The organism is Enterobacter quasihormaechei (genome assembly GCF_004331385.1).
Classification (GTDB): domain Bacteria; phylum Pseudomonadota; class Gammaproteobacteria; order Enterobacterales; family Enterobacteriaceae; genus Enterobacter; species Enterobacter quasihormaechei.
Genome location: NZ_SJON01000001.1, coordinates 1 through 57,382 on the forward strand (window position 1 = coordinate 1; position 57,382 = coordinate 57,382).

Below are 57,382 nucleotides of genomic sequence, written 5' to 3' on the forward strand. Positions count from 1 at the left end.
AAGCCCTGAGCTAACGCTCAGGGCTTTTTTCTTATCTGTCGTTCAACTATTGCGAAATTAGCAAAAATCCTCTGCGTTTTACGATCTTTTTCGACATAACAACCACAGCGATAATCCTCCTCAGTTTACGAACATAACGATTGAGGAAACATATGACTATCCCTGCACTGGGTCTCGGCACTTTTCGCCTGAAGGACGACGTTGTTATCGCATCTGTTAAAACCGCTCTGGAACTGGGCTATCGCGCCGTTGATACGGCGCAGATTTATGACAACGAAGCTGCCGTAGGCCTGGCCATCGAAGAGAGCGGCGTACCGCGCCACGAGCTTTTCATCACCACCAAAATCTGGATTGAGCACCTCAGCAAAGACAAGCTGATCCCAAGCCTGAAGGAAAGTCTGAAAAAGCTGCGTACTGATTATGTTGATCTGACGTTGATCCACTGGCCATCACCTGGCGATGCCGTCTCCGTAGAAGAGTTTATGCAGGCGCTGCTGGAAGCAAAAGAGCAGGGCTTAACGCGTGAAATTGGTATCTCGAATTTCACTATCCCATTGATGGAAAAAGCCATTGCCGCAGTGGGTAAAGAGAATATTGCTACTAACCAGATTGAACTCTCTCCCTACCTGCAAAACCGCAACGTAGTGGACTGGGCGAAACAGCATGGTATTCATATCACCTCGTACATGACGCTGGCTTATGGTAAAGCGTTGAAAGACGAAGTGATTGCACGCATCGCTGAAAAACACAATGCGACAGCTGCACAGGTGATCCTGGCATGGGCGATGGGTGAAGGTTATGCCGTGATCCCGTCTTCAACCAAACGTGAAAACCTGGCAAGTAACCTGTTAGCGCGGGATCTCCAGCTTGATGATGAAGATAAAAAAGCGATCGCAGCACTGGAATGTAACGATCGTCTGGTCAGCCCGGAAGGGTTAGCACCAGACTGGGATTAATAAAACCCTCCCTCTGTGCCCTTAACCCTCACACAGCTCCTCCGGGAGCTGTTTTTATATGCTCACTCAGGAAGTCGATAAATGCGCGTATGCGCGTACTTACCGCTCGGTCACTGTAATACACCGCGCTAAAAGGCATCTCTACAGGCAAGCGTTTATCAGCCATCAGCTCAACTAGCTGGCCAGCTGCAATTTCCTTATCAATCATATAGTCGGATAGGCAGGCGATCCCATTCCCTTGCAGACACAGCTGCTTCAGCGTTTCCCCGCTGTTAGAAGAGATGCCGCAGGTGATTTCATGAAGCTGCCCGTCATGGCAGGCGACAGGCCAGGTATTCAGGCTTACAGGCTCCGTAAAACCCAGACAGAGATGCTGCTTCAGCTCTTCAACCGTCTCCGGCCTGCCATGCTCGGCGATATATTGCGGTGACGCGATAATTTTGCGGTAGCTGGCGAACAGGGGGCGCGCGCGTAAGCTTGAGTCCGTCAGAGTGCCCGCGCGGATCGCCACGTCAACTTTACGCTCAATCAGGTTAATGAATGTCTCAGAAGAGACCAGCGACAGGGTCATCTCCGGGTAACGCTCCCGGAAGGGCTTGATTAACGGCATCAGGAAATGCAGCACGACCGGCGTCGCCGCATCTATGCGCAGCAGTCCACGCGGCGTGCTGCGTGATTCCATAATTTCCGTTTCTGCCGCCGCCATCTCCTGCAAAACCGACTGCACGCGTCGAAAATAACGCTCACCTTCTTCCGTCAGGCTGAGCTGGCGCGTTGTTCTGTTAAGCAGGCTTACCCCGAGCTTCATCTCCAGCTTTTTCACCGAGCGGCTGATGGCTGAGTTCGCCTGCCCGAGCTGTTCGGCGGCGCGGCTAAAGCTCCCGCTTTCGACCACGGCGACAAAGATAGTCAGTTCTTCCGATGTTGCCTTCATTATTGCACCACCTGCAAAATTCTATTGAGATTCTAACCATTTTTGTTATTTAAACACTGGCGCATACTGCCTGTCATCTTAATCCTGAAGAGACGGAGTATTTTATGCCACTGGCGCTTCTTGCCCTGACGATCAGTGCCTTTGCAATTGGCACGACCGAATTTGTTATTGTAGGACTGGTCCCTACCATTGCTCATCAACTTGCCATTTCGCTGCCCTCTGCCGGGCTGTTGGTATCTATTTATGCGTTAGGTGTCGCTGTTGGGGCACCTGTGCTGACGGCGCTGACCGGCCGATTCCCGCGTAAACAACTGTTAGTCGCCCTGATGGTGCTCTTTACCGCCGGCAATATTCTGGCCTGGCAGGCACCGGATTACGCCACGCTGGTCATTGCTCGCCTGCTGACAGGCCTCGCGCACGGAGTCTTCTTCTCTATCGGTTCCACGATTGCAACCAGCCTGGTGTCAAAAGAGAAAGCGGCGTCAGCCATTGCGATTATGTTTGGTGGCTTAACCGTCGCGCTGGTCACCGGCGTGCCGTTAGGCACGTTTATCGGACAACATTTTGGCTGGCGTGAAACCTTCCTCGCGGTATCACTGTTGGGCGTCATTGCTCTGGTGGCCAGCCTGCTGTTGGTCCCGTCGAATATCCCGGGGCGCGCGAGCGCCAGCCTGAGCGATCAGGTTAAGGTTCTTACACACCCGCGCCTGCTGCTTATCTATGCCGTAACGGCGCTGGGCTATGGTGGCGTGTTCACTGCGTTCACCTTCCTTGCACCGATGATGCAGGAGCTGGCTGGTTTCTCCCCGGGGGCAGTGAGCTGGATTTTACTGGGCTACGGTATCTCCGTCGCAATCGGCAATATCTGGGGCGGCAAGCTTGCGGATAAGCATGGTGCGGTACCGGCGCTGAAGTTTATCTTCGCCGCACTGGTTGTTCTGCTGATGATTTTCCAGTTCACCGCATCGATGCAATACGCCGCGCTGGTAACGGTATTGGTTATGGGGGTATTCGCGTTTGGTAACGTACCGGGATTGCAGGTCTATGTTGTGCAGAAAGCTGAACGCTATACCCCCAATGCGGTGGATGTCGCATCCGGCCTGAATATTGCCGCATTCAATATCGGTATCGCACTCGGCTCGGTTATCGGTGGGCAGACGGTTGAACACGTTGGATTAACCCAGACGCCGTGGATTGGCGCAGTGATTGTGCTTGTCGCTTTCTTCCTGATTGCTCTAAGTGGACGTCTTGATAAACCTGCTCGCGTCGCGCTGGGATGAGTATCAGTAAGTGCTTGCTTACAAAACTGGAAAGCGGTTTCTCAGTAATTGCGTTGAAAGTGTGACCTAAAATCCCTATAACATTAGAACCAGTCCGTTTTCCGGGCTGGTTCATGTTACAGAGGCCGTTTCCAAAAGTGCGAAAAAATACCTATGCCATGCGTTATGTTGCCGGAATGCCTGCGGAGAGGATCTTGCCTCCGGGGTCGTTTGCGAGCCTCAGCCAGGCATTACCTGCGGGCACTCCCTTAAGCAGTGACGATAAAATTCGCGTGCTGGTGTGGAACATCTTCAAGCAACAGCGCGCGGAGTGGTTATCCGTACTTCAAAATTTCGGCAAAGATGCGCACCTGGTTCTGTTACAGGAGGCGCAAACCACGCCCGAGCTGGTAAGGTTTGCAACAACAAACTATCTTGCAGCCGATCAGGTGCCTGCCTTTGTTCTGCCACAGCATCCATCTGGGGTGATGACCCTTTCAGCCGCACATCCGGTCTATTGCTGCCCGCTGCGTGAACGTGAACCGATCCTGCGTCTGGCAAAATCGGCGCTGGTCACGGTCTATCCGTTGCCTGATACCCGTCTGCTGATGGTGGTAAACATTCATGCGGTAAACTTCAGCCTGGGCGTTGATGTGTATAGTAAGCAGTTACTTCCCATTGGCGATCAGATTGCTCATCACAGCGGGCCAATCATTATGGCCGGCGACTTCAATGCCTGGAGCCGTCCGCGCATGAACGCGTTGTACCGCTTTGCGCGTGAAATGTCGCTGCGTGAAGTGCGTTTTGGCGATGACCAGCGCAAGAAAGCGTTTGGCCGTCCTCTCGATTTTGTCTTCTATCGTGGTTTAAGCGTGCACGACGCCTCCGTACTGGTGACGCGCGCCTCCGATCATAATCCTCTACTCGTTGAATTCAGTCCCGGCAAACCTGATAAATAATGGTGCGTCAGGTCTGCCGTGGGGCAGGCCTGTGCGGGTGCTGCCCTTTATTATTTAACCCATAAAAGGACAGCAACATGACAACAACACACTCCCATCATGACAACGTCGAAAAACAGTTTGGTTCTCAGGCAAGTGCCTATCTGAGTAGCGCCGTGCACGCTTCTGGCCGCGATCTGGTGCGTCTTGGCGAACGGCTCGCCGCCTTTCCTGATGCGCACGTGCTGGACTTAGGCTGCGGGGCGGGGCACGCCAGTTTTACCGCCGCACAGCATGTCGGCCAGGTAACGGCGTATGATTTATCGAGCCAGATGCTGGACGTGGTTGCTGAGGCGGCAAAAGCGAAAGGACTGAATAACGTCACGACGCGCCAGGGCTACGCTGAATCTTTACCCTTTGAAAATGCGTCGTTTGAGGTTGTGATTAGCCGTTACTCTGCACACCACTGGCATGATGTGGGTCAGGCATTACGGGAAGTGAAACGCGTGCTCAAACCGGGCGGGATCTTCATCATCATGGACGTGATGTCTCCCGGACATCCGGTGCGGAATATCTGGCTTCAGACGGTTGAAGCGCTGCGTGATACCTCGCACGTGCAAAATTACTCCAGTGGAGAGTGGCTTACGTTTATCACCGAAGCCGGCCTGATTTCACGCTCGTTGATAACCGACCGTTTGCCGCTGGAGTTTACGTCATGGATTGCGCGGATGCGCACACCGGGGGCATTAACGCAGGCGATCCGATTGTATCAGGAGAGCGCCTCTGCTGACGTGAAGGCGTACTTTGAATTGCATGGGGATGGTTCGTTTACCAGCGACACCATCATGGCCGAAGCGCATAAAGCGAGATAAACAAAAAAGGCACCGAGGGGAATCGGTGCCTTTTTAACAAGCGATCGTACTATCAGGAATCTGGCGTAGCGCTGTTTTTCACAAACAGCGTTAGCTGGTCGCCAGGTTGCAGGTTGGCCGTATCGTTGTTCCAGCGCATCACATCTTTGATGTTTACGCCGTGACGCTTAGCAATACTGGACAGCGAGTCGCCTTTACGCACGCGATAGGTAATGCTATCGCTGTTTTTAGCGAGACGCTGTGCGCTGCTACCTGCACCTACGGTCAGCGTTTGACCCACTTTCAGACCCGACCCGCGCAGATTATTCCACTGCTGGAGATCTTTCGTATTCACGCCAAGACGTGATGCAATACCTGAAAGCGTATCACCTGAACGCACCTTATAGCTGCGGCTGCTTACAGGCGACGTATCAGCGATCAGCGTGGACTGAACGGCTGCAATTTCACCCGAAGCTAAAGACTCACGTAACTGTTCTGCGTGTTTCTGCGGAACCATCACATAGCGCGGGCCACTTGCACCCAGCGTAGAGCCTTTAACACCTGCATTAAAGGTTTTCAATTTACTTACCGACATACCCGTCATATCGGCAACCTGTTGAATATCAACCGGGCTGCTGAGGCGGACACGCGCCAGTGCACGACTTTCGTCTGGTGTTGGCAGTTGTACACCGTAACGTTTGCTGTTCTTGAGAATATCGCTCAGGGCCAGCATTTTCGGTACGTAAATCTTTGTTTCCTGTGGCAGTGAGAGCGACCAGAAGTCTGTGGATTTACCACGCGCTTTATTCGCTTTCATTGCCTTCAGTACACGACCTTCACCACTGTTATACGCTGCGACAGTCAATAACCAGTCGCCATCAAACATCTTATTCAGACGTTGCATCATGTCGAGAGCGGCTGTCGTTGAAGCGACAACATCACGACGCGCATCGTAGTTGCGGGTCTGCTTTAAACCATAATTTCGCCCTGTGCTCGGAATGATCTGCCAAATGCCTGCGGCATTGGCGCCAGACGTCGCGTGCGGGTCAAAAGCGCTCTCCACTATGGGTAGTAGTACCAGTTCCATAGGCATGTTACGTTTCTTAACTTGCCCGGCTATCCAGTACATATACGGCTCTGCCCGTAATGTTACATCGTGGAGATAGCTCTTATTTCTTAAATACTTCTGCTTCTGTTCGCGAATCCGGGTGTTCTCCGGAATTCCCATCTTTAGCTCGTCGCCAATAGAGGCCCACAAGTCTTGTTCCTGCGCGAAGGATGTCCCATCGTCCAACCATCGCGCCTGACTCGTAAACTTCCCTGCTTCCCCTTGACCAGCCGCAGAAAGGCTCTGTGCGTGCTGCTGTACGTTGCCGCCGTTCTGTGACTGGCAACCAACAAGCAGGACAGAGGCGAGTAATATCGCTTTTGCCTTCATGTGTGTGTCAATAGTTGCTTAAAAGACGAGCGATGATAACGGCGAAATTTTGAAAAGGCAACCCGCATTTATCTGAAGTTATCTTTCTTTGACCTTAACCATGCAAAACGCGCTTCTGGTTGTTGCAAATTTGTTTCTTGGTTAATTTTATTAACTAAATCAACGTCATTCGTTCTTAAAAATAAATTTATTTGGCGCTCATTTTTCAGAATTACGGGGAGTGTTTTTTGGTTTTTTGCACGTAACTCCTTCACTTTCTGGTAATAATCCTGAATCGCCCGATCCTCGGGTAAGATGCTCGCAGCAAACTTCATATTTCCTAATGTATACTCGTGGGCACAGCAAATTACGGTGTCGGCAGGCAATGCATTAATTTTTTGTAAAGATTGATACATTTGTTCTGGCGTGCCTTCAAAAAGCCTTCCGCACCCCCCTGAAAACAGCGTGTCGCCGCAAAACAGATAAGGTTTACTGTAGAAACAGAGATGTCCAGAAGTGTGACCTGGTGTAGCAAATACGGAAAACTCCCACCCAAGAATCTGGACACTTTCGCCCTCGCTAACGACTTGCGTTGTGCCCTTGTTTTGTGTCTCAGCCGGCCCATACACGGCAAGACCAGGATATTGCGCAAGCAGATCGGGAACGCCGCCCACGTGGTCATTGTGGTGGTGGGTGAGGAGAATCGCCTCCGGCTGCCAGCCGTTTTCATTTATTGCGTCCAGGATCGGAGTGGATTCGCCGGGATCGACAATGATGCATCTGCGATCGTCGTCGACTAAAACCCAGATGTAATTGTCCTGAAAGGCGGAAATACTGATAAGATTCATGCATTACCTCTTATAGCGTGGCGGGTGTTTTGATGAAACCGGCAAGGATACCTCAGACTGTCGCACCACCGGATCGTTGGGCAGAGTTGCCCTGGGGTGAATATTATCGCGAAGCTTTAGAACTTCAGCTTAAACCCTGGCTCGCGAAAATGTATGGTTTTCACCTGCTTAAGATTGGCAATCTCAGCGCAGAAATCAATACCGAAAGCTGCGCTATCTCGCATCAGGTTAACGTATCGCTTAAGGGTTCCCCGGTTCAGGTGAAAGCAGATCCGCTGCATTTGCCGTTTGCGGAAAAATCCATTGATGCCTGTTTGCTCGCCCATGCGCTGCCCTGGTGTAGCGATCCCCATCGTCTGCTGCGGGAAGCCGACCGCGTGTTGATTGACGACGGCTGGCTGATCCTGAGCGGTTTTAATCCGCTGAGTCTGATGGGGCTGCGCAAGCTAACGCCCGTACTGCGCCGCACGCCGCCGTATAACAGCCGGATGTTTACTATGATGCGCCAGCTGGACTGGCTTTCACTGCTGAATTTTGAAGTGCTGAGTTACGGCGGTTTTCAGGTCATCCCCTGGACGCGAAAGGGCGGTGTTTTACTCAGCACCCATTTACCCGCGCTGGGCTGCATGCAGTATATTGTCGCGCGTAAGAGGACGATCCCCCTTACGCTCAACCTGATGAAGCAAAGCAAATCAAAAACGCGGATCCGCCAGACCGTGGGTGCCACGCGGCAGTACAAAAAACCGTGATCAGGATTCAGGCTGATAACCTGCGTCCTCATGGGTCGGGTTGGATGCCGCCGCGCGAGCCAGCTCATCACAGCGTTCGTTTTCAGGGTGCCCGGCGTGGCCCTTTACCCATTCCCATTTGATTTCGTGCTGACCGAGGGCGGCATCAAGACGCTTCCAGAGGTCGACATTCTTGACCGGCTTTTTCTCTGCCGTTTTCCAGCCGCGTTTTTTCCAGTTGTGGATCCACTGGGTGATGCCCTGGCGGACATACTGGCTGTCAGTACTCAGCACCACGTCACAATGTTCTTTTAACGCTTCCAGCGCCACGATGGCCGCCATCAGCTCCATGCGGTTGTTGGTGGTGAGAAAATAGCCTTCACTAAAGGTTTTTTCATGCTCACGATAACGCATAATGGCGCCATAACCGCCAGGCCCTGGGTTACCGAGACAAGATCCATCGGTGAAAATTTCTACCTGTTTACGCATCTCTGGTAGACTTCCTGTAATTGAAACGTTCAGTAAAACGATAAGTCTGACATAAATGACCGCTATGAGCACTGCAATTACTCGCCAGATTGTTCTTGATACCGAAACCACCGGTATGAACCAGATTGGCGCCCACTACGAAGGGCACAAAATCATTGAAATTGGTGCCGTTGAAGTGGTGAACCGTCGTCTTACGGGCAACAACTTCCACGTTTACCTCAAACCCGATCGGCTGGTGGATCCGGAAGCGTTCGGCGTTCACGGGATTGCCGATGAGTTTTTGCTGGATAAGCCCACCTTCGCCGATGTCGCGGATGAATTTCTCGACTACATCAGAGGTGCGGAACTTGTCATTCATAACGCATCGTTCGATATCGGCTTTATGGACTATGAGTTCAGCAAGCTCAACCGCGATATTCCAAAAACCAATACGTTCTGTAAAGTCACGGATAGCCTGGCGCTGGCAAGGAAGATGTTTCCCGGCAAGCGTAACAGCCTTGATGCCCTGTGCTCTCGCTATGAGATAGACAACACCAAGCGAACCCTGCACGGCGCATTGCTCGATGCCCAGATCCTGGCCGATGTTTACCTGACCATGACCGGCGGGCAAACATCGATAAAATTCAGTATGGAAAATGAATCCCAGCAGACGAGGGACGAAGGCGGTATTCAGCGTGTCGTGCGCCAGGCGAATCGCCTGCGGGTTGTTTTAGCCAGTGATGAAGAGCTGATGAACCACGAATCTCGCCTCGATTTAGTTCAGAAGAAGGGCGGAAGCTGTCTGTGGCGTGGGTGAAAAAAGGCGGAAACGTTTGTTAAATCACCGTTTGGGTGATTTTTGCAGCAAACGATTCAAAACCTGAGAAAAAGCGTTGACGAGTTACGAGGCAGACCGTAATATTCGCCTCGTTCCCCAAACGGGAACAGTGGAGCGGTAGTTCAGTCGGTTAGAATACCTGCCTGTCACGCAGGGGGTCGCGGGTTCGAGTCCCGTCCGTTCCGCCACTATTCAGAAAGCCTGAATCAGAAATGATTCAGGCTTTCGTCGTTTTATACTCCCTACACTCGCGTACCTCTCTTCTTATTTTCGTTAACAAAAAGTTAATATACTCAGTGCAATTTATTAACATATGCACGGTTTTAGTGCGTTATTTGCACTGTCTTTGTGCATTGTTTGCCCACCCCCTCTCCGAACCTCACTTGGTTATGTAATAATTATGTAAAAATAATTCATAAGAAATCATTCGGTTACCGATCATTTTTCAGAAAACATCTGAACCAATACGCTATTGGTTCGCTTATTGCTTAATCATTAGCACGATAAGTAGTGCGTCATATCAATAACTTATCGTTGATAAAAATAAAGTGATGATGAAAGCGAGCGAACCAATATGGAAAAGCCTTCACGGTTTTTAGCAAATTCCAGCACCGCGCTTGAGCAGTTGCGCGGTCTTATCAACCAGCACGAGTCAACACCAGGCATTCCGCTGCCCACTGAACGTGAGCTGTCGGACACGCTCGGCGTAGGGCGACGTGAAGTGCGTCGCGCGCTCGACGTGCTGGAGGAGGAAGGGCGTATCTGGCGCAAGCAGGGCAAGGGCACCTTCATTGGTCCGGCTGCCCCTGTTGAGCCGTTGGCGCTTCAGGGATTGGTTCAGCAAACCAACCTGCTGGAAGTCATGGAAGCTCGACTACAGCTCGAACCCGGCTTAGCCCGACTTGCGGCACTGCGTGCCACCAGGGAAAACCTCGCGCTCATGCAGCGCATGCTGGAACGCATTGATAAGGTCAGCCCGGATGACCGCGATCTCAACGAACTGTGGGATAGCGCCTTTCACCGCGCCATTGCGGAAGCAGCAGGCAACCGCCTGATGCTAGGGCTTTTCGATGCGATAGATGCCGTCCGCCGGGAGCCCGGCTGGCAGCATTTACGCGAACTTGCCCGCACCCCTGAACGTGTCGATAGCTACAACGACCACCATCACAACATCATGTCAGCGATTATTCACCGCCAGCCTAATGAAGCAGCCGCCGCCATGCGCGAACACCTGCTCAGCCTGCAAACCGCCCTGATTCAGGCTATCCACCTTGAGGACGATTCCACGCTATGACGACGATACCCTTTAAGGACTCCACGCCCGTACTGCGGCTGCAAAACCTCAACGTTAAATTCGCGGGCTCGCCGGTGAGCGTGCTCGAAGACATCTCGCTGACGGTCAGAGCGGGAGAGACGCTGGCGCTGGTAGGCGAGTCCGGCTGCGGCAAAAGCATCACTTCCCTGGCGCTGATGGGTTTACTGCCCGCCAGCGCGCAGATTGTCAGCGGCGAGATGAATTTCCGCCGCCACGATCTGCGCAAGCTCTCGCCGCGCGAGTATGCCGATCTGCGCGGCAGCGAGCTGGCGATGATATTCCAGGAGCCCATGACCTCGCTCAACCCGGCCTTCACGCTTGGCGATCAGCTCAGTGAAGCGGTGATGCGCCATCAAACGATCTCCCGGGCTGAGGCGATGACGGTTGCGCTACAGATCCTGGAGAAGGTGCAGATCCCGGCCGCAGAGATGCGCCTCAAGGCTTACCCGCATCAGCTTTCCGGCGGTATGCGCCAGCGCGTGATGATTGCGATGGCCCTGATAAACCACCCCAAATTACTGATTGCTGACGAACCCACTACCGCCCTGGACGTGACCATTCAGGCGCAAATTCTCGCCCTGCTCAATACCCTAAAAGAAGAAACGGGCACGGCGGTGCTGATGATCACTCACGATTTAGGCGTGGTGGCCGAAGTTGCGCAGCAGGTGGCGGTAATGTACGCCGGACAGGTGGTGGAGCAGGGGAGCGTCGAGGCGATATTTGCCGACCCGCAGCACCCGTACACAATTGGCTTGATGGGCTCGATCCCCTCCCTTGGCGCACGCAAGGGCCAGCTTTCCACCATTCCCGGATCGGTCCCGCTGCCGGAATCCATGCCTCAAGGCTGCCGCTTTGCCACCCGATGTCCCTTCGCGCAGACGCGCTGTCATGCTGATAAACCACCGCTCACTACGCTCGGCGCGGGCCATCAGGTTGCCTGCTTCCGCGTGCCGCTGGAACAACACATTGCCCTGGGAGAAATTGCATGACCACGCCCATTCTTGAAGCCCGCGATCTGAGCAAGCTTTTCCCCGGCCCGAAAAAACTGTTTACGCCGGCCCGTTTTGTTACGGCTGTCGACCGCGTTTCGCTGTCGGTGATGCCTGGCGAAACGCTGGCCATTGTCGGCGAATCCGGTTCCGGAAAATCCACCCTCGGTCGACTGCTGCTGCGCCTGCTGAGTGCCAGCGAAGGGCGCGTATTTTATCAGGGTGAGGAGATCACCCATGCTTCAGGTGCTCGTCTGAACCAGCTTCGGCGTGAGTTACAGATCATCTTTCAGGATCCCTTCGCCTCGCTGAACCCGCGCATGACGGTAGAGCAGATTATTGGTGAGCCGCTGTGGCTGCACCAGAACATGAAAAAAGCGGATCGCCAGTACCGCGTTGCCGAGCTGCTCAGGACGGTCGGCTTGCCCGCGGCCTGGGCCGGGCGTTATCCGCACGAATTTTCCGGCGGGCAGCGCCAGCGTATCGGCATTGCGCGCGCGCTGGCGTCGGGCCCAACGCTGCTGCTGGGCGATGAACCGGTTTCTGCGCTGGACGTTTCCGTTCAGGCACAGGTGGTGAATTTACTGGAAAGCCTGAAGCACCAGCTGGGGCTAACGATGGTGATCGTCGCCCACGGGCTGGCGGTTATCCGTCATATGAGCGACCGCGTGGCGGTGATGTATCTTGGGCAAATCGTCGAGCTGGCCACCGTCGACGACATCTTCGACGCGCCGCTGCATCCTTATACTCAGGCGTTAATTGCCTCAGCACCGCAAATGCAGCCAGGCGTAGCGCGGGATGCGCCGCTGTTGCAGGGGGATTTACCGAACCCGGCTAATCCGCCCTCCGGCTGCCGTTTCCACACCCGTTGCCCCTACGTTACCGATGAATGCCGCCAGATCGAGCCGATTAATCAGGTCATCGACGGCGGGCGTCAGGTCGCCTGCCACCGCTGGCAGGAGATTAACCGCGATCGCAGCGTTATCCAGATCGCACCGCCATCCGCCGCATTTTTGCGCCGCCGCGCGCTGTTTGAACACGCGGCCACTCACTCCTCCCTTCCTTCAAGGAACTCATGATAATGACAATGCGTAATTCTCTTTTGACCGTACTGGGAAGTGTTATGTTGCTTGGCGCGGCGCTGCCCGCCCATTCTGAAAGCGTGCTGCGAATCGGCCTGGGCGCAGACCCGGACATGCTCGACCCGCATCTGGCGCGTACCTATTATGGCCGCTTCGTGTTTGCCTCCCTGTGTGACCGGCTGGTGGACGTGGACGAACATCTCAAGGTGGTGCCGGGACTGGCAAAATCCTGGGCGTGGAGCAATGACGGTAAAACGCTGACCCTGGATCTCCGTGATGGCGTGACCTTCCACGACGGTGAAAAATTTGATGCCGCCGCCGCGAAATATAACCTCGACCGTGCCCTGACGTTAAAAGGTTCTCTGCGTAAAAGTGAACTCTCTTCCGTTGAGTCAGTGGAGGTCACCGGCCCGATGCAGATAGCCCTGCACCTGAAAACGCCGGATGCCGCACTTCTGATGCAGCTCACCGATCGCGCAGGCGCAATGATGGCGCCAGAAGCCGCGAAAAAAGCCGATTTTGCCGCGCATCCGGTCTGTTCCGGCCCGTATAAGTTCGACAGCCGCGTGTCGCAGGATCGCATTGTGCTGACCCGCTTCGACAACTACTGGAACAAAGACGCCTACCACTTCGATAAAATAATTTATCTGCCGATCCCGGATGCTTCCGTGCGCCTGGCGAACCTGCGCGCGGGCGATCTCGATCTGACCGAAGGCATTGCCGCCAGCGACGTCAAAACCGTCGAGGCCGACAGCAAACTGGCGCTGGCGAAGGTAACGGGCCTCGGATACCAGGGCATCACTTTCAACATTAACAATGACAAAGTCCCGGCGAACGATCCCTTCAAAGATGCCCTCGTGCGTGAAGCATTTTCCCAGGCCATCGATCGCGATGCTTTAAACCAGGTGGTGTTCGAGGGACTTTACACTCCGGCAAACCAGGCGTTTTCGCCGGTAAGCCCGTACCACGTCAATCTTCCAGTTCCCCCGCGTGACGTCGACAAAGCCAAAGCGCTGCTGAAAGCCGCAGGCGTCACCACGCCGCTGACCGTCAATCTGCTGGTGCCGAACAACCCAACCTCGCAGCAGGTGGGCCAGGTATTGCAGGCGATGGTGGCAGAGGCGGGCTTTAACCTGAACCTGCAAATGACCGAGTTCGCCACGCTGCTGGATCGCCAGCAGAGCGGTGACTACCAGTTGAGCTTCTCCGGCTGGTCGGGTCGCCCGGATCCAGATGGCAGCATCTTCGGCTTTATCAACAGCAAAGGCACCCTTAACGATGGCCGCTACAGCAATGCTCAGGTGGATGAATGGCTAACGCAGGCGCGCCAGAGTACCGATCAGGCCGCCCGCCAGCCGCTGTACGACAAGGTGGTGAAGCAGCTGCAAACCGACATGCCGATTGCCTATCTCTACTTCGAACCGCGCATTTTTGGCCTGAACAAGCGCGTGCAGGGCTTCAAAGCGTACCCGGACGGCATTGTGCGTCTGGCTGGCTTAACGCTGGCGAAATAAACCTCCTGAGGAGAACCCATGCTGGAACTGATTTGCAAACGTCTGCTGCTGGCCATTCCCACTCTGCTGCTGGTGAGCATGATGGTATTCGGCCTGCAAAAGCTGCTGCCCGGCGACCCGCTGATCGCCATGGCCGGGGAGGAGCGCGATCCGGCGGTGATTGCCCAGCTGCGTGCTGAGCTGAATCTGGACGCGCCGATCCCCGTGCAGTATTTCAACTGGCTGACGCGCGCGCTGCAAGGCGATCTGGGTGTCTCTTTACGCACTCATGAGCCAGTCACGCAGCTGATTGCCAGCAAGCTGCCGGTCACGCTGGAGCTGTCGCTGCTGGCGATGATTATCGCGCTGGTGTTTGGTATCAGCATGGGGATCCTCGCGGCGGTGAATAAAAACAGCTGGGTCGATCACGGGGCGAATTTTGTGGCGATCTCGGGGATCTCAATACCGCATTTCTGGCTGGGGATCCTGCTGATTCTGGTCTTTTCTGTAAACCTGCAATGGCTGCCTGCGTCCGGTTATGTGCCGTTCAGTGAAGATCCGATCCAGAACCTGCGGACATTGCTGCTGCCCGCGTCCGTGCTCGGAACCGGCCTGGCGGCAACGCTGATGCGCCATACCCGTGCGTCGATGATTGCGGTGCTGAAAGCGGATTACATCCGCACCGCGCGCGCTAAGGGGTTGCTGCCGAAAGCGGTGATCCTGAAGCACGCCTTTCGCAACGCGCTGGTGCCGGTGATCACCCTCACCACGCTGCTGTTCGGCGAGCTGCTGGGCGGCGCGGTGCTGACCGAGCAGGTCTTCACCATTCCGGGCTTCGGCAAAATGATCGTCGACTCGGTGTTCAACCGCGATTACGCGGTGGTGCAGGGCGTGGTGCTGATCGTGGCGATCGGTTTCCTGATGCTCAACCTGCTGGCTGACGTGCTCTACGTCCTTATCAACCCGAAAATGCGAGGTTAATCATGGCGGAACTGACGACGCAAACCGTAGCGCCCGCGCTGCCGCGCGCGCAAAACCGGGTGCTGAAAAAATTCCTCGCCAATAAAAGCGCGGTGATTGGCGCGATTGTGGTGGGCTTTTTTGTGCTGGTGGCGCTGCTGGCACCGTGGATCGCGCCGTTTGACCCGGTAAAGGCTAACTTCCTCGCGGTGCGCAAAGCGCCCTCGGCGATGTACTGGTTCGGCACCGACGAGCTGGGGCGCGATATCGTGTCCCGCATTATCTGGGGAGCGAGAACCTCGCTGATGGCAGGCTGTATGTCGGTGGCGATCGCGGTGGTCATCGGCGTGCCGCTGGGGCTGGTGGCGGGGTATTTCCAGAAGATGTGGGACGGGGTGATCTCCCGCTTTATCGAGGCACTGCTGGCCTGTCCATTCCTGATCATGGCGATCGCGCTGGGGGCGTTTTTAGGCCCAAGCCTGACGAATGCCATGATTGCCATTGGGCTCTCGGCGATGCCGATCTTCGCCCGCCTGACGCGCGGGCAGGTGATCGCCATTCGCAACGAAGAGTATATCGACGGCGCGCGGGCGATTGGCCTGCCGGACCGCTGGATCATTATCAAATACGTTCTGCCTAACGTGATGTCACCGATTCTGGTACAGGCCACGCTGGCCATTGCCTCGGCGATTATCGCCGAAGCCAGCCTCTCGTTTTTAGGGTTAGGGCAACAGCCGCCGAACCCATCCTGGGGCTCCATGCTCAACACCGCCAAAGGGTTTCTGGAGCAGGCGCCGTGGATGTCCGTTTTCCCCGGCGTGGCGATTTTCCTTGCCGTTCAGGGCTTTAATTTACTCGGCGACGGGCTGCGCGATGCGCTCGATCCGCGCCACGACTAAGGAGTCATGATGACCAAAGCGCTCGATTTTACAACCGGTTACGATTCACGACGCCCGCCGATGATGGGCCACAACGCCGTTGCCACCTCGCAGCCGCTGGCGGCACAGGCGGGAATGAAGATGCTACAGCTGGGCGGAAACGCCGTTGATGCGGCGGTTGCCACCGCCATGGCGCTGACCGTTGTCGAGCCGACCGGCAACGGCATCGGCAGCGATGCTTTTGCCATTGTCTGGGACGGTGAAAAACTTCACGGCCTGAATGCGTCCGGTCGTTCGCCGGCCAGCTGGCATGCGGATCTGTTTGCCGGAAAAACCGCCGTACCGGAAATCGGCTGGGACGCGGTAACCGTACCGGGGGCGGTATCGGGCTGGGTAGCGCTGGCTGAACGTTTTGGCACATTGCCGCTCACCACCCTGGCGCAGCCGGCCATTGAGTATGCGCGTAACGGTTTTCCCGTCTCTCCGCTCATCGGGCACCTGTGGCAGCGCGGTTACAACAAGCTGAAAGATCAGCCGGGCTTTAGCGCCTGCTTCGCGCCGGAAGGCCGCGCGCCGCGCGTGGGCGAGATCTTCCGTAACCCCGCGCAGGCGAACACGCTGGAGCTGATCGCCAAAACCAACGGCGACGCGTTTTACCGTGGCGAACTGGCGCAGAAAATTGCCGCCTTTGCCAAAGCACACGGTGCACACCTGACGGCTGAAGATCTGGCAAACCATCGCGTGGACTGGGTAGAACTGCTGTCGCGCGACTTCGCGGGCGGGTCGGTGCAGGAGTTGCCGCCAAACGGTCAGGGGATCGCCACCCTGATTGCGCTCGGCATTCTGGAGCAGTGCGGCATCGAGAAACATCACCCGGACTCCGTGCAGGGGCTGCACCTCTCCATTGAGGCAATGAAGCTGGCGCTGGCGGATCTCGATCGCTACGTTGCGGATGAAGAGCATATGGAGTTCGCGGCCAAAGTGCTGCTGAGCGACCATTATCTGAAGTCGCGCGCCGCGCTTATCGACCACGATAAAGCCTCTGATTTTGTGTACGGATCGCCGACGCAGAGCGGCACGGTCTACATCAGCACCGCGGACGCCAGCGGGATGATGGTTTCGTTTATTCAGTCCAACTTTATGGGCTTCGGTTCAGGCATTGTGGTGCCGGATACCGGAATCAGCCTGCAAAACCGCGGCTGCGGCTTTGTGCTCGATCCCAAACACCCGAACGCGCTGGCGGGCAGCAAGCGTCCTTTCCACACCATCATCCCGGGTTTTGCGATGGACGGTAACGGCAAGCCGCTGATGTCCTTCGGCGTGATGGGTGGCCCGATGCAGGCGCAGGGGCACATGCAGATGGCGTTGCGCATTATGCTGCACGGGCAAAACCCGCAGGCGGCGATTGATGCCCCGCGCTGGCGCGTGGTGCAGGGCAGGGAAGTGATTGTTGAATCGACCTTCGATCGCAATACCATCGCGGCGCTGCGCGAGCGCGGACACCAGATCGTGGTGGAAGATCCGCTCCAGGATTACAATTTTGGCGGCGCGCAGGTGATTTACCGTATGCCGGAAGGGCACTACGTGGCTGCGACGGAGAGCCGCAAAGACGGGCAGGCGTTGGTGAGCTGATTTGTAGGCCGGGTAAGGCGCAGCCGCCACCCGGCTTTTATTCAGCCAATGCTAAACGGATCCGCATCCTGCCACGCCGGAAACTTCTCCCGATACTCCCTTAACGCCGTTAACGAAATCTCAGCATCAATTCGTGTCGCCTGATGCGGCTCGGCGGTGGCAATAATCTCACCCTGTGGACTGATCACCCGGCTGTCACCGCGATAGTGATGCCCGTTGCCGTCCGTTCCTACGCGGTTACAGCCAACAACGTACGCCTGGTTTTCAATCGCGCGCGCGGTCAGTAGAGCCTGCCAGTGCAGGGAGCGTGGGGCGGGCCAGTTGGCGACATACAGCGCCAGATCGTAATCGTTGCGGTTGCGTGACCACACCGGGAAGCGCAGGTCATAGCAGACCAGCGGCAGAATACGCCAGCCGCGCCATTCAAATACCACGCGTTCGTTGCCGGCTTCATAATGCTGATGTTCACCCGCCATGCGGAACAGGTGGCGCTTATCGTAGAAGTGGACGTTCCCTTCCGGCTCGACGAGCAGGAAGCGGTTAACCGCTCCGCGCCCGGTCTGGAGCGCGACGCTTCCGGCAATCAGCGCGTTGGTATCCTGCGCCCTGGCGTGCATCCAGGACACCACCTCGTCCTGCGGCATAGACTGTGTTGCCGCCTCCATCGCGAAACCTGTGGTGAACATCTCCGGCAGAACAATTACGTCGCGTCCGGTTATCTCTTCCAGTTGGCGATCAAAATGGCGAAGGTTGGCGGGGCCGTCCATCCACACTAAAGGTTGCTGCAAAACAGAAATCTTTAAACCAGGCACGATACAGGCTCCTAAAAAAATACCTTTTGACACTGTAGCACGTCATTACGAGAAAATGTGGCAATAAAAAACCCCGCGCGGGGCGGGGTCTGTGGGAGCGGGATGCCTTATGCCGCTTCAGGTTTGCGGTGCTTCTCCGGCAGCTTTACCGGCTGCGTCGCCAGCTCTTCTGGTTCGAAATCATCCACATTAATACTGCGCAGACGGCTCTCTTCGGCTTTCACCAGAAGCGCGGCTTCGCTGTTGTCGATGATGCCACCCGCCAGCGCCTGTTTTGCCAGCTCGTCCAGTCGTGTAAACGGCAGGTTTTTGCCCAGCTGTTTACAGATTTTCTGATGAATCGGGTCGGCGGCCATGACGTCCAGCAGCGCCTCTTCCAGCAAACCTACCGGGTTATGCGGGGTAGGCGCCAGGTATTGACCGCGGCCGATACGGGAACGGGTTGCGCTCGGTACCTGGAGGATCTTCGCCACTTTGTGATCCAGCTTGTCGGACGGCGCCAGATAATGACGTCCGGTAGGGAAGATCGCCACGCGCAGGGCGCCGGCCACAAAGCGGTTCGGGAAGTTCGCCAGCAGATCGTCAATCGCCTGTTCGGCCTGATACAGCGCATCCTGTACGCCCCAGTGCACCAGCGGCAGATCCGCTTCCTGACGGCCTTCATCGTCGTAGCGTTTCAGCACCGCAGAGGCCAGGAAAATCTGGCTCAGCACATCACCCAGACGGGCAGAGATGCGCTCGCGACGCTTCAGGCTTCCGCCCAGAACGGCCATGGAGACGTCAGACAGCAGCGCCAGGTTAGCGCTCAGACGGTTCAGGTGCTGGTAGTAACGTTTAGTTGCATCGCGGGTCGGCGTCGCGCTGGTCAGTCCGCGCGTCAGGCCGAGCCAGAAGCTGCGAACTTCATTGCTGCCGACGTGACCGATATGTTTGAACAGCAGTTTGTCGAAGGCATCCACGTCGTTATTCTGCGCGGCGGCCATCTCTTCCAGCACGTAAGGATGGCAGCGGATCGCCCCCTGGCCGAAGATCATCATGCTGCGGGTCAGGATGTTTGCCCCTTCCACGGTGATGGCAATCGGTGCGCCCTGGTAGCCGCGCGCCAGGAAGTTGCCTTCGCCCAGCATAATGCCTTTACCACCAGCGATATCCATTGCATCAATAATTGACTGCTGGGCGCGGTGGGTACAGTGGTACTTCACAATCGCCGACAGCACGGCAGGTTTTTCGCCCAGCATAATGCCGTAAGTAATCAGCGAGGCTGCGGCGTCCATGACGTAAGCGTTGCCCGCGATACGCGCCAGCGGCTCTTCGATGCCTTCCATCTTGCCGATAGAAATTTTGAACTGGCGGCGGATATGAGCGTACGCGCCAATCCCCATCGCCACGGATTTCAGACCGCCGGTCGAGTTCGACGGCAGGGTAATGCCGCGGCCCACAGACAGACATTCCACCAGCATACGCCAGCCCTGGCCGGCCATTTTCGGACCACCAATGATGTAATCAATCGGGACAAAGATATCCTGACCGCGGGTTGGGCCGTTCTGGAACGGCACGTTCAGCGGGAAGTGACGACGACCAATTTCCACGCCCGGCGTTGAGGTTGGGATCAGCGCACAGGTAATGCCCAGGTCTTCTTCGCCGCCCAGCAGTTTTTCCGGGTCGGAGAGCTTAAAGGCCAGGCCCAGCACGGTGGCGATAGGCGCCAGGGTGATATAGCGTTTGTTCCAGGTCAGGCGCATGCCCAGCACCTGCTGGCCCTGCCATTCGCCCATGCAGACCACGCCGGTATCCGGGATTGCGCCGGCATCAGAACCGGCTTCCGGGCTGGTCAGCGCGAAGCACGGGATTTCTTGACCGCGCGCCAGACGCGGCAGATAGTGATCTTTCTGCTCTTCCGTACCGTAATGCTGCAACAGCTCACCCGGGCCTAAGGAGTTTGGTACGCCAACGGTGATCGCCAGGATCCCGGAAACGCCCGCCAGCTTTTGCAGGACGCGAGCCTGAGCGTAAGCGGAGAATTCCAGGCCGCCGTATTCTTTTTTGATGATCATCGCGAAGAAGCGATGCTCTTTCAGGTACGCCCACAGCTCCGGCGGCAGGTCCGCCATTTCATGGGTGATCGCAAAGTCATTTGCCATGCGGCACGCTTCTTCCACCGGGCCATCAATAAAGGCCTGTTCTTCGGCGGTCAGACGCGGCTGCGGATAGTTGTGCAGCTTTTTCCAGTCCGGGTTGCCCTGGAACAGATCGCCTTCCCACCAGGTGGTGCCGGCATCAATCGCTTCTTTCTCCGTACGCGACATCGGCGGCATCACTTTACGGAAGCCCTTAAACACCGGCGCGGAGATCATCGACTTACGCATCGGCGTCAGGTTGAACGGCAGCAAAATAATTGCCAGCGGGACGAGGACCCAAATATTCCACAGGCCAGCGACGCCAAGTGCAGCCGTCCAGGCCAGAAGAATCAGGCTGCTCAGGAATAAACTGACGCGGTGATAGAACAACACGCCGAGCAGAACAACGGTTGCGAGAATGCTCAAAATCATCATAAAGAAAAGCTCCCTTGCTTGTAGGAGGTCTGACCACTTGTGATGATATGGTTGTAGTTGATGTCATTTCCTTTAGCAATGTGTTTACAAAATAATTACAACCTGGTTCACATTGTTCGCGTTTTAGCCGGCACAAAAAATCAAAACGCCGGACGATTCGCATGGCTTTAGCTTCTCGCTTTTAGCGCTATCCGGTACACTCCACTGTGTTATTTCATCAATACTGAAGGATTATCCTCATGTACCAGGATCTTATTCGTAACGAACTGAACGAAGCGGCGGAAACGCTGGCGAACTTTCTGAAAGATGATGCCAATATTCACGCTATTCAGCGCGCGGCGGTCCTGCTGGCTGACAGCTTCAAAGCCGGTGGCAAAGTGCTTTCGTGCGGTAACGGCGGCTCCCACTGCGACGCCATGCACTTCGCAGAAGAGCTGACCGGACGCTATCGCGAAAACCGTCCGGGCTACCCGGCGATTGCGATTTCCGACGTCAGCCACATCTCCTGCGTAGGCAATGACTTCGGTTACGACCACATCTTCTCCCGCTACGTTGAAGCGGTAGGCCGTGAAGGCGACGTGCTGCTGGGGATCTCCACTTCCGGTAACTCCGCTAACGTGATCAAAGCGATTGACGCGGCGCGTGAGAAGGGCATGAAGGTGATCACCCTGACCGGGAAAGATGGCGGTAAGATGGACGGTACGGCGGACATTGAAATCCGTGTTCCACACTTCGGTTATGCCGACCGCATTCAGGAAATTCACATCAAAGTGATCCATATCCTGATTCAGTTAATCGAAAAAGAGATGGTTAAGTAAGGCTTCGCTGGGGGGCGCCGCTGCCCCCCGCTGTTGTGGAGGTAATCTATGTGCGAACTGCTCGGGATGAGCGCCAATGTGCCAACCGATATCTGCTTTAGCTTCACCGGGCTGGTTCAGCGCGGTGGAGGAACCGGGCCGCATAAAGACGGCTGGGGCATTACCTTCTACGAAGGCAAAGGTTGTCGCACATTTAAAGATCCGCAGCCCAGCTTTAACTCACCCATTGCCAAACTGGTGCAGGACTACCCAATTAAATCCTGTTCGGTGATCGCCCACATTCGTCAGGCCAACCGCGGTGAAGTGGCGCTGGAAAATACCCATCCGTTTACCCGTGAACTGTGGGGCCGGAACTGGACCTACGCGCATAACGGCCAGCTTACGGGCTATAAATCGCTGGAAACCGGGAATTTTCGACCGGTTGGCGAAACCGACAGTGAAAAAGCGTTTTGCTGGCTGCTGCACAAGCTGACCGAGCGCTACCCGCGCACGCCCGGCAACATGGCCGCCGTTTTTAAATACATTGCGTCGCTGGCGTCGGAATTACGCGAGAAGGGCGTTTTCAATATGCTGCTGTCAGACGGGCGTTACGTGATGGCGTTTTGCTCCACAAATCTTTTCTGGATCACGCGCCGCGCGCCGTTTGGCGTCGCCACGTTGCTCGATCAGGATGTGGAAATTGATTTTCAGAAGGAGACCACACCGAACGATGTGGTCACCGTCATTGCAACGCAGCCGCTGACGGGCAACGAAACCTGGCAAAAGATCATGCCAGGCGAGTGGGTGCTATTTTGCCTCGGGGACCGCGTAATTTGACGCAAGCTGCGGCTGAACCACTTCGTGGCTGAGCGGTTTACTCACCACGTAACGGCCATTGACGATGGATACCACCGGCGGCTTATGGGTCTGCTCGAAGTAGTCATAGCCCGGTTTTAGCTGTTTCCAGAAATCCGTATACACAGAGTACTTATGGCGTGCCATGTTGGCATCCGTCATACGGAACGGATAAATGCTGACCTGAACATTCGGCTGGCCAAAGACCAGAGCGCCGGTGACAAACTGGAAAATCTCATCAATGCCGGAATCCGTCATCGCATAACAGCCGACAGACACGCAGGCGCCGTGGATCATCAGGTATTTACCCTCGTAACCGTGAGCGCGGTCGAAGGCATTAGGGAAACCGATGTTAATCGCTTTATAGAAGCGGCTGTCCGGTTTTAGCTGGTTACGCTGAACGTTATAAAACCCTTCCGGACTTTTAAAGTCGCCCTGACGCTGTTTTGGCCCCAGCCCGCCAGAATAGTTACAAATTTTGTAGCTATCGAGCAGCTGATACGTCTCGCCCATTTTGACAAACAGATCGAGTGTGCGCTCTTCCTTGAAGATTTGAATATAAACCGGGGACCCCATCAACTGCTGTTTATATTCTTTGCTGACCGGCGTCGTTGAACTGTTACTGCTGAGCAGCCCGGCAAACGACATGCACGGTATCAGAAGCATCGCAATGAACAATGCGATTTTACGCATACTACTGGTTCCTTGATAAAACAATGACCAACTTGCCAGAACGGCAAAAGACACCCGAAATCAGACTAATCTGCACAGGAGCGCTCACATTAGCACCGATGGAGATTTTCGCAAGAGCCAACCTTTGCGTTTACAAATTAGTTTTACTTTATAACCCATTCAAATTGCCGTGACTCCAGGAACTTTGCGCAATAGCTCGCATTTCAGCGCGCCAGACGGCGGATTTGCTGCCCTTGCAGGGGCGGGAAATGGTACACTCCGGCCACTCTGGATTGTTGTTCATGGATACCTGCTAACCACATGTTTAGAATCAGAAAAGGACTCGATCTGCCAATCTCTGGCGTGCCTGAACAGCACGTAACAACTGGCGCCAGTATTCACCATGTCGCTCTTGTGGGTGATGATTACGTGGGCATGCGTCCTGCGATGCTGGTACAGGAAGGCGATCGCGTAATAAAAGGACAGGCGCTTTTCGAGGATAAAAAAAATCCTGGCGTTATGTTTACAGCCCCTGCCAGCGGCACCGTCGTGGCCATCCATCGTGGTGAGCGTCGCGTCCTGCAATCGGTCGTTATTCAAATTGAAGGTGACGAAAAACGCGAGTTTGCGCGTTTTGACGCCGCCGATCTCGCTACCCTCAGCCACGACGCGGTGCAGACGCAACTGCTGGAGTCCGGTCTGTGGACGGCGCTTCGCACGCGTCCCTATAGCAAAACGCCCGTGCCAGGCACCGTGCCCGCCGCTATCTTCGTCACGGCCATCGACACCAACCCGCTCAGCGCGGATCCGCAGCCTATTATCCTGGCCGAACGAAAAGCTTTCGATGCCGGTCTCACCGTGTTAACACGCCTGACGCCGGGCAAAGTGCATGTCTGCCAGGCCAGCGGCGGCAAGCTGGGCGGGCATCCGCAGGGACAGGTCGCTTTTAATGAATTTGCCGGCCCGCATCCGGCCGGGCTGGTGGGAACGCATATTCACTTTCTGGAGCCGGTGAGCCTGACGAAACAGGTCTGGCATCTCAATTACCAGGACGTTATTGCTATCGGTAAGCTGTTCACCACGGGTGAGCTGTGCGCGGAACGCATCATTGCCATCGGTGGCCCTCAGGCAACCCGTCCGCGTCTGGTTCGTACGCTGCTTGGATCAGATTTAACTGCGCTGCTGGCTGGCGAAACGAAAGAAGGCGAAAACCGCATTATTTCCGGTTCGGTGCTGAGTGGCAGGCACGCGACAGGCCCGAAGGCCTGGCTGGGGCGTTTCCATCTTCAGGTGAGCGTAGTGCTTGAAGGGCGCGAGAAAGAGCTGTTCGGCTGGGTGCTGCCTGGCGCGGAAAAATTCTCCGTGACCCGCACCACGCTGGGCCACTTCCTGCGTCATAAGCTGTTTAACTTCTCCACCAGCACGAACGGCGGCGAGCGCGCCATGGTCCCGATTGGCAACTACGAACGCGTTATGCCGCTGGATATTCTGCCTACCGTGCTGCTGCGCGATCTCCTGGCCGGCGATACCGACGGTGCCCAGGCGCTGGGCTGCCTGGAGCTGGACGAAGAAGATCTGGCGCTGTGTACCTATGTGTGTCCAGGTAAATACGAATACGGACCCGTATTGCGCGAGGTGTTAACCCGCATTGAGCAGGAAGGATAACCATGGGCTTAAAACACCTCTTCGAAAAAATTGAGCCGCATTTTACCGAGGGTAAGCTGAAGAAGTATTACCCGCTGTATGAAGCGACGACGACTATTTTCTACACCCCTGGGCTGGTGACGAAAGGCGCGGCGCACGTTCGCGACGCCATCGACCTCAAGCGAATGATGATTCTGGTCTGGTTTGCGGTCTTCCCGGCGATGTTCTGGGGGATGTATAACGTTGGATTGCAGACGATTCCGGCACTGCACCATATGTACGATGCAGAGCAGCTGGCGCAGGTGATTCAGTCTGACTGGCACTACCGTCTGGCGCAGTCTCTTGGCGTAAGCTTTGCGGCAGATGCCGGCTGGGTCAGCATGATGACCCTGGGCGCCGTCTTCTTCCTGCCGATCTATATGACCGTCTTTATCGTGGGCGGTTTCTGGGAAGTCCTGTTCGCTATTATTCGCAAGCATGAGATCAACGAAGGTTTCTTTGTTACCTCTATTCTGTTTGCGCTGATTGTTCCGCCCACGCTACCGCTCTGGCAGGCGGCGATGGGGATCAGCTTTGGCGTGGTCATTGCCAAGGAGATCTTCGGCGGGACCGGACGTAACTTCCTCAACCCGGCGCTGGCGGGGCGCGCGTTCCTGTTCTTTGCCTACCCGGCGCAAATCTCTGGCGACCTGGTGTGGACGGCTGCGGACGGATTCTCGGGCGCTACGCCACTTTCACAGTGGGCGGCAGGCGGCGGCGAAACGCTGGTCAATAATGCCACCGGCCAGCCTGTCACCTGGTTAGATGCGTTTCTTGGCAATATTCCAGGTTCTATCGGTGAAGTGTCTACCCTGATGATCGTGATCGGCGGGGCCATCATCCTCTTTGGCCGCGTGGCCTCCTGGCGCATTGTCGCAGGCGTCATGCTCGGGATGGTACTCACCGCCACGCTGTTCAATTTCATTGGTTCAGACACTAACCCAATGTTCTCCATGCCGTGGTACTGGCACCTCGTGCTGGGAGGCTTTGCGTTTGGCATGATGTTCATGGCCACCGATCCCGTCTCGGCTTCGTTTACCGACAGGGGTAAATGGTGTTACGGCGCGCTCATTGGGGTGATGTGCGTACTGATTCGCGTGGTCAACCCGGCCTATCCGGAAGGGATGATGTTGGCCATTCTGTTTGCCAATCTGTTTGCGCCGCTGTTCGACTACCTGGTCGTGCGCGCCAACATTAAGCGGAGGAAGGCGCGTGGCTGAAATCAAAAATAACGACAGCATCAGCAAAACGCTGCTGGTGGTGCTGGTACTGTGCCTGGTCTGCTCCATTGTCGTGGCGGGCTCTGCCGTAGGGTTAAAACCGCTACAGCAGGAGCAACGCGCGCTGGATAAACAGCGTAACATCCTGGCCGTAGCCGGGCTGATGCAGGAAGGCATGACGAAGGATGACGTCGCGGCCGTGTTTGCCGAACGCATTACCGCCCGGCTGGTGGATTTAAAAACCGGCGAACTGATGGATAAAGACCCGGCGAAATATAACCAGGCGCTGGCGTTAAAGGATCCGCAGATGAGCACCGTGCTTGACGCCTCGCAGGATCCGGCTGGCATCAAGCGCCGCAGCAATGTCGCGGAGATTTACCTCGTTCGTGACGAGCAAAAGCGCATACAGGAAATCGTGTTGCCCATCTACGGCAACGGCTTGTGGTCAATGATGTACGCCTTTGTGGCGCTGGATACGGATGGCCGCACGGTCAAAGGCATTACTTATTACGATCAGGGCGAAACGCCGGGGCTGGGGGGCGAGGTTGAAAACCCTAACTGGCGCGCACAGTTTGTCGGTAAAAAAGTGCTCGACGACAACGGCCAGCCTGCGCTCAAGGTGGTGAAAGGGGGCGCACGTCCCGGCGATGAGTTCGCCGTTGACGGTCTTTCCGGCGCCACGCTCACCTCTAACGGGGTGCAGCACAGCTTTGATTTCTGGATGGGTGAACTGGGCTTTGGTCCCTTCCTGAAGAACGTACGTGAAGGAGCGCTGAACAATGGCTGATACGGGTGAACTGAAAGAAGTTAAAAAGGTGCTGATTGGCCCACTGTTAGCCAATAACCCGATAACGCTTCAGGTGCTGGGCGTGTGCTCGGCTCTGGCGGTGACCACCAAGCTGGAAACGGCGGTGGTGATGACGCTGGCGGTAACGCTGGTGACGGCGTTCTCCAGCATGTTTATCTCAATGATTCGCCACCATATTCCCAATAGCGTGAGGATCATCGTCCAGATGGCGATCATTGCCTCGCTGGTGATTGTGGTCGATCAGCTCCTGCGCGCCTTTGCTTATGAAACCTCGAAGCAGCTTTCGGTGTTTGTCGGCCTGATTATCACCAACTGCATCGTGATGGGGCGTGCTGAAGCCTATGCGATGAAAATGCCGCCGCTGGCAAGCTTTATGGACGGTATCGGCAACGGGCTGGGTTACGGCGTGATCCTGCTGACGGTCGGTTTCCTGCGCGAGCTTATTGGCAGCGGCAAGCTGTTCGGCATTCCGGTGCTGGATACGGTACAGAACGGCGGCTGGTATCTGCCGAACGGCCTGTTCCTGCTGGCCCCAAGCGCATTTTTCATTATCGGTTTGCTGATCTGGCTGATTCGTACGCTGAAGCCTGAACAGCAGGAAAAGGAGTAACCGACAATGGCTCATTACCTGAGTTTATTTGTGCGCGCGGTGTTTGTTGAAAACATGGCGCTCGCGTTCTTCCTGGGCATGTGTACGTTCCTGGCCGTTTCTAAAAAGGTCTCGACGGCATTTGGCCTGGGCGTGGCGGTCACCGTTGTGCTTGGGCTTTCCGTTCCGATTAACAACCTGGTGTTCAACTTCGTGCTGCGCGATGGCGCGCTGGTGGAGGGCGTTGATCTCAGCTTCCTGAACTTCATCACCTTTATCGGAGTGATTGCGGCGCTGGTGCAAATCCTCGAGATGATCCTCGATAAGTATTTCCCGTCGCTGTACAACGCGCTGGGGATCTTCCTGCCGCTGATCGCCGTGAACTGCGCCATCTTCGGTGGCGTCTCGTTTATGGTGCAGCGCGATTACAACTTCAGTGAATCGGTGGTGTATGGCTTCGGCTCCGGTATCGGCTGGATGCTGGCGATTGTTACCATGGCGGGGATCCGTGAAAAAATGAAATATGCCAACGTGCCGGCGGGGCTTCGTGGCTTAGGGATCACCTTTATCACCACCGGCCTGATGGCGCTGGGCTTTATGTCCTTCTCCGGTGTGCAGCTATAAGGGCTAACAGATGGAAATTATTCTTGGCGTGGTAATGTTCACGCTGATAGTACTGGTGCTGTCAGGGCTGATCCTGGCAGCGCGCGCAAAGCTGGTTAATTCCGGGGATGTGATCATTGATATCAATGACGATCCGCAGAACCAGATCCGCACTCCGGCAGGGGATAAGCTGCTCAATACGCTCTCGGGCAACGGGATTTTTGTCTCGTCAGCCTGCGGTGGAGGCGGCTCATGCGGGCAGTGCCGCGTGACGGTGAAAGAGGGTGGCGGCGATATTCTGCCAACGGAACTGTCGCATATCACGAAGCGTGAAGCGAAAGAGGGCTGCCGTCTGGCGTGTCAGGTCGCGGTGCGCCAGAACATGAAGATTGAGCTGCCGGAGGAGATCTTCGGCGTGAAAAAATGGGAGTGCGAAGTTATCTCTAACGATAACAAAGCCACGTTCATTAAAGAGCTCAAGCTGCGCGTTCCCGAAGGGGAGAGCGTCCCGTTCCGTGCGGGTGGGTATATCCAGATTGAGTGTCCGGCGCACACTGTGGCCTATGCGGACTTCGACGTGCCGGATGAGTACCGGGCTGACTGGGATAAGTTTAATCTCTTCCGCTTTGTTTCCGAGGTAAAAGAGCCCGCGCTGCGCGCCTATTCCATGGCTAACTATCCGGAAGAGAAGGGGATCATTATGCTCAACGTGCGTATCGCCACGCCGCCGCCGAATGTGCCCGATGCCCCGCCGGGCGTGATGTCGTCGTATATCTGGTCCCTCAAGCCTGGCGATAAGGTGACGATTTCCGGCCCGTTTGGGGAGTTCTTCGCCAAAGATACCGATGCGGAAATGGTCTTTATCGGCGGCGGCGCGGGTATGGCGCCGATGCGTTCGCATATCTTTGACCAGCTCAAACGGCTTAGCAGCAAGCGTAAAATCAGCTTCTGGTACGGCGCGCGTTCACTGCGCGAAATGTTCTATGACGATGAGTTTGAACAGCTGGCGCGTGATAACCCTAACTTTACCTTCCACGTGGCGCTATCCGATCCGCAGCCGGAAGATAACTGGACAGGCTACACGGGCTTCATCCACAACGTGCTGTATGAAAACTACCTCAAACAGCATCCGGCACCGGAAGACTGCGAGTTCTATATGTGTGGTCCGCCAATGATGAACGCCGCCGTGATTAAGATGCTCAAAGATCTGGGCGTGGAAGATGAGAACATCATGCTCGATGATTTCGGAGGCTGATTATGTTGACCTTTCTGGCAACCTTTGCGGTGTTTGTGCTGGTGATATTCGGGATGTCTTTAGGCTGGATCATCAAGCGTAAAAGCATTCAGGGCAGCTGTGGAGGCATCTCTTCCATCGGAATGGAAAAAGTTTGCGACTGTCCGGAACCGTGCGATGCGCGGAAAAAACGAATGGCCCGGGACCAGCAGAGGATCATCTAAAAAAAGGCCGCTTCGTGCGGCCTTTATCATTTATTTTGCCCAGCTTTTGGCGTTGGCTGGTGAGTCTACAAGAACCCCTTCGGCACCCAATGCTTTCGCCTTCTGGTAATCCTCTTCAGAATTCACGCCGATAAAAATCAGATGGGCATTGCCCTGAGAGCGGAAGCAGTCCACGGCCTCTTTGTCCCACGTTAACGTTGCGGGGGAAACACCTTCGCCTAAGGTGAATTTCTCTACCACCTCTACTTTTCGGTTTAACTCAAGCCCATACCAGTAATCGTCCATTTTTTGGGAAGGCGGCAGGCATTCGTGGCTCAATGACACTGTGGCCAGCCGTGTACGGGTTTCGCTGCGCGTGACAAAGCGGGGGATTTCGGCAGGCAATGCTGCCATATAGCGATCTTCGGTGGAATAAACGCGAACACGATTCAGGCTGTTGGTCTCTTTCAGTACGTTAAGCAGCTTGCTGCCCATTGTCGCCGGATCGGCGTCCGGAGATTTGATATCAATAAAAAACCGCGTGTCTGGCCAAGCCGTCAGTACCGCCTTCAGCGTAGATACTGACGTATTCAGCATGTCTTTCGCCAGGCCCTTATCTTTCCATTTTACGCTGGCATCCGCTTTTGCCAGTTCTTCAGCGGTAAACTGTGATACTTTTCCCTGCAAGCTGGTTAACGCTTTCAGGTCAGCTGGTCGATACAGAACCGGCACGCCATCCCGACTAAGCTGCACGGTTATCCAGACAATATCGGCTTTATTTTCGAGCGCGAGCTTAATTGCAGGCAGGGTGTTTTCAGGGGCATCCGCCGTACCCCCCCGGTGAGCAACGATCCCGGGATGAGCCGATGCCGCACTCGCCAGAAACAGTAACGACACCGAAAGTATTTTCCTCATCAATGATAACCCTCTATGTATTTTATTTAAATATATGAATATAAAGACTTTATTTGGGTTATTTGTAACATGGATTTATGACAATCGTGAGAAAGGAAAATAGCTGACGCATTTTTTGCCTTTTGTTATACTGTATATAAATACATGTGTGGTGTAATCAATGCGCAAAATAATCCATGTCGATATGGACTGTTTTTTTGCCGCAGTGGAGATGCGTGACAACCCCGCGCTGCGGGACATCCCTATCGCCATTGGCGGCAGTCGTGTCCAGCGCGGTGTGATCAGCACCGCGAACTATCCTGCACGCAAATTTGGCGTGCGCAGCGCCATGCCGACGGCGATGGCGCTGAAGCTGTGCCCGCACCTCACCCTTTTGCCGGGGCGCTTTGAAGCCTACAAAGAAGCGTCGAGCCATATTCGTGAGATCTTCTCTCGCTACACTTCGCTGATTGAACCCCTGTCGCTGGATGAGGCCTATCTGGACGTCACCGACAGCCTGCACTGCCACGGCTCCGCCACCCTGATGGCGCAGGAGATCCGCCAGACTATCTTTAACGAGCTGAATCTGACGGCATCGGCGGGCGTCGCGCCGGTCAAATTTCTCGCCAAAATCGCCTCCGATTTAAATAAGCCCAACGGCCAGTACGTCATCACCCCGGAAGAGGTGCCGGCGTTTTTGAAAACGCTGCCGCTCAGCAAAATCCCCGGCGTGGGAAAAGTCTCTGCCGCAAAGCTGGAAAGTATGGGGCTACGCACCTGCGAAGACGTCCAGCGAAGCGATCTGGCCCTGCTGCTTAAGCGTTTTGGCAAGTTTGGCCGCGTATTGTGGGAGCGCAGTCAGGGCATTGACGACCGCGATGTAAACAACGAACGGTTGCGTAAATCGGTCGGGGTTGAACGCACGTTAAGCGAAGATATTCATGACTGGTCGGCATGTGAAACCATCATTACGGAACAGCTCTATCCAGAGCTGGAGCGACGGCTGATCAAAGTGAAACCTGATTTACTGATTGCCCGCCAGGGCATCAAGCTGAAATTTAACGACTTTCAGCAGACGACGCAGGAGCACGTCTGGCCGCGCCTGAACAAAGAAGATCTTATCGCGACGGCGAAAAAGGCGTGGGAAGAACGACGAGGCGGGCGAGGGGTGAGGCTGGTGGGACTGCACGTCACGCTGCTGGATCCGCAGCTGGAGCGTCAGCTGGTTTTGGGATTGTAGATTGCACTCATCGTAGGCCCGGCAAGCGTAGCGCCGCCGGGCAACAGACGACAAATTACTTCGCAGGGATCGCCTTCAGCAGTTCAGTCAGCAGCGTCCAGTAATGCCCAACGCTTTCAATGTGAACCTGCTCATCCGGCGAGTGTGGCCCGGTGATGGTTGGCCCAATGGAAACCATGTCCATGTCCGGATACGGTTTTTTGAACAGACCACACTCCAGACCCGCGTGAATAACCTGAATGTTCGGGGTGCTGTTGAACAGGCGCTGATAGGTTTCACGCACCAGTGCCATAACCGGAGAACTTGCATCCGGCTGCCAGCCCGGGTAGCTGCCTTTTGCAGACGTTTTCGCGCCCGCCAGAGTACCCAGAGATTCCAGCATGCTCACCACGTACTCTTTACCGCTGTCGATCAGGGAACGGATCAGGCAGATGATTTCCGCGTTGTCGTCGCCCATGGTCACCACACCCACGTTCAGGGAGGTTTCCACCACGCCTTTCGCGACGTCAGAGTTACGGATCACGCCGTTTGGCGTCGCGTTCAGCAGTTGAACAAACGTGTCACGAGACTGCGCGGTCAGCGCGGCTTTATCCGTCGTAACGGACTCCAGCACCACGTTCAGGTTTTTCTCTTTCTCAGAGAGCTCGTTTTTCAGGATATCCAGATATGCGCTGGCGAGTTTTTTCAGCTCGTCCGCTTTCGCCGCGGGTACCGCCACGGTCGCGAAGGCTTCGCGAGGGATTGCGTTACGCAGGGTACCGCCGTTGAAGTCCACCAGGCGCAGATCCAGCTCAGCCGCGTGGCCCGCCAGGAAACGTGCCAGCAGTTTGTTGGCGTTGCCCAGGCCCAGGTGAATATCACCGCCGGAGTGGCCGCCTTTCAATCCTTTCAGCGTCAACTTGAAGGTTTCGAAGCCAGCAGGAACCGCCTCGCGGGACAGCGGCAGGGTAGAGATGAAGTCGATCCCGCCCGCGCAGCCCATGTAGATCTCACCTTCTTCTTCAGAGTCGGTGTTGATCAGAATGTCCGCTTGCAGCCAGTTCGCCTGAAGGCCGAACGCGCCGTCCATGCCCGCTTCTTCGGTCATGGTCAGCAGCACTTCGAGCGGACCGTGCTCGACGCTGTCGTCAGCCAGCACGGCCAGCGCGGAAGCCATACCAATACCATTATCCGCGCCCAGCGTTGTGCCGCGCGCCTTCACCCACTCGCCGTCGATATACGGCTGGATCGGGTCTTTGGTGAAGTCGTGAACGGTGTCGTTGTTTTTCTGCGGAACCATGTCCAGGTGCGCCTGCAAGACAACCGGCTTGCGGTTTTCCATACCTGCGGTGGCAGGTTTGCGGATAAGAATGTTGCCAACCTGGTCACGCTCGGCGTGCAGACCTTTTTCCTTTGCCCAGCCCATAATATGTTCGGCAAGCTGTTCTTCATGATAGGAAGGGTGCGGAATGGAGCAGATTTTGGCAAAAATATCCCACAGCGGCTGCGGAGATAATTGAGACAGTTCAGACACGATAGGTCTCCTTGTCGATGCGCTGCAAAACAATGTTGCAGGTCACAGGGTTAGCAGGTTGATTGTTACCACAAGACGGGCTTGCGAGATGCAACTGAGAATACCACTTTCTCCCGTGGCTGGTAGCATAAAGCATGTAAAAACTCAGGCTGTTGGCGCGTAACACTGGTTTTTAGTGCGTCAGATCTCTATAATCTCGCGCAACCTGGTTCACCCTCATTTTTTTTAAGCCGTATATAAACAGGCTGGGACACTTCACATGAGCGAAAAATACGTCGTCACCTGGGACATGTTGCAGATTCACGCACGCAAACTGGCTGCGCGTCTGATGCCTTCCGAACAGTGGAAAGGCATTATTGCCGTCAGCCGTGGCGGTCTGGTACCGGGGGCGCTGCTGGCACGTGAGCTGGGTATTCGTCATGTCGATACCGTCTGTATCTCCAGCTACGATCACGACAACCAGCGCGAGCTGAAAGTGCTGAAACGCGCGGAAGGCGACGGTGAAGGCTTCATCGTTATCGACGATCTGGTGGACACCGGCGGTACCGCGGTAGCCATCCGCGAAATGTATCCAAAAGCGCACTTCGTCACTATCTTCGCGAAGCCAGCGGGCCGCCCACTGGTTGATGATTACGTCATTGATATCCCGCAGGATACCTGGATTGAACAGCCATGGGATATGGGCGTGGTCTTCGTACCGCCTATCTCAGGCCGTTAATTTCAGTACGTAACTTTACACGCCCGGCTATGCCGGGCGTTGTTCTTTTTGGCCTGCCACGCGTTACAATGGTCTACATATGACGTATCCATGGAGGCAACGCAATGACGCAGGCGAATCTCACCGAAACTCTCTTCAAACCTCGTTTCAAGCACCCTGAAACGTCGACGCTGGTGCGTCGGTTTAATCCGGGAACAATGCCTGCTGTCCAGTCAGCGTTAGACGGTAAGAACGTGCCTCACTGGTACCGCATGATTAACCGCCTGATGTGGATATGGCGCGGCATCGATCCGCGTGAAATTCTCGACGTGCAGGCGCGTATCGTGATGAGCGAGTCTGAGCGCACCGACAGCGATCTCTACGATACGGTGGTGGGCTACCGTGGTGGGAACTGGATCTATGAATGGTCGAAGCAGGCCATGCTCTGGCAGCAGAAAGCGAGCCAGGAAGAGGACGCGGCGCTCAGTGGCAAGCACTGGCTGCATGCGGCCAACCTGTACAGCATCGCTGCTTACCCACACCTTAAGGGCGACGAGCTGGCGGAGCAGGCGCAGGCGCTGGCCAACCGCGCCTATGAAGAGGCCGCCCAGCGTTTGCCTGGCCGGATGCGTGAAATTGAGTTCACCATTCCCGGTGGCAGCCCGGTAACCGGGTTCCTGCATATGCCGGAAGGCGAAGGCCCGTTCCCGACGGTTCTGATGTGCGGCGGCCTGGATTCGTTGCAAATCGATTATTACAGCCTGTATGAGCGCTACTTCGCACCAAACGGGATCGCCATGCTGACGCTGGATATGCCTTCGATCGGTTTTTCATCCAAGTGGAAGCTCACTCAGGATTCCAGCCTGCTGCACCAGCATGCGTTAAAAGCGCTGGAGAATATTCCGTGGGTGGACCACACCCGGGTGGGCGCGTTTGGTTTCCGCTTCGGCGCTAACGTGGCGGTTCGGCTGGCCTACCTTGAATCTTCCCGCCTGAAGGCCGTCGCCTGCCTTGGCCCGGTGGTGCATGCGCTGTTAAGCGATCCCGAGCGTCAGGGTAACGTTCCTGAGATGTATCTGGACGTGCTGGCGAGCCGGCTTGGCATGCATGATGCTTCAGATGAAGCGTTACGCATTGAACTTAATCGGTACTCATTAAAAACGCAGGGCTTACTGGGCCGCCGGTGCCCAACCCCAATGATGTCCGGCTTCTGGAAGAACGATCCGTTTAGCCCGGAAGAGGAGTCACGCTTAATCACGTCGTCATCTTCGGATGGCAAATTGCTGGAGGTACCCTTCAGCCCGGTGTACCAGAATTTTGACAAAGCGCTGAAAGAGATTACACGCTGGATCACGCAGAGATTGTGTTAATAGTTTGCTAAATTTCGTTGGTTTGGTAAAACAGTGCTTCACAAAAGGAGATCGCAATGACGTTACCGAGTGGACACCCGAAAAGTAGACTGATTAAGAAGTTCATGGCTCTTGGCCCGTATATTCGAGAAGAGCAGTGTGAAGAGAATCGCTTTTTTTTCGACTGCCTGGCTGTTTGCGTCAACGTGAAGCCTGCACCCGAAAAACGTGAGTTCTGGGGCTGGTGGATGGAAATGGAAGCACAGGAAAACCGTTTTACCTATAGCTATCAGTTTGGCCTGTTTAATAAAGACGGGTACTGGCAGGCGACGTCCATCAAGGATCAGGAGGTGATTGACCGCCTGGAACACACGCTTAAAGAGTTCCACGGCAGGGCGCGTGATTTGCTGGCCACCCTGGATCTGAAGCTGGAACCTGCGGATGATTTTTCCAGCGAAGCGGTGAAGCTGACTGCCTGATGATGTCACCGCGCCGGGTAGCGGCTACGCCTTGCCCGGGCTGCAAAATGTATTTTCCCGTAGGCCCGGTAAGCACAGCGCCACCGGGCACAAAAAAACCGGCTCAGCGCCGGTTTTTTTATTACCACAACATCAGAACTGGTAGGTCAAGCCCAGCGCAACGATATCATCGCTGCTTACGCCCAGTTTATTATCGTCATCGATCTGGTTGATTTTATAATCAACAAACGCAGACATATTTTTGTTGAAATAATACGTCGCACCGACGTCGATGTATTTCACGATATCTTCATCGCCGATACCTTCGATATCTTTGCCCTTAGACTGCACGTAGCCCAGAGATGGACGCAGACCAAAGTCAAATTGATATTGCGCGGCCACTTCGAAGTTTTGCGCTTTATTCGCAAAACCGCCGGAAATAGGGGCCATGTTGCGGGTTTCAGAATAGATAGCAGCCAGGTAAATATCGTTGGCATCGTATTTCAGACCGGTCGCCCAGCCTTCTGCTTTTTTACCTTCGCCGCGCGCCTGAAGGTTTTGCTCGTTGGTGCGATCGGAGCTGGCATATGCACCAATCACAGAGAAATCGCTGCCGCCAAAGTCATAGCTCAGAGAGGTACCGAAGCCGTCTCCGTTTTGTTTCTTCACGTCGCGGTTTTCATTTTTGCCCTGGTATTGCAGGGTCATATTCAGACCGTCAACCATGCCAAAGAAGTCGGTATTGCGGTAGGTAGCCAGGCCGGAGGCGCGTTTGGTCATGAAGTTATCGGTCTGTGCCAGGCCGTCACCGCCGAACTCAGGGAACATATCGGTGTAGGCGGCAACGTCATACAGCGCGCCCAGGTTACGACCGTAATCCAGAGAGCCGAAGTCTTTCAGTTTCAGGCCAGCAAATGCCAGACGTGTTTTTTGAGAAGAATCGCTTTCTGCTTTGTTACCCGCGAATTCTGCTTCCCAACGTCCGTAGCCCGTCAGCTGATCGTTAATCTGCGTTTCACCTTTAAAGCCGAAACGAACGTAAGTCTGGTCACCATCTTTAGCGTCATCATCACTGATGTAGTGCATTGCTTTTACTTTGCCGTACACGTCCAGTTTATTACCGTTTTTATTATAAACTTCTGCTGCGTGAACAGATGCGGAAGCAACTACGCCCATTACCACTAATGCCAGAGTGCTCTTTTTCATTTTCAATCCTGATTTTATACAAACGCGCTAATATTCGCTGAGCAATAAGATTCAACTTATTACCCCGTGAAAAACAGGAAGGGTTTTATCGTCCGTGGGTGAAACTTTTATGACAAAGTAAGAATATGTCTAAAAAAGTATGTTTTAATTTTTCGGTAATAAAATTGTCAAAATCTGCCGCTACGCTTCCTGATCCCGCGCAACAAAGTGACGGGTGATGTGCTAAGGCAGTTGGCAACGGGGCTGACACCTGTTAAAACGTCTGACTGACATCATTTTCCCTTATTGTTGAACGGCAGAGAATCATGAGTGACAGCCAGACGCTGGTGGTAAAACTCGGTACCAGTGTGTTAACGGGCGGATCGCGCCGCCTGAATCGTGCCCATATTGTTGAGCTTGTACGTCAGTGTGCTCAGTTGCATGCCGCAGGGCATCGTATTGTGATTGTGACCTCCGGGGCGATTGCCGCCGGGCGTGAACACCTGGGCTACCCCGAACTCCCCGCGACGATCGCCTCCAAACAGCTGCTGGCCGCCGTGGGACAAAGCCGACTCATCCAGCTCTGGGAACAACTGTTCTCCATCTACGGCATTCACGTGGGGCAGATGCTGCTGACGCGCGCGGATATGGAAGACAGAGAACGTTTCCTTAACGCCCGCGATACGCTGCGCGCGCTGCTGGATAACAATATCGTTCCGGTCATCAACGAAAACGACGCAGTGGCCACCGCTGAAATCAAAGTGGGCGATAACGATAACCTCTCTGCGCTGGCGGCGATATTGGCAGGGGCCGATAAGCTACTGCTTCTGACCGATCAGCAGGGGCTGTTTACCGCTGACCCGCGTTCCAATCCACAGGCAGAACTGATCAAAGACGTTCACGGCATTGATGACGCGCTGCGCGCCATCGCGGGTGACAGCGTTTCTGGGCTGGGCACCGGCGGTATGGGCACCAAGCTCCAGGCCGCGGACGTGGCGTGCCGGGCCGGTATCGACACTATTATTGCCGCAGGCAGCCGCCCTGGCGTCATTGGTGACGTGATGGAAGGCATCTCTGTGGGCACACGCTTCCACGCCCAGGCCTCCCCGCTGGAAAACCGAAAACGCTGGATCTTTGGCGCGCCTCCGGCTGGCGAACTGACCGTGGATGAAGGCGCTACTGCCGCTATTCTGGAAAGAGGAAGCTCATTACTTCCAAAAGGAATTAAAAGCGTGACAGGTAACTTCTCGCGTGGTGAAGTGATCCGAATCCGTAACCTTGAAGGTCGCGACATCGCTCATGGCGTCAGTCGTTATAACAGCGACGCGCTGCGTCGGATTGCGGGTCACCACTCCCAGCAGATCGACGCCATCCTGGGTTATGAATATGGCCCGGTTGCTGTGCATCGCGACGACATGATTATTCGTTAAGGAGCCTGAACATGCTGGAACAAATGGGCGCAGCCGCGAAAGCCGCCTCTTATAAACTGGCGCTCCTTTCCAGCCGCGAGAAAAACCGCGTGCTGGAAAAAATCGCTGATTATCTGGAATCTCAGTCGCAGGAGATCCTGCTCGCTAACGAACAGGATCTGCTGGAAGCGCGCCGCAACGGCCTGAGCGAAGCGATGCTCGACCGCCTGGCGCTAACCCCGGCGCGTCTGAAAGGTATCGCCGACGACGTCCGTCAGGTGTGCAACCTCGCAGATCCGGTAGGGCAGGTGATTGACGGTGGCGTGCTCGACAGCGGGTTACGTCTGGAGCGTCGCCGTGTGCCGCTCGGCGTCATCGGCGTGATTTATGAAGCCCGTCCAAACGTTACGATGGATGTCGCCTCCCTGTGCCTGAAAACCGGTAACGCCGCCATTCTGCGCGGCGGGAAAGAGACCTGGCGCACCAACGCCGCTACGGTCAACGTCATTCAGCAGGCGCTGGAAGAGTGCGGCTTACCGGCGGGCGCCGTGCAGGCAATCGAAAGCCCCGATCGTGCGCTGGTGAACGAGATGCTGCGCATGGACAAATACATCGACATGCTGATCCCACGTGGCGGCGCGGGCCTGCATAAGCTGTGTCGTGAGCAGTCGACGATCCCGGTGATCACCGGCGGTATTGGCGTGTGCCATATCGTGGTGGATGACACCGCAGAAATCGCACCTGCGCTTAAGATCATCGTCAACGCCAAAACCCAGCGCCCAAGCACCTGTAATACGGTGGAAACGCTGCTGGTGCATCAGGGTATCGCCAGTACTTTCCTGCCTGCGCTGAGCAAGCAGATGGCAGATAGTGGCGTCACGCTGCATGCGGACGAGAAGGCTTTCGCCCTGCTGAAGGACGGCCCGGCGACGGTTGTTCCGGTTAACGCGGAGCAGTACGACGATGAGTATTTGTCGCTGGAACTGAACGTGAAGATGGTTGCGGATCTCGATGATGCCATTGCGCACATTCGTGAACACGGCACCCAGCATTCTGATGCGATCCTGACGCGCACCCTGCGCAATGCCGATCGTTTTGTGAATGAAGTGGATTCGTCTGCGGTTTACGTGAATGCCTCGACGCGCTTCACCGATGGCGGCCAGTTTGGTCTGGGCGCGGAGGTGGCTGTGAGCACTCAGAAGCTGCACGCCCGGGGGCCGATGGGGCTGGAAGCGCTGACCACCTACAAGTGGATCGGCTTCGGTGATGATACCATTCGTGCGTAAATAATCTCGGGTGATGCAAAAATAGCCGTTTGATTCAAAAGGGCATTGACGCATCACCCGGTTAGATCTACTCTTTTGCCCCGTGGTTACGCTCGTAACCGGCCTCTCAGGGCCGATATAGCTCAGTTGGTAGAGCAGCGCATTCGTAATGCGAAGGTCGTAGGTTCGACTCCTATTATCGGCACCAATCATATCAAACACTTACAGAACATTTAAATAAACTACGTTCTCCTCTTGTACCTTATTTGTGACATTGCAGCCAATAATCGCGTCAATTTTGCTCGCGAGCTCGGGGAGATGTCCGGCTGAAAGGTGAGCGTATCACTGGACCATTTCGATTGACTCCCATCGAACTATTTCCTGCAACAATTCCAGATTGATGATGTTCGAGCGGCTTAAGCCAGTAGAAAGCGCAAACTCTACGACTGACTTAAGCGGCTCCGGACATTCATCATTCAACCTTCTCGCCTCATGAGGTTCAAGCCGTCTGATACGTTTGTTCTTCGGTTGAGGAACTTTGAGGATTGAATCGGCACGGATCTAACAGACACCCGTAGTCATTTAAGATGACTTAAAGAGAGGTGCCCATGAGAGGTAGGCGTTATCCTGAAGAGTTTAAAAGTGAAGCGGTAAATTTCTTTACTGACTGAACGTCAGTACCGTAACGGCCTATTAGCTAGCTAACGTAGCTACAGCGGGCATAGAGAGCGTAGTAGTTAGTGTAAGCCATTGAATACTTCAAATGTGATCTGTATGTTAAATTTTCTTGAAAAAAATTAATTCTTGGTCATAACCTGCACACAAAATGTTAACATGTGTTTAATGCAATTATGGACCAACAAAGAGAATCCTGGCCAGATGCAATTCGCGCTGTTGCGTGTTTAATGGTTATCATCTTGCACAGTTCTGTGTGGTATGTGGTTTCATATGGAAAAATCCCACTTTCTGACTGGATGTCAGGGAATATAGTTGATTCGTTTGTAAGACCCTGTGTGCCGCTATTCTTTATGATTTCAGGTTATATTTTTCTTGGAGAAAAGAAAGTAAAAGCCAAGAATATATTACGAATTCTGTATTGTCTTTTATTTTATAGCGCGCTGTGCATAATTTATATGTTAGCTACCGACCGCTATAACCCGACAGAAAGAATATTAAATATACTTTCTAAGCCAGTATTTTATCACTTATGGTTTTTTTATACTTTAGTTGGTTGCTACATACTTTTCTCTTTCCTTAAGGTTAGGGATGTTGGAAAATATAGTGCTATAACTATATTATTGGTTGTGTTTGTTCTATTAAATCCATTCACTTCTAATTTATTTAAATTCATCGGGGTTAGATATTACGGAACTTTTCTTATAGATGGTGGATTCATCTATAATTTTATATATTGTGTATTAGGGTGTTTTTTTGGAAGGATGGATACCAAAAGAATTGGAGTTTTGACTCCAGTTGTAGGGTATCTTATTTTTTCAATGCTTACAGCATACTTTATTTACTTGCAAAGTGATAATTTCAACAAGTATGTTGGTAATTTTTACAGCGGAAGTTCTCCTTTCGTAATGGGCGCCTCGCTGTGTATTTTCATTTTCTTGAAAAACTATTACTCAGATCGTAGTGTAAATCCAGTCATAAAATTGATATCAGGTGCATCATTACCTATTTATGGTGTTCATGCCCTGGTTTTAGATTATTTTGTAATGAGAGGTTATCGATCTTTAGATAAACCAGTATTGGATATGTTTTTAATGTCAATTTCCGTTTTCTTATTATCTTTACTAATAGCATTTTCAATAAAGGCAGTTGACAGAAATAAACTGGTTTCATAACAAGGTAAAATCCTGGGGGAGTTTGACTCCCCCATTTTATTTAAACACATATCTTTTAGTGCCATTTATCCATGTGATATTTATCCCTGTATGGTGGTAAATTTAATATCGCTCATTAGAAACTACTGGTGGTATATTATTTGAATATACTAAAAAAATTATTTTCTCGTCCGGCCTGGAAGGTTGGGTAGCTGATTATCGGATGATGACATTCTCCAGCACCAAAGCCTCGGATTGAGTTAAAAGATATTTACGCGGTGAATAATAACACCTGATTTTGGTAAGTGAATAGCCAGAGCTGAAAAGTGTGATCCCGATAGGGGATCACATATTTAGCTGGTTGAGCAAAGAGATCATTCCAGGCCGTGCTTAATTTTGCTGTCCACCTGAGGCTGTGGTTTGCTGAAAAGATACCCTTGCACCAGCTCGCAACCCAAAGCCTGAAGGCGCTCAAGCTGCTCTTCGGTCTCAACACCCTCGGCAATAACACCCATGTTAAGGCTTTTAGCCATCCCGGTAATAAGTTTTACAATATTAAGCGCATCGTCTTGCGTAGATATCGGATTGACAAAAGATTTATCGATTTTGATTTTATCAAAATTCAGTTCACTGAGTCGTGAGAGCGACGAGTATCCCGTGCCAAAATCATCGATGGAAATTCTTACGCCCAATGAGCGTAGCTTTTTGAGAATGGTAATAGGATTATTTCTGTCGCTGAAGAGTGATGACTCTGTGACCTCTAACTCAAGACGGTTAGCCGGTAGCCCGGTCTCTGTCAGAACGGACTGCACCGTACTAATAAATGATTTGCTGCCCAACTGGACAGGCGAGACGTTAACGGAGATCCTCGCCGGAACCGCCCAGGAGACCGCTTCCCTACAGGCCAGTTTGAGTACGGTTTTGCCTATCTCGTTGATCATGCCCGTTTTTTCAGCAGCGAAAATAAAGCTATCAGGAGAGAGCATTCCTTTTACAGGATGCATCCAGCGAATCAGCGCTTCATAGCCGTAAATTTCCTTGCTGATGGAATTCACAATAGGCTGGTAATAAACAATAAACTCATTGTTCTCTATCGCCTTGGCCATATCGTTTTCAAGCGTTCTGCTCTCCTGCAACTTCTGAAGCATTCGCTGGCGGAAAACTTTAATCTGCTGTGAGCCTGCCTTTTTGGCCTCATAGAGCGCCAGATCGGCAAACTTATAAAGATAATCAGCGCGTCGTTCATTATCTGATAAAACAATGCCCACGCAGGTGGCAATTTTTATAAGCTGGTTATTAATTGTGTAGGGCTTGCTGATATTCTCGCTGATTTCTCTTGCGCGCGAAACGGCTTCGCTTTCGGTTAATCCGCTGGCTAAAAAAGCAAACTCGTCTCCGCCTAAACGGTAAAAGGTGTCTGAAATACTGCTCATGGCGGTCAGTCGTCTGGATACCTGGCGTAACAGTAAGTCGCCAGCATCATGACCATAGGTGTCGTTGACCTCTTTGAACCGGTCTAAATCAAATAACATCACCGTGACGGGAATATGATTTTCCTCGGCCTCAAGATTAAGTTTGCTGAGATCATCCCAGAAGTAGAGTCGGTTTTTCATGCCGGTGAGGGAATCATGGTAAACGTCATACTCCAGTTTTGAATTTTGTACCTGTAGGGTCTCTTTAGATAACTGGAGTTCTTCTGCCAGACTTTCAACCTGCCTGTGCGCTTTCAGAATATTTTTATTTTGATAAATTGTTAAAAAGCCCAGAATAATACTCAGGATGATCAGCAGTAAAGAGAGAGCGGAGTAAATATAATACAGGATCTGTATTTTATGGTTGGTGCTGTTAATCGTGCTAATATCTTTCGTTAACGCGCTTGATGATAGCTGGCTGAGCGGAGCGTCCAGTAAATGCATGGTATGCAGGTATGTTTTTACGTCCGAATGGCTCATTTTTTCGAGGTTACCATCCAGATAGGTAAGTATTTGATCGAGCCTTAACGCGAGGTCACGATGCGCCTGAACGTTTTTAACGTAATGCCCTAAATCCCCCTCCTTAAACAGATCGTTCTGGCTTAGCATAATTTCCAGGCGCATGCGGACCTGGTCTATCGTAACGTCGTCGGAATCGGTTGCGTACAGACCAAGCCATGATTCAAAGCGATAATATTCGGATACCAGTTGGGCGACAGACCATGACTCCGTGTAATGAGTCAGTTTTTGGAGCTCCTGCTGTCGATCGTAAACCAGAAAAGCAATATATCCAGTCGTGATAAAAAGAGAAAAAATGATACCAACCAGTATCCTGTTCATTATGTTCTCCTGAACTGCTATTCAATCTTCATCTTGCTGACCTGCCATGCCGAGCGCGAGTAATATATTTGGTTATTTAATTCAGGAAGACTGTCATAAGGATATACGATGAATGCCGGGCCTTTATCGCGAATGCGCATATATTCGCCATTAACCTTTAAAGCGAGTATGGCATTGTATTTTTTGAAGTCGCTGAGCGGGATGGCTGTCGCGTAATCATTAAGCGCAATAACATTGACCACGTTACCCTTGGCACCCACATAATCCATGAGTTTGCTCATCGGAACACCCTCAAACTTAGTGCGGCCATTGTACCAGGGAGATGACGTCTGGAAGCTCACCATACCGAGTTTTTCAAGGCTGGCGATATCAAACACGGCTTTTCCACTTTCATTCGTGTTCTCAATATTCCCGTAAATGGTTAAAATGGGTTTACCAGCAGGTTTTGGCAACTCAGCACCCAGGGTGACGCTTTGCACTAAAAAGCAGCACAGCAGTAAGATTAATCGCATTTCAGCCTCCACGTTTTATCATAAGTATAAGAATTATAATTTAGTTATCCTACTAGTTTATATATTTTCTCTCCCCCCACGTTTATCCATCATGGGCAGGATGTTAAAACGCCACCCGTCGGGTGGCGCAGGGGTATTTAACGATTATTCGGTTGGTCAGCAAAGCCGTTCTGCCGGGGTGAACTGACGCAGGCTTTAGCTTGTGCATCAATCTGGATCCCGGCTGATGGCCAGGCCAACACCTGTCGTTGCGCCTGTAACCAGTGCATTATTACCGCTGAGTTGAAGATCCATAATTTTTACTTTCTGATGATGCGTGAGGGCGCTTTACTCATTGTTCTGCGGGGAATAAATTAGCGGAAATGAAAAACATTCGTTTGTGAAAGCGTAGAACGATCCAAAAATGTGATTGTCCTGGCGATGCCGGCGTCTTCATTACCGTTGCTGAACATGGCTCATTTACTGCCGCAGCGTCGTCAGTCGGCAGCCACCCGAGCGATGATTAATCTTCTTACCGCAGATGCATGACAAGGAACCGTCCATCATGAAAAAAGATAGCTATGCCTTTTTAATTCCACTCATCGTTGGCGGGTTGGCATTGATATTTGGCTTTGTTGTCTGGTCAATCAAGATTTACCGCGTGACATTCCTTACGGTCCTGGGGGAGCAGTATCTTGCGGCTGGGACATTGCTGCTGCCGCTGGTGGCGATGGTGATATTCATCGCGAAGAGGGTATTTAAAGACAAAACCATCGTTGATGTTGTCAAAATGTATCTCGGCCTCATCATCTTCAGCCTGCCAGTTGCCATTTTCGTCATCTTTACCGCTGCCTGGCTACTGGGCGGAGAATACTCTGCCTGGAGCCAACCTTACCGGTATGAATCCGGAAGCCGAAATCGTTGTTCGGGGGCGGCAGTTTATGAGCCGGAACTCAAGAGAGAGATCCGCATCTGTTATCCGCAGGGATATTATTTAATCGATGGCACCCTGTACGTGGAAAAGCGGAGCAATTCGCTGGGTATGGTGGTGCTTTGGGCGATCGCGCGCTCCTGAACCTGGACACGAATAACCCCGTTAGCCCGCCTCCAGCATCCCAAAGCTGACAATCCGCGAGCGCCCCAGCTCTTTCGCCCGATATAACGCAACGTCCGCCGCGCGCAGCAGGTTATCGCCCTGGGCGTGCTGCGGATAGCTGGCGATCCCGATCGACACATCCACCGGGCCAATCTCCGAAAGCCCGTAGCGTAGCGAAAGGGCATGCACACCGTTGTAGATCTCCGTTGCGGCGGCGTGCGCTGCTTCCTCATCCGCCCCGGTAAGAAGCGCCAGAAACTCTTCGCCACCGTAGCGGAAGGCCAGCCCGGTATCGTGCACCGTCCGTTGAATAATGGATGCCACGCTTTTGATCACCAGGTCGCCGGCCTCATGACCAAAGCGGTCATTAATGCTCTTGAAGTGATCGATATCAATCATCAGGCAGCTTACCGGCTCCTCGTTACGCACGGCCTGCTTCATTTGAGTACGTAACGTATCTTCCAGATGGTGGCGATTACGCAGCCCCGTCAGGGGATCGAACAGGGCTTTTTCCAGCAGCGCATCGCGCAGCCGCTGGTTGGCCAGCGCCAGTCCCAGCGCCTCGGCCATCAGTTCCAGATAGGCGCGGGACGGCGCAGTTTCAGGCGTGATGTTCTGGAATGAGAGCAATCCAATCGCCTCGCCCTGAGCAATTAAGGGAACGCACAGCGATTGCTGTGCCTGTGATTCAGGCAGATGATAACAGCCGATATCCGGCTCGCCGTTCACCGGCGGATGGCTTTGGCCACGCCGGACGGCCCAGCATTCGTCTGGATGGAACGGCTTTTTATCCCCTTCGGGCGACAGCCATTCGGCCGCACAGCGCATCTGCCAGGGATCGCGTTCCAGAATATACAGACGCCCGGAAACGCCCGGTGCGATATTGGGCGCAAACAGCTCCGCCACGTTCATCACGTCGGCAAAGTTTTCACAGCCCTGCAACCGCTGGGTCATTCGCGCCAGCAGTTCGCGGATGGCCCAGTCAGCATCGCGCTCTTTTTCCAGCCGCTGCCTTGCCAGTCCGTTCTCGCGGAAGATGCGGATGGCCTGTGCCATATCGCCGATTTCATCAACCTGGGTGAAGTTCGGCGTTTCGACGGCGTAATCCTGCGATGCCAGACGGTGCACCACGTCACTCAGACGCACCACCGGACGGAGTACGCGGCGCTTGAGGATAAAGCCCATTACAAACAAGAAGAGCAGGGCAGTCAGGCCGACCATCACCTCCGAGGCAGTTCGAAGCGTTTTGGACGTTTTGGTTGCGGCCTGCACGTCGGCAATAATGCGCTTGTCCAGCAGCACGCGAAAGCGTTCGATATTGTTGTGAGCCCGTTCGAGTTCCCGCTCATAGCTCTTACCAAAAAGCAGCGCAACGGCCTGCTGTTCCTCGCCCCGGGCGATGCCGTCAATGGCTGACTGCTGTTCATCCTGGAGTTCGTCTACAATTTTCAGTCCGTCGTACAGCAGCGCCAGCTCTTCACCCGATGCCCCGGTGTTTTTGAGCTGTCGCAGCGTGTGTTCAATATTTTTCAGCTCGGCTTCTTTCGCCTGATATTTCTCAAGCACCTCGGGCTCTTTTTGGATGACGTAAAGTCGCGCCAGATCGGAGAGCATCCAGGTGTCTGTCTCGATCTCCTCCGTCAGCTGATCGAAGACCTGGCGTTGTTTAACGGCTTCACGTTCGATGTTATCGGCATGGGAAGCCATCAGCATGACGATGCCGGAGGCAATGGTCAGGCACACCGTGACGCCATAAGCCCAGTTTGTGATCGTGGCGATTCGCACCTGTTGGTTTCCTCTGCGACAAAAATGGAAGAGCGTTCATTCAGATTATAGAAAACCGCTGATTTATGGCGAAAAAAAAGGCGACCTGGGGCCGCCTTACAGAATGTCTGCTTTAGAGATCCGGAGGGTTTCTTCCCTCTTCGATAAAGTCTGCGTCAAGCTCCTCGGCATTGCCTTCGTGATCGCGCCCGGAGAAAAGGTTCCAGCAGGCGATAAACAGGGCGGCAATCAGCGGCCCAATCACAAAGCCGTTAATCCCGTACAGCTCCATACCACCCAGCGTGGTGATCAAAATCAGGTAGTCCGGCATTTTGGTGTCTTTGCCCACCAGCAGCGGACGCAACAGGTTGTCCACCAGCCCGACGATAATGACGAAGAAGCCCACAATGAACAGGCCCTGCCACAGCTGGTGGGTGGCGAACAGGAAGATGGCGGCAGGAACCCAGACGATGGCCGACCCGACGGCAGGCACCAGAGAGAGGAATGCCATCAGCGCGCCCCACAGTACGCTGCCGTCAATACCCACGATGGCAAAGGCGATACCGCCGAGCGTACCCTGAACCACCGCCACGACCGCCGTGCCTTTTACCGTGGCGCGCGACACGCCGACAAACTTAGCGAACAGGTGCTGTTTGGCGAAGTCAGACAGCGGCAGCGAGTCGAGGATCTGGCGCACCAGATACGGCCCGTCCTTCAGCAGGAAAAACAGCAGATAGAGCATAATGCCGAAGCTAATAGCAAAGCCGAACGTTCCTTTACCAATCAGGAACGCGCTGCCCGCCAGATACTGTCCGCCCTGTAACGCGACATCAGAAAGTTTTTTCTGGATCTGCGCGGCGTTGGTGAGGTTGTGATCCGCCAGGAAGCCGCTGGCCCAGTCCGGCAGGCGGTTGAAGATACCGGCGATCACTTCCGGGAACTGCGTATTGTTCTGTTGCAGCTTGGTGTAAACCATGTTCAGTTCCACCGCGAGCGATGAAAGGATCACCATCAACGGAATAAACACAATCAGGCAGATAATGCCGAGAGTGAGGAGTGAAGCCAGCCCGTTGCGATCGCCCAGCGCGGTACGCAGTTTGTTTTTCACCGGGTTGAAAATGATGGTCAGGATCGCGGCCCACAGAATCGCCGAGAAATAGGGAGACAGCACGTCAAAGAAGGCCCAGGTAACAAGGGCCAGGATAAGAATAAAGAAACCTTTGGTCAGTCCGTTAAAGCGCATAGTAAGTCCTGGTGAAGAAGAAACTGTGTCGACTATAGAACTGATTTAGGGATTTACCAATAATTGCGCTGAAGTCGCGGTGGGTGGCTTTTTGTTAACAATCGCGGTATAACACCTCTTCTTTGGATGTTTAGATGTCCATACGTTTAGAAGGTAACATGCAAACACAACAAGAAAACGGGCAGCTTAAGCGCACCATGAAAACCCGCCACCTGATTATGCTCTCGCTGGGTGGCGTTATCGGCACAGGGTTATTCTTCAATACCGGATACATCATTTCGACAACCGGCGCGGCGGGCACGCTGCTGGCGTACCTGATCGGTGCGCTGGTGGTCTGGCTGGTGATGCAGTGTCTGGGCGAACTGTCCGTGGCGATGCCGGAAACCGGTGCATTTCACGTCTATGCCGCCCGCTATCTCGGCCCGGCGACGGGGTATACCGTGGCGTGGCTCTACTGGCTCACCTGGACGGTGGCGCTGGGATCGAGCTTTACCGCAGCCGGTTTCTGCATGCAGTACTGGTTCCCGCAGGTTCCCGTCTGGACGTGGTGCGTGGTCTTTTGCGCGGTGATTTTTGGCCTTAACGTGATTTCCACGCGCTTTTTTGCCGAAGGGGAATTCTGGTTCTCGCTGGTGAAAGTCATCACTATCGTCGCCTTTATTATTCTCGGTGGCGCGGCCATCTTTGGCTTTATCCCGATGGCGGACGGCTCTGCCGCGCCGGGGCTAAGGAACATTACCGCCGAAGGCTGGTTCCCGCACGGCGGTCTGCCGATCCTGATGACCATGGTGGCGGTCAACTTTGCCTTCTCCGGGACGGAACTTATCGGCATCGCGGCAGGGGAGACGGAAAATCCGCACAAGGTCATTCCGGTTGCTATTCGCACCACCATCGCGCGGCTCATCATCTTCTTTATCGGCACCGTGTTTGTGCTGGCGGCGCTGATCCCCATGCAGCAGGCTGGCGTGGAGAAAAGCCCGTTCGTGCTGGTTTTTGAAAAGGTCGGCATTCCCTATGCGGCCGATATCTTTAACTTCGTGATCCTGACGGCGATCCTCTCGGCGGCGAACTCGGGCCTGTACGCCTCTGGCCGTATGCTGTGGTCACTGTCTAACGAGAAAACGCTGCCGCGCTGCTTTGCCCGCGTCAACAAAAACGGCGTGCCGCTGACGGCGCTCTCCGTGTCCATGCTGGGCGGCGTGCTGGCGCTGTTCTCCAGCGTGGTCGCGCCGGATACGGTGTTTGTGGCCCTGTCAGCCATTTCCGGTTTTGCGGTGGTGGCGGTGTGGATCAGCATCTGTGCGTCGCACTTCATGTTTCGTCGCCGTCACGTGCAGTCCGGCCAGCCGCTATCCGCGTTGCAGTATCGCGCGCCATGGTATCCGCTGGTGCCCGTGCTCGGCTTTATTCTTTGCCTGGTCGCCTGCGTTGGTCTGTGGTTTGACCCCAGCCAGCGTATTGCCCTTTATTGCGGGCTTCCGTTTGTCGCCCTGTGTTATGGTGCGTACTACCTGACCCGAACCCTGACTACGCAGGAGCCTGAACATGTCGCAGAATAATCCGCTTACCGCCCTCCTTGAAAAACAGCCGTTTGTGGTGCTGGATGGGGCGATGGCAACGGAGCTGGAAGCGCGCGGTTGTAACCTTGCCGACAGCCTCTGGTCGGCCAAAGTGCTGATGGAAAACCCTGAACTGATCCGCGATGTGCACCTCGACTACTACCGCGCGGGTGCACAGGTGGCGATCACCGCCAGCTATCAGGCGACACCCGCAGGCTTTGCCGCTCGCGGGCTGGACGAGGCGCAATCCCGGGCGCTGATCGGCAAAAGCGTAGAGCTGGCGCGTAAGGCGCGCGAGGCGTATCTGGCGGAGAACCCACAGGCGGGCACGCTGCTGGTGGCGGGTTCCGTGGGGCCGTACGGCGCGTATCTGGCCGATGGTTCCGAGTATCGCGGCGACTACGTGCGTAGCGCTGAAGAATTTACCGCCTTCCACCGCCCCCGCGTGGAGGCGCTGCTGGATGCGGGCGCGGATCTCCTGGCCTGTGAAACGCTGCCTTCGTTCCCGGAAATCAGGGCGCTGGCCGCGTTGCTGACGGCGTATCCGCGCGCCCGGGCATGGTTCTCATTTACCCTGCGTGACAGCGAGCACCTGAGCGACGGAACGCCGCTGCGGGATGTCGTTTCTGCGCTGGAAAGCTACCCGCAGGTTGTCGCGCTGGGGATAAACTGTATCGCGCTGGAAAACACCACGGCGGCGCTGACGCATCTGCACAGCCTGACGTCGCTGCCGCTGGTCGTCTATCCGAACTCCGGGGAGCATTACGATGCGGTGAGCAAAACGTGGCATCACCATGGTGAAGCCTGCGAAACGCTGGCGGGGTATTTACCGCAGTGGCTGGCGGCGGGCGCGAAATTAATCGGCGGATGCTGCCGGACCACGCCGAAAGATATTGCTGCGCTGACGGTTCAGCGCTGAGGTCTTTCCCGGGTGGCGCTGCGCCTTACCCGGCCTACAAATTGCACGAACCGTAGGCCGGGTAAGCGCAGCGCCACCCGGCACAAACCAACCGCACAAAATTCACTATCCTTTCCCGCTTTTTTTCTAAAAACGAATCGTCATTAGCGATGCTTTTTTATTCCTTTATCAAAATTCTCTCGCCGGAAATACTGCCCTTATAACAACAAGGGGAGCAGAGAGTATGGCTATTTCATCGCGGATCACGTTACTCGGCGCGCTGGCGCTGTGGGCATTTCAGGCGCAGGCGGTGGACGTCACCGTGGCGTATCAGACTTCCGCGGAACCGGCGAAAGTCGCGCAGGCGGATAACACCTTCGCCAAAGAGAGCGGGGCAAAAGTCGACTGGCGCAAGTTCGACAGCGGCGCGGCGATTGTGCGGGCGTTAGCCTCGGGCGACGTGCAGATTGGCAACCTGGGCTCCAGCCCGCTGGCCGTTGCCGCCAGCCAGCAGGTACCGATTGAAGTCTTCCTGCTGGCGTCGCAGCTCGGAAATTCAGAAGCGCTGGTGGTGAAGAAAACCATCACGAAACCCGAAGAGTTGATCGGTAAACGCATCGCGGTGCCGTTTATCTCCACCACGCATTACAGCCTGCTGGCCGCGCTGAAACACTGGGGCATCAAGCCGGGGCAGGTGCAGATCATTAACCTGCAACCACCGGCGATTATCGCAGCCTGGCAGCGTGGCGACATTGACGGAGCATACGTCTGGGCGCCCGCCGTCAACGAGCTGGAAAAAGACGGCACCGTGCTGACCGACTCCGAAAAAGTGGGGCAATGGGGTGCGCCAACCCTTGATGTCTGGGTAGTGCGTAAGGACTTTGCCGAAAAACACCCTGAAGTGGTGAAAGCCTTCGCCAGAAGCGCCATCGACGCCCAGCAGCCGTACATCAATAACCCCGATGAATGGCTGAAACAGCCCGCCAACCTGGAGAAACTCTCACGACTGAGCGGCGTGCCGGAAGCAGACGTGCCGGGGCTGGTGAAAGGCAACACCTATCTGACGCCGGCTCAGCAGATCCAGCAGCTGAACGGGCCGGTAAGCAAAGCGATTGTCGACACCGCAACGTTCCTGAAAGAGCAGGGCAAAGTGCCTGCGGTGGCGGCGGATTACAGCCAGTTCGTGACCGATCGCTTTGTGAAGTAAGGAGGCAGCGATGCTGAACATTACAAACCTGTCTGCCGATTACGGCGGCAAACCCGCCCTGGAAGAGATCAACCTGACGCTGGACAGCGGTGAACTGCTGGTCGTGCTGGGGCCGTCCGGCTGCGGGAAAACCACGCTGCTGAACCTGATCGCCGGGTTTGTACCGTATCAGCACGGCACGATTCACCTGGAAGGGAAACGGGTCACGGGGCCGGGCGCAGAGCGCGGCGTGGTCTTTCAGAACGAAGGGCTACTGCCGTGGCGAAACGTACAGGAAAACGTTGCGTTCGGTCTGCAACTGGCTGGCGTGGCGCGTGAACAGCGCCTGAGTACGGCGCGCGACATGTTAAAAAAAGTCAGGCTGGAGGGGGCTGAAAAACGTTTTATCTGGCAGCTTTCGGGCGGGCAGCGCCAGCGCGTCGGGATCGCCCGTGCGCTGGCGGCCAATCCACAGCTGCTGCTGCTGGACGAACCTTTCGGGGCGCTTGACGCCTTCACCCGTGAGCAGATGCAAATCCTGCTGCTGCGCCTGTGGCATGAAACCGGCAAGCAGGTGATGTTAATTACCCACGATATCGAAGAGGCCGTGTTTATGGCGACGGAGCTGGTGCTGCTCTCTCCGGGGCCGGGACGCGTGCTGGAGCGCCTGCCGCTTGAATTTGCCCGACGCTATGTTGCGGGAGAACCGGTGCGCAGCATCAAATCCGACCCGCTGTTTATCGAAAAACGGGAATACATCCTGAGCCGCGTGTTTGAGCAGCGGGAGGCCTTCTCATGAGCATTGTCTTCAGTGAAAAACCGCGGCGGGCGCGCCTCGCCTTACGCTGGCCGTTCTCTCGCCGCATCGCCTTAAGCGTCGGCACGCTGGCGGTGTTGCTGGCGGTATGGTGGGCGGTTGCCGCTCAGCAGTGGATCAGCCCGCTGTTTCTGCCGCCGCCAGGCCAGGTTCTGGAAAAACTGATGACCATCGCCGGGCCGCAGGGCTTTATGGATGCCACCCTCTGGCAGCATTTAGGCGCCAGCCTGGCGCGTATTCTGGTGGCGCTGCTGGCGGCGGTGATGATTGGCGTTCCGGTGGGGATCGCGATGGGGCTGAGCCCGACGGTGCGCGGCATTCTCGATCCGCTGATAGAGCTTTACCGGCCCGTTCCGCCGCTGGCTTATCTGCCCCTGATGGTGATCTGGTTTGGCATCGGCGAGACGTCAAAGATCTTACTGATCTACCTGGCGATTTTTGCGCCGGTCGCGATGTCGGCCCTGGCTGGCGTAAAAAGTGCGCAACAGGTACGCATACGCGCGGCGCAGTCGCTCGGTGCCAGCCGCGCGCAGGTGCTGCTGTTCGTCATTTTACCGGGCGCGCTGCCGGAGATATTGACCGGGCTGCGCATTGGCCTTGGGGTGGGCTGGTCTACGCTGGTGGCGGCAGAGCTGATTGCCGCCACGCGCGGGCTTGGATTTATGGTGCAGTCGGCGGGAGAGTTCCTGGCGACTGACGTGGTACTGGCAGGGATCGCGGTGATCGCCGCGATCGCCTTTGGATTAGAACTGGGACTGCGCGCGCTACAGCGTCGCCTGACGCCCTGGCATGGAGAAATACAATGAGTGAACGTCTGACGATTACCCCGCTGGGGCCGTACATTGGCGCGCAGGTGTCGGGCCTGGACGTAACCCGTCCGCTGAGCGATAACCAGTTTGAGCAGCTGTATCACGCGGTGCTGCGCCATCAGGTGGTGTTCCTGCGCGATCAGGCCATTACCCCGCAGCAGCAGCGCGCGCTGGCCCTGCGCTTTGGCGACCTGCATATCCACCCGGTCTACCCCCATGCGGAAGGGGTGGAAGAAATTATCGTGCTGGACACCCATAACGATAATCCGCCCGATAATGACAACTGGCACACGGACGTTACCTTTATCGACACACCGCCAGCCGGGGCCATTCTGGCAGCAAAATTACTGCCAGAGACCGGCGGCGATACGCTATGGGCGAGCGGCATTGCGGCGTTTGAGGCGCTCTCCGCGCCGTTCCAGACCCTGCTAAGTGGCCTGCGGGCAGAGCATGATTTTAAAAAATCGTTCCAGGAGTATAAGTACCGTAAAACGGAAGAGGAACATCAGCGATGGCTGGATGCGGTCGCAAAACACCCGCCGCTGCTGCACCCGGTGGTGCGTACCCATCCGGTGACCGGCAAGCAGGCGCTGTTTGTGAACGAAGGGTTCACCACGCGCATTGTGGACGTAACGGAAAAAGAGAGCGAGGCGCTGCTCAGCTTCCTGTTTGCGCATATCACCAAACCGGAGTTTCAGGTGCGCTGGCGCTGGCAGGAGAACGATCTGGCGATCTGGGATAACCGCGTCACGCAGCATTACGCCAATGCGGATTACCTGCCGCAGCGAAGGATTATGCAGCGGGCGACGATCCTGGGGGATAAGCCGTTTTACCGTCCATAACCCGTCGTTTCCGCAGTTCATGCAGGCCGGGTAAGGCGTAGCCGCCACCCGGCAATGGGCTACAAATGGGCCTCAATGTACCGCTGATAGCGGTTCGCCTTCAGATAGCACAAATCCACCAGCACCAGCCCGTCCACGCAGTTATTGAACGCCGGATCGCTGCCGAAATCGATAAACTGCACGCCGCCTGGCTCGCATAGCTCGGAATACTGTTTATAAAGCGGCGGAATGCCGCATCCCAGATTGCCAAGCAGGGATTTCAGCTTTGTCAGGTCGTCCACGTAATCCACTCCGCCAAACTGTGCCAGCACGTCCGGAAGTGAGGCCGGGTAGGGTTGACGCGAGGCGGCTAAGGGATGGCTGGCCGGAAACCAGAGGCGATAAAACGCCACCAGCAGATCCCGTGCGGCAGGCGGTAAGCCGCCGGAGATGGACACCGGGCCAAACAGGTAACGGTAGTGTGGATAGCGCGCCAGATAGGCGCCAATGCCTGACCACAGATAGTCCAGACCGCGACGTCCCCAGTAGCGCGGCTGTATAAAGCTGCGCCCCAGCTCAATGCCGTGTTCCAGTATGTCCTGCATTTTTTCGTCGTAGTGGAACAGGCTGTAGCTGTACAACCCGTCAACGCCGCGCTTTTCAACCTGCATCGCCGTCGGCATAAAGCGATACGCGCCGACAATTTCCAGATCGTCATCATCCCAGAGGATCAGGTGCAGATAGTCATCATCGTAGCTGTCCATATCCCGGCGCTTGCCGCTGCCTTCTTCCACGGCACGAAAGGCAATCTCGCGCAGCCGTCCCAGCTCGCGCAGAAGAGGTGCCTCCTCCTGCCCGTTGCGCTGCCACAGGTAGATGGTTTTACCATCGCTGGTTTTGCCCAGACACTCGGCCTGCGCCAGTTCGCGCTTCAGCGTGGCCCGATCTTCCGGGCGGGCAATGGCGCACTGGGTTTTAAAGACGCCAGGCAATCCCTTGCCAAGTCGTATCACGTGCTGACGGCACTGCTCGGCCATTTCACGCGATGAAAGGGTAGCGCTAAACCTGTCATTCCAGGCAATCTGCTGGCCGATTTTGATCGGCAGCTGGCTGTGACGACGGCGAAACATCTGTTGCATCAGCAGCAGCATGGATATCGTGGGCGATATCAGCGTGCTGGCATAAAACAGCAGGCTGTTGTGCGCCTGAATATGTACCGGGAGTAACGGCACCCGCAGTTTGCTGGCCAGCTTGATAAAGCCCGGATGCCATTTTTTATCGCGGATGCCTTTGCGCGTTGGGCGGGAGACTTCGCCTGCCGGGAAGAAGATCAGCACGCCGGCGTTTTGCAGGTGCTGCTCCATCTGTATCAGCGAGGCTTTTGCGGTTTTTCCGCCCATGTTATCCACGGGGATAAACAACGAACTGAGGGGCTCAAGGTGGGACAGCATCCGGTTGGTGACAACCTTGACGTCGCGGCGTACGCGCGAAACGGCGTACAGCAGCGCCAGCCCATCCAGGGTGCCGGTCGGGTGGTTAGCTATCACAATGAGTGGGCCGTGTTCGGGGATTTGTTCAAGATCGCGGGCGGAAACGGTGCAGAGAATATCAAGGTGTTCCAGAACCTGCTCCACCATATCCAGCCCTTTCAGGTGACGGTGGCGGGCGGCAAACTGCTGAAATTCGTCTTCGTGGAGCAGTCTTTTTAACAGACTTTTTTGCCAGGGTGCGGGCCTCGCCTGAGGCCAAAGGTCATCAAGAACGCTGTCGAGACTAAACATTGATCACTCCTCCTGCCGTCTTGCCCAGACAGTAGAAGGAGGAGATGTCGGTTGTATTGCAGTTTGGTGAAGATTAGCGGAGGATTTTTTTCTCGGCCAGATCCAGCGCGAAGTAGCTGAAGATCAGATCCGCGCCCGCGCGCTTGATCGCCCCCAGGCTTTCGAGGATCACTTTCTCTTCGTCAATGGCACCCGCCTGCGCGGCGAATTTGATCATCGCGTACTCGCCGCTCACCTGGTAAGCGCCCAGCGGCAGTTCAGTGCGTTCGCGAATGTCGCGCAGGATATCCAGATACGCGCCGGCCGGTTTCACCATCAGACAGTCTGCGCCCTGAGCCTCATCCAGCAGGGATTCACGAATCGCTTCGCGGCGGTTCAGCGGGTTCATCTGGTAGGTTTTACGATCGCCCTTCAGCGCCGTGCCCGCCGCTTCACGGAACGGGCCGTAGAACGAAGAAGCGAATTTGGTGGAGTAGGACATAATGGCGGTGTCGGTAAAGCCTGCCGCATCCAGCGCCTGACGAATAGCCTGAACCTGTCCGTCCATTGCCGCCGACGGCGCAATGAAATCCGCACCCGCAGCGGCGGCAACCACCGCCTGCTTGCCGAGGTTCAGCAGGGTCGCATCGTTGTCCACGCCGTGATCGCACAGCACACCGCAGTGGCCATGAGAGGTGTATTCGCAGAAGCAGGTATCGGACATGACGATCATCTCCGGCACGCTCTCTTTGCAGATACGCGACATGCGGGCCACGAGGCCATCTTCCTTCCAGGCATCGCTGCCGGTGGCGTCGGTGTGGTGGGAGATACCGAAGGTCATCACCGAGCGGATCCCCGCGTTAGCAATGCGTTCAATCTCGCGGGCCAGATGCTTCTCAGGAATGCGCATCACGCCCGGCATCGCGTCGATGGCTTTGTAGTCATCGATCTCTTCTTCAACAAAAATCGGCAACACCAGATCGTTTAAGCTCAGTGTTGTCTCTTCAAACATGGCGCGCAGTGCGGGTGACTTGCGCAGGCGACGGGGACGTGCAATTAAATCGGTCATGGTATGCCTGATGTTTGTGGAACAAAGAGGTATAGTGTACCTGAAAGCGGGAAGCGGTGTTTTACTAAAGTTGTCTTTTAGATTTTCGAAATCGACTAATATTC

At 54.9% G+C, this 57,382-nt stretch carries 52 protein-coding genes, 2 tRNA genes and 1 pseudogene; 38 read left to right on the forward strand and 17 right to left on the reverse strand.

Going from position 1 to position 57,382, the window contains the following annotated elements; genetic code table 11:
- Positions 1-152: 152 nt before the first annotated feature.
- A complete protein-coding gene (dkgB, locus tag E0L16_RS00005; protein ID WP_131636029.1) occupies positions 153-956 on the forward strand; it encodes a 2,5-didehydrogluconate reductase DkgB in 804 nt (267 codons plus the stop codon).
- A 28-nt stretch (positions 957-984) separates the two neighbouring features.
- Here dkgB and yafC read toward each other — a convergent pair whose 3' ends face one another.
- Complete coding sequence (yafC, locus tag E0L16_RS00010; RefSeq protein ID WP_063451785.1) at positions 985-1,890, reverse strand: DNA-binding transcriptional regulator YafC; 906 nt, start codon at positions 1,888-1,890, stop codon at positions 985-987.
- Between the two features lie 104 nt (positions 1,891-1,994).
- Here yafC and E0L16_RS00015 point away from each other — a divergent pair, with 104 nt between their 5' ends.
- The 3 genes from E0L16_RS00015 (at position 1,995) to E0L16_RS00025 (ending at position 4,959) form a co-directional block, all read left to right on the forward strand.
- Positions 1,995-3,170 carry an MFS transporter gene (locus tag E0L16_RS00015; protein WP_131636030.1) on the forward strand — a complete coding sequence of 392 codons (1,176 nt, stop codon included), beginning with the start codon at positions 1,995-1,997 and terminating at the stop codon, positions 3,168-3,170.
- A gap of 137 nt (positions 3,171-3,307) precedes the next feature.
- Positions 3,308-4,108 carry an endonuclease/exonuclease/phosphatase family protein gene (locus E0L16_RS00020; protein ID WP_063451802.1) on the forward strand — a complete coding sequence of 267 codons (801 nt, stop codon included), beginning with the start codon at positions 3,308-3,310 and terminating at the stop codon, positions 4,106-4,108.
- 77 nt (positions 4,109-4,185) lie between these two features.
- On the forward strand, positions 4,186-4,959 hold the full coding sequence (locus E0L16_RS00025; RefSeq protein WP_131636031.1) for a class I SAM-dependent methyltransferase: 774 nt from the start codon (positions 4,186-4,188) through the stop codon (positions 4,957-4,959).
- A 52-nt stretch (positions 4,960-5,011) separates the two neighbouring features.
- Here the strand turns inward: E0L16_RS00025 and mltD are convergent, their stop codons facing one another.
- Both mltD and gloB read right to left on the reverse strand, forming a co-directional pair.
- Positions 5,012-6,376, reverse strand: a complete 1,365-nt coding sequence (mltD, locus tag E0L16_RS00030; RefSeq protein WP_107534745.1) for a murein transglycosylase D — start codon at positions 6,374-6,376, stop codon at positions 5,012-5,014.
- Between the two features lie 68 nt (positions 6,377-6,444).
- Positions 6,445-7,203, reverse strand: a complete 759-nt coding sequence (gloB, locus tag E0L16_RS00035) for a hydroxyacylglutathione hydrolase (RefSeq protein WP_131636032.1) — start codon at positions 7,201-7,203, stop codon at positions 6,445-6,447.
- A gap of 32 nt (positions 7,204-7,235) precedes the next feature.
- On the opposite strand from gloB, the gene E0L16_RS00040 reads away from it, so the two are divergent.
- A complete protein-coding gene (locus E0L16_RS00040) occupies positions 7,236-7,952 on the forward strand; it encodes a class I SAM-dependent methyltransferase (protein WP_131636033.1) in 717 nt (238 codons plus the stop codon).
- Here the strand turns inward: E0L16_RS00040 and rnhA are convergent, their stop codons facing one another.
- A complete protein-coding gene (gene rnhA, locus E0L16_RS00045; RefSeq protein ID WP_165498389.1) occupies positions 7,953-8,531 on the reverse strand; it encodes a ribonuclease HI in 579 nt (192 codons plus the stop codon).
- On the opposite strand from rnhA, the gene dnaQ reads away from it, so the two are divergent.
- From dnaQ to E0L16_RS00090, 9 genes are all read left to right on the forward strand, one after another.
- Positions 8,485-9,216 (forward strand): DNA polymerase III subunit epsilon, encoded by a 732-nt coding sequence (gene dnaQ, locus E0L16_RS00050; protein WP_072201000.1) that lies wholly within the window; start codon positions 8,485-8,487, stop codon positions 9,214-9,216. The genes rnhA and dnaQ overlap by 47 nt on opposite strands.
- Before the next feature lie 132 nt (positions 9,217-9,348).
- Positions 9,349-9,425: transfer RNA gene (locus tag E0L16_RS00055), tRNA-Asp, on the forward strand.
- 386 nt (positions 9,426-9,811) lie between these two features.
- Positions 9,812-10,531 (forward strand): FadR/GntR family transcriptional regulator, encoded by a 720-nt coding sequence (locus tag E0L16_RS00060; RefSeq protein WP_063451779.1) that lies wholly within the window; start codon positions 9,812-9,814, stop codon positions 10,529-10,531.
- Positions 10,528-11,541, forward strand: a complete 1,014-nt coding sequence (locus E0L16_RS00065; protein WP_131636034.1) for an ABC transporter ATP-binding protein — start codon at positions 10,528-10,530, stop codon at positions 11,539-11,541. The genes E0L16_RS00060 and E0L16_RS00065 overlap by 4 nt, the downstream gene beginning before the upstream one ends.
- Positions 11,538-12,620: an ABC transporter ATP-binding protein gene (locus E0L16_RS00070; RefSeq protein WP_131636035.1), complete on the forward strand. Its 1,083-nt coding sequence runs from the start codon at positions 11,538-11,540 to the stop codon at positions 12,618-12,620. Before E0L16_RS00065 ends, E0L16_RS00070 begins: the two co-directional genes overlap by 4 nt.
- A 2-nt stretch (positions 12,621-12,622) precedes the next feature.
- Positions 12,623-14,137: an ABC transporter substrate-binding protein gene (locus tag E0L16_RS00075; protein ID WP_207388496.1), complete on the forward strand. Its 1,515-nt coding sequence runs from the start codon at positions 12,623-12,625 to the stop codon at positions 14,135-14,137.
- 18 nt (positions 14,138-14,155) lie between these two features.
- Positions 14,156-15,097, forward strand: coding sequence for an ABC transporter permease (locus tag E0L16_RS00080; RefSeq protein ID WP_022647136.1), 942 nt, complete (start codon positions 14,156-14,158; stop codon positions 15,095-15,097).
- A 2-nt stretch (positions 15,098-15,099) separates the two neighbouring features.
- A complete protein-coding gene (locus tag E0L16_RS00085) occupies positions 15,100-15,975 on the forward strand; it encodes an ABC transporter permease (protein WP_131636036.1) in 876 nt (291 codons plus the stop codon).
- Positions 15,976-15,984: 9 nt separating this feature from the next.
- The gene (locus tag E0L16_RS00090) at positions 15,985-17,586 is read left to right on the forward strand and encodes a gamma-glutamyltransferase family protein (RefSeq protein ID WP_131636037.1); all 1,602 of its coding nucleotides are present in this window, start codon (positions 15,985-15,987) and stop codon (positions 17,584-17,586) included.
- A 41-nt stretch (positions 17,587-17,627) separates the two neighbouring features.
- Here the strand turns inward: E0L16_RS00090 and E0L16_RS00095 are convergent, their stop codons facing one another.
- Together E0L16_RS00095 and fadE are read right to left on the reverse strand one after the other, a co-directional pair.
- On the reverse strand, positions 17,628-18,398 hold the full coding sequence (locus E0L16_RS00095) for an amidohydrolase (protein ID WP_131636038.1): 771 nt from the start codon (positions 18,396-18,398) through the stop codon (positions 17,628-17,630).
- A gap of 107 nt (positions 18,399-18,505) precedes the next feature.
- Positions 18,506-20,950 carry an acyl-CoA dehydrogenase FadE gene (gene fadE, locus E0L16_RS00100; protein ID WP_107534761.1) on the reverse strand — a complete coding sequence of 815 codons (2,445 nt, stop codon included), beginning with the start codon at positions 20,948-20,950 and terminating at the stop codon, positions 18,506-18,508.
- Between the two features lie 239 nt (positions 20,951-21,189).
- On the opposite strand from fadE, the gene lpcA reads away from it, so the two are divergent.
- Together lpcA and E0L16_RS00110 are read left to right on the forward strand one after the other, a co-directional pair.
- Positions 21,190-21,768, forward strand: coding sequence for a D-sedoheptulose 7-phosphate isomerase (lpcA, locus tag E0L16_RS00105; RefSeq protein WP_131636039.1), 579 nt, complete (start codon positions 21,190-21,192; stop codon positions 21,766-21,768).
- A gap of 48 nt (positions 21,769-21,816) precedes the next feature.
- Positions 21,817-22,584 carry a class II glutamine amidotransferase gene (locus E0L16_RS00110; protein ID WP_102750185.1) on the forward strand — a complete coding sequence of 256 codons (768 nt, stop codon included), beginning with the start codon at positions 21,817-21,819 and terminating at the stop codon, positions 22,582-22,584.
- Here the strand turns inward: E0L16_RS00110 and dpaA are convergent.
- Entirely contained in the window at positions 22,555-23,295 is a 741-nt protein-coding gene (gene dpaA / locus E0L16_RS00115) for a peptidoglycan meso-diaminopimelic acid protein amidase (protein WP_063869167.1), read from the reverse strand. The genes E0L16_RS00110 and dpaA overlap by 30 nt on opposite strands.
- A gap of 300 nt (positions 23,296-23,595) precedes the next feature.
- On the opposite strand from dpaA, the gene E0L16_RS00120 reads away from it, so the two are divergent.
- The 7 genes from E0L16_RS00120 to nqrM are packed head-to-tail and all read left to right on the forward strand — an operon-like array spanning position 23,596 to position 29,635.
- Positions 23,596-24,939 (forward strand): Na(+)-translocating NADH-quinone reductase subunit A, encoded by a 1,344-nt coding sequence (locus tag E0L16_RS00120; RefSeq protein WP_131636040.1) that lies wholly within the window; start codon positions 23,596-23,598, stop codon positions 24,937-24,939.
- Positions 24,940-24,941: 2 nt separating this feature from the next.
- Positions 24,942-26,177, forward strand: coding sequence for an NADH:ubiquinone reductase (Na(+)-transporting) subunit B (locus E0L16_RS00125; protein WP_131636041.1), 1,236 nt, complete (start codon positions 24,942-24,944; stop codon positions 26,175-26,177).
- Positions 26,170-26,964, forward strand: coding sequence for a Na(+)-translocating NADH-quinone reductase subunit C (locus E0L16_RS00130; protein WP_063869161.1), 795 nt, complete (start codon positions 26,170-26,172; stop codon positions 26,962-26,964). Before E0L16_RS00125 ends, E0L16_RS00130 begins: the two co-directional genes overlap by 8 nt.
- Positions 26,957-27,595: an NADH:ubiquinone reductase (Na(+)-transporting) subunit D gene (locus E0L16_RS00135; RefSeq protein ID WP_003863219.1), complete on the forward strand. Its 639-nt coding sequence runs from the start codon at positions 26,957-26,959 to the stop codon at positions 27,593-27,595. Before E0L16_RS00130 ends, E0L16_RS00135 begins: the two co-directional genes overlap by 8 nt.
- A gap of 6 nt (positions 27,596-27,601) precedes the next feature.
- Complete coding sequence (nqrE, locus tag E0L16_RS00140) at positions 27,602-28,198, forward strand: NADH:ubiquinone reductase (Na(+)-transporting) subunit E (protein WP_003863217.1); 597 nt, start codon at positions 27,602-27,604, stop codon at positions 28,196-28,198.
- A gap of 10 nt (positions 28,199-28,208) precedes the next feature.
- Complete coding sequence (gene nqrF / locus E0L16_RS00145; protein WP_131636042.1) at positions 28,209-29,432, forward strand: NADH:ubiquinone reductase (Na(+)-transporting) subunit F; 1,224 nt, start codon at positions 28,209-28,211, stop codon at positions 29,430-29,432.
- Positions 29,433-29,434: 2 nt separating this feature from the next.
- Positions 29,435-29,635 (forward strand): (Na+)-NQR maturation NqrM, encoded by a 201-nt coding sequence (nqrM, locus tag E0L16_RS00150; protein ID WP_063451766.1) that lies wholly within the window; start codon positions 29,435-29,437, stop codon positions 29,633-29,635.
- 30 nt (positions 29,636-29,665) lie between these two features.
- On the opposite strand, the gene E0L16_RS00155 is transcribed toward nqrM, so the two are convergent.
- Positions 29,666-30,529, reverse strand: coding sequence for a glycerophosphodiester phosphodiesterase family protein (locus tag E0L16_RS00155; RefSeq protein WP_131636043.1), 864 nt, complete (start codon positions 30,527-30,529; stop codon positions 29,666-29,668).
- A 160-nt stretch (positions 30,530-30,689) separates the two neighbouring features.
- On the opposite strand from E0L16_RS00155, the gene dinB reads away from it, so the two are divergent.
- Positions 30,690-31,748 (forward strand): DNA polymerase IV, encoded by a 1,059-nt coding sequence (dinB, locus tag E0L16_RS00160; protein WP_063869155.1) that lies wholly within the window; start codon positions 30,690-30,692, stop codon positions 31,746-31,748.
- Between the two features lie 55 nt (positions 31,749-31,803).
- On the opposite strand, the gene pepD is transcribed toward dinB, so the two are convergent.
- Complete coding sequence (gene pepD, locus E0L16_RS00165) at positions 31,804-33,261, reverse strand: cytosol nonspecific dipeptidase (protein WP_131636044.1); 1,458 nt, start codon at positions 33,259-33,261, stop codon at positions 31,804-31,806.
- Positions 33,262-33,520: 259 nt separating this feature from the next.
- On the opposite strand from pepD, the gene gpt reads away from it, so the two are divergent.
- The 3 genes from gpt to crl all read left to right on the forward strand — a co-directional run bounded on the left by gpt (position 33,521) and on the right by crl (position 35,786).
- Positions 33,521-33,979 carry a xanthine phosphoribosyltransferase gene (gene gpt, locus E0L16_RS00170; protein WP_003863205.1) on the forward strand — a complete coding sequence of 153 codons (459 nt, stop codon included), beginning with the start codon at positions 33,521-33,523 and terminating at the stop codon, positions 33,977-33,979.
- Between the two features lie 104 nt (positions 33,980-34,083).
- Complete coding sequence (frsA, locus tag E0L16_RS00175; RefSeq protein ID WP_063869152.1) at positions 34,084-35,328, forward strand: esterase FrsA; 1,245 nt, start codon at positions 34,084-34,086, stop codon at positions 35,326-35,328.
- A 56-nt stretch (positions 35,329-35,384) separates the two neighbouring features.
- Positions 35,385-35,786, forward strand: coding sequence for a sigma factor-binding protein Crl (crl, locus tag E0L16_RS00180; protein ID WP_063451761.1), 402 nt, complete (start codon positions 35,385-35,387; stop codon positions 35,784-35,786).
- Between the two features lie 132 nt (positions 35,787-35,918).
- Here the strand turns inward: crl and phoE are convergent, their stop codons facing one another.
- Complete coding sequence (phoE, locus tag E0L16_RS00185; protein WP_063869149.1) at positions 35,919-36,971, reverse strand: phosphoporin PhoE; 1,053 nt, start codon at positions 36,969-36,971, stop codon at positions 35,919-35,921.
- A gap of 305 nt (positions 36,972-37,276) precedes the next feature.
- On the opposite strand from phoE, the gene proB reads away from it, so the two are divergent.
- The 3 genes from proB to E0L16_RS00200 all read left to right on the forward strand — a co-directional run bounded on the left by proB (position 37,277) and on the right by E0L16_RS00200 (position 39,832).
- Positions 37,277-38,380, forward strand: a complete 1,104-nt coding sequence (proB, locus tag E0L16_RS00190; RefSeq protein ID WP_063451759.1) for a glutamate 5-kinase — start codon at positions 37,277-37,279, stop codon at positions 38,378-38,380.
- Positions 38,381-38,391: 11 nt separating this feature from the next.
- A complete protein-coding gene (proA, locus tag E0L16_RS00195; RefSeq protein WP_131636045.1) occupies positions 38,392-39,645 on the forward strand; it encodes a glutamate-5-semialdehyde dehydrogenase in 1,254 nt (417 codons plus the stop codon).
- Positions 39,646-39,756: 111 nt separating this feature from the next.
- Positions 39,757-39,832: transfer RNA gene (locus E0L16_RS00200), tRNA-Thr, on the forward strand.
- A 14-nt stretch (positions 39,833-39,846) separates the two neighbouring features.
- Here E0L16_RS00200 and E0L16_RS22140 read toward each other — a convergent pair.
- A pseudogene (locus tag E0L16_RS22140) lies at positions 39,847-40,170 on the reverse strand (hypothetical protein); the annotation flags it as partial.
- A 290-nt stretch (positions 40,171-40,460) separates the two neighbouring features.
- Between E0L16_RS22140 and E0L16_RS00210 the strand changes: the two are divergent.
- Entirely contained in the window at positions 40,461-41,474 is a 1,014-nt protein-coding gene (locus E0L16_RS00210) for an acyltransferase (RefSeq protein ID WP_131636046.1), read from the forward strand.
- Positions 41,475-41,827: 353 nt separating this feature from the next.
- Here the strand turns inward: E0L16_RS00210 and E0L16_RS00215 are convergent, their stop codons facing one another.
- On the reverse strand, positions 41,828-43,765 hold the full coding sequence (locus tag E0L16_RS00215) for a putative bifunctional diguanylate cyclase/phosphodiesterase (RefSeq protein WP_107534771.1): 1,938 nt from the start codon (positions 43,763-43,765) through the stop codon (positions 41,828-41,830).
- 17 nt (positions 43,766-43,782) lie between these two features.
- Positions 43,783-44,277, reverse strand: a complete 495-nt coding sequence (locus E0L16_RS00220; protein WP_131636047.1) for a putative pterin-binding protein — start codon at positions 44,275-44,277, stop codon at positions 43,783-43,785.
- 544 nt (positions 44,278-44,821) lie between these two features.
- Here E0L16_RS00220 and E0L16_RS00225 point away from each other — a divergent pair.
- On the forward strand, positions 44,822-45,331 hold the full coding sequence (locus E0L16_RS00225; protein ID WP_131636048.1) for a hypothetical protein: 510 nt from the start codon (positions 44,822-44,824) through the stop codon (positions 45,329-45,331).
- A 21-nt stretch (positions 45,332-45,352) separates the two neighbouring features.
- Here E0L16_RS00225 and E0L16_RS00230 read toward each other — a convergent pair whose 3' ends face one another.
- Together E0L16_RS00230 and E0L16_RS00235 are read right to left on the reverse strand one after the other, a co-directional pair.
- On the reverse strand, positions 45,353-47,137 hold the full coding sequence (locus E0L16_RS00230; RefSeq protein WP_131636049.1) for a sensor domain-containing diguanylate cyclase: 1,785 nt from the start codon (positions 47,135-47,137) through the stop codon (positions 45,353-45,355).
- Between the two features lie 112 nt (positions 47,138-47,249).
- Positions 47,250-48,359 carry an AI-2E family transporter gene (locus tag E0L16_RS00235; RefSeq protein WP_063451743.1) on the reverse strand — a complete coding sequence of 370 codons (1,110 nt, stop codon included), beginning with the start codon at positions 48,357-48,359 and terminating at the stop codon, positions 47,250-47,252.
- A gap of 158 nt (positions 48,360-48,517) precedes the next feature.
- On the opposite strand from E0L16_RS00235, the gene mmuP reads away from it, so the two are divergent.
- The 6 genes from mmuP (at position 48,518) to tauD (ending at position 54,470) form a co-directional block, all read left to right on the forward strand.
- Positions 48,518-49,918, forward strand: coding sequence for an S-methylmethionine permease (gene mmuP, locus E0L16_RS00240; RefSeq protein WP_131636050.1), 1,401 nt, complete (start codon positions 48,518-48,520; stop codon positions 49,916-49,918).
- Positions 49,905-50,837: a homocysteine S-methyltransferase gene (mmuM, locus tag E0L16_RS00245; RefSeq protein WP_131636051.1), complete on the forward strand. Its 933-nt coding sequence runs from the start codon at positions 49,905-49,907 to the stop codon at positions 50,835-50,837. Before mmuP ends, mmuM begins: the two co-directional genes overlap by 14 nt.
- 223 nt (positions 50,838-51,060) lie before the next feature.
- Complete coding sequence (gene tauA, locus E0L16_RS00250) at positions 51,061-52,023, forward strand: taurine ABC transporter substrate-binding protein (RefSeq protein ID WP_131636052.1); 963 nt, start codon at positions 51,061-51,063, stop codon at positions 52,021-52,023.
- 10 nt (positions 52,024-52,033) lie between these two features.
- A complete protein-coding gene (tauB, locus tag E0L16_RS00255) occupies positions 52,034-52,801 on the forward strand; it encodes a taurine ABC transporter ATP-binding subunit (protein WP_131636053.1) in 768 nt (255 codons plus the stop codon).
- Positions 52,798-53,625: a taurine ABC transporter permease TauC gene (tauC, locus tag E0L16_RS00260; protein ID WP_107534776.1), complete on the forward strand. Its 828-nt coding sequence runs from the start codon at positions 52,798-52,800 to the stop codon at positions 53,623-53,625. The genes tauB and tauC overlap by 4 nt, the downstream gene beginning before the upstream one ends.
- Positions 53,622-54,470, forward strand: coding sequence for a taurine dioxygenase (gene tauD, locus E0L16_RS00265; protein WP_102749794.1), 849 nt, complete (start codon positions 53,622-53,624; stop codon positions 54,468-54,470). Before tauC ends, tauD begins: the two co-directional genes overlap by 4 nt.
- A gap of 59 nt (positions 54,471-54,529) precedes the next feature.
- Here the strand turns inward: tauD and olsF are convergent, their stop codons facing one another.
- Together olsF and hemB are read right to left on the reverse strand one after the other, a co-directional pair.
- A complete protein-coding gene (gene olsF / locus E0L16_RS00270; RefSeq protein WP_131636054.1) occupies positions 54,530-56,230 on the reverse strand; it encodes a bifunctional ornithine lipid synthase OlsF in 1,701 nt (566 codons plus the stop codon).
- Between the two features lie 73 nt (positions 56,231-56,303).
- Positions 56,304-57,278, reverse strand: coding sequence for a porphobilinogen synthase (gene hemB, locus E0L16_RS00275; RefSeq protein WP_063869123.1), 975 nt, complete (start codon positions 57,276-57,278; stop codon positions 56,304-56,306).
- Positions 57,279-57,382 lie beyond the last annotated feature (104 nt).

What these genes read in the sequence shown, in the direction of transcription:
- fadE (WP_107534761.1), bottom strand. Translation starts at nt 20,950, where the DNA reads ATGATGATTTTGAGCATTCTCGCAACCGTTGTTCTGCTCGGCGTGTTG.
- E0L16_RS00060 (WP_063451779.1), top strand. Translation starts at nt 9,812, where the DNA reads ATGGAAAAGCCTTCACGGTTTTTAGCAAATTCCAGCACCGCGCTTGAG.
- E0L16_RS00040 (WP_131636033.1), top strand. Translation starts at nt 7,236, where the DNA reads ATGAAACCGGCAAGGATACCTCAGACTGTCGCACCACCGGATCGTTGG.
- E0L16_RS00025 (WP_131636031.1), top strand. Translation starts at nt 4,186, where the DNA reads ATGACAACAACACACTCCCATCATGACAACGTCGAAAAACAGTTTGGT.
- E0L16_RS00075 (WP_207388496.1), top strand. Translation starts at nt 12,623, where the DNA reads ATGACAATGCGTAATTCTCTTTTGACCGTACTGGGAAGTGTTATGTTG.
- E0L16_RS00135 (WP_003863219.1), top strand. Translation starts at nt 26,957, where the DNA reads ATGGCTGATACGGGTGAACTGAAAGAAGTTAAAAAGGTGCTGATTGGC.
- yafC (WP_063451785.1), bottom strand. Translation starts at nt 1,890, where the DNA reads ATGAAGGCAACATCGGAAGAACTGACTATCTTTGTCGCCGTGGTCGAA.
- tauD (WP_102749794.1), top strand. Translation starts at nt 53,622, where the DNA reads ATGAGTGAACGTCTGACGATTACCCCGCTGGGGCCGTACATTGGCGCG.
- dpaA (WP_063869167.1), bottom strand. Translation starts at nt 23,295, where the DNA reads ATGCGTAAAATCGCATTGTTCATTGCGATGCTTCTGATACCGTGCATG.
- E0L16_RS00215 (WP_107534771.1), bottom strand. Translation starts at nt 43,765, where the DNA reads ATGAACAGGATACTGGTTGGTATCATTTTTTCTCTTTTTATCACGACT.
- dinB (WP_063869155.1), top strand. Translation starts at nt 30,690, where the DNA reads ATGCGCAAAATAATCCATGTCGATATGGACTGTTTTTTTGCCGCAGTG.
- dkgB (WP_131636029.1), top strand. Translation starts at nt 153, where the DNA reads ATGACTATCCCTGCACTGGGTCTCGGCACTTTTCGCCTGAAGGACGAC.
- proA (WP_131636045.1), top strand. Translation starts at nt 38,392, where the DNA reads ATGCTGGAACAAATGGGCGCAGCCGCGAAAGCCGCCTCTTATAAACTG.
- tauB (WP_131636053.1), top strand. Translation starts at nt 52,034, where the DNA reads ATGCTGAACATTACAAACCTGTCTGCCGATTACGGCGGCAAACCCGCC.
- E0L16_RS00220 (WP_131636047.1), bottom strand. Translation starts at nt 44,277, where the DNA reads ATGCGATTAATCTTACTGCTGTGCTGCTTTTTAGTGCAAAGCGTCACC.
- E0L16_RS00235 (WP_063451743.1), bottom strand. Translation starts at nt 48,359, where the DNA reads ATGCGCTTTAACGGACTGACCAAAGGTTTCTTTATTCTTATCCTGGCC.
- E0L16_RS00015 (WP_131636030.1), top strand. Translation starts at nt 1,995, where the DNA reads ATGCCACTGGCGCTTCTTGCCCTGACGATCAGTGCCTTTGCAATTGGC.
- gloB (WP_131636032.1), bottom strand. Translation starts at nt 7,203, where the DNA reads ATGAATCTTATCAGTATTTCCGCCTTTCAGGACAATTACATCTGGGTT.
- lpcA (WP_131636039.1), top strand. Translation starts at nt 21,190, where the DNA reads ATGTACCAGGATCTTATTCGTAACGAACTGAACGAAGCGGCGGAAACG.
- E0L16_RS00085 (WP_131636036.1), top strand. Translation starts at nt 15,100, where the DNA reads ATGGCGGAACTGACGACGCAAACCGTAGCGCCCGCGCTGCCGCGCGCG.
- gpt (WP_003863205.1), top strand. Translation starts at nt 33,521, where the DNA reads ATGAGCGAAAAATACGTCGTCACCTGGGACATGTTGCAGATTCACGCA.
- tauC (WP_107534776.1), top strand. Translation starts at nt 52,798, where the DNA reads ATGAGCATTGTCTTCAGTGAAAAACCGCGGCGGGCGCGCCTCGCCTTA.
- nqrE (WP_003863217.1), top strand. Translation starts at nt 27,602, where the DNA reads ATGGCTCATTACCTGAGTTTATTTGTGCGCGCGGTGTTTGTTGAAAAC.
- mltD (WP_107534745.1), bottom strand. Translation starts at nt 6,376, where the DNA reads ATGAAGGCAAAAGCGATATTACTCGCCTCTGTCCTGCTTGTTGGTTGC.
- E0L16_RS00090 (WP_131636037.1), top strand. Translation starts at nt 15,985, where the DNA reads ATGACCAAAGCGCTCGATTTTACAACCGGTTACGATTCACGACGCCCG.
- E0L16_RS00120 (WP_131636040.1), top strand. Translation starts at nt 23,596, where the DNA reads ATGTTTAGAATCAGAAAAGGACTCGATCTGCCAATCTCTGGCGTGCCT.
- olsF (WP_131636054.1), bottom strand. Translation starts at nt 56,230, where the DNA reads ATGTTTAGTCTCGACAGCGTTCTTGATGACCTTTGGCCTCAGGCGAGG.
- mmuP (WP_131636050.1), top strand. Translation starts at nt 48,518, where the DNA reads ATGCAAACACAACAAGAAAACGGGCAGCTTAAGCGCACCATGAAAACC.
- E0L16_RS00125 (WP_131636041.1), top strand. Translation starts at nt 24,942, where the DNA reads ATGGGCTTAAAACACCTCTTCGAAAAAATTGAGCCGCATTTTACCGAG.
- frsA (WP_063869152.1), top strand. Translation starts at nt 34,084, where the DNA reads ATGACGCAGGCGAATCTCACCGAAACTCTCTTCAAACCTCGTTTCAAG.
- hemB (WP_063869123.1), bottom strand. Translation starts at nt 57,278, where the DNA reads ATGACCGATTTAATTGCACGTCCCCGTCGCCTGCGCAAGTCACCCGCA.
- E0L16_RS00080 (WP_022647136.1), top strand. Translation starts at nt 14,156, where the DNA reads ATGCTGGAACTGATTTGCAAACGTCTGCTGCTGGCCATTCCCACTCTG.
- phoE (WP_063869149.1), bottom strand. Translation starts at nt 36,971, where the DNA reads ATGAAAAAGAGCACTCTGGCATTAGTGGTAATGGGCGTAGTTGCTTCC.
- crl (WP_063451761.1), top strand. Translation starts at nt 35,385, where the DNA reads ATGACGTTACCGAGTGGACACCCGAAAAGTAGACTGATTAAGAAGTTC.
- mmuM (WP_131636051.1), top strand. Translation starts at nt 49,905, where the DNA reads ATGTCGCAGAATAATCCGCTTACCGCCCTCCTTGAAAAACAGCCGTTT.
- E0L16_RS00070 (WP_131636035.1), top strand. Translation starts at nt 11,538, where the DNA reads ATGACCACGCCCATTCTTGAAGCCCGCGATCTGAGCAAGCTTTTCCCC.
- nqrF (WP_131636042.1), top strand. Translation starts at nt 28,209, where the DNA reads ATGGAAATTATTCTTGGCGTGGTAATGTTCACGCTGATAGTACTGGTG.
- proB (WP_063451759.1), top strand. Translation starts at nt 37,277, where the DNA reads ATGAGTGACAGCCAGACGCTGGTGGTAAAACTCGGTACCAGTGTGTTA.
- E0L16_RS00225 (WP_131636048.1), top strand. Translation starts at nt 44,822, where the DNA reads ATGAAAAAAGATAGCTATGCCTTTTTAATTCCACTCATCGTTGGCGGG.
- E0L16_RS00110 (WP_102750185.1), top strand. Translation starts at nt 21,817, where the DNA reads ATGTGCGAACTGCTCGGGATGAGCGCCAATGTGCCAACCGATATCTGC.
- dnaQ (WP_072201000.1), top strand. Translation starts at nt 8,485, where the DNA reads ATGAGCACTGCAATTACTCGCCAGATTGTTCTTGATACCGAAACCACC.
- tauA (WP_131636052.1), top strand. Translation starts at nt 51,061, where the DNA reads ATGGCTATTTCATCGCGGATCACGTTACTCGGCGCGCTGGCGCTGTGG.
- nqrM (WP_063451766.1), top strand. Translation starts at nt 29,435, where the DNA reads ATGTTGACCTTTCTGGCAACCTTTGCGGTGTTTGTGCTGGTGATATTC.
- E0L16_RS00065 (WP_131636034.1), top strand. Translation starts at nt 10,528, where the DNA reads ATGACGACGATACCCTTTAAGGACTCCACGCCCGTACTGCGGCTGCAA.
- E0L16_RS00155 (WP_131636043.1), bottom strand. Translation starts at nt 30,529, where the DNA reads ATGAGGAAAATACTTTCGGTGTCGTTACTGTTTCTGGCGAGTGCGGCA.